General features: G+C 67.7%; 55 protein-coding genes and 1 tRNA gene (1 of these 56 running past the window's edge). 29 read left to right on the top strand and 27 right to left on the bottom strand.

All coding sequences use genetic code 11. From position 1 onward, the window contains the following. The 5 genes from FCU40_RS04590 to dprA all read left to right on the top strand — a co-directional run. Window positions 1–980, top strand: partial view of an aspartate carbamoyltransferase catalytic subunit gene (locus tag FCU40_RS04590; protein ID WP_168073174.1) — the 3' portion only. It extends 16 nt beyond the left edge of the window; only the last 980 of its 996 coding nucleotides appear in the window; the start codon falls outside the window, past its left edge; it ends in the stop codon at window positions 978–980. Beyond that, window positions 977–2,287: a dihydroorotase gene (pyrC, locus tag FCU40_RS04585; protein ID WP_004620078.1), complete on the top strand. Its 1,311-nt coding sequence runs from the start codon at window positions 977–979 to the stop codon at window positions 2,285–2,287. The genes FCU40_RS04590 and pyrC overlap by 4 nt, the downstream gene beginning before the upstream one ends. Window positions 2,288–2,383: 96 nt before the next feature. Continuing rightward, window positions 2,384–3,106, top strand: coding sequence for a hypothetical protein (locus FCU40_RS04580; protein WP_168073173.1), 723 nt, complete (start codon window positions 2,384–2,386; stop codon window positions 3,104–3,106). 110 nt (window positions 3,107–3,216) lie between these two features. Continuing rightward, entirely contained in the window at window positions 3,217–3,873 is a 657-nt protein-coding gene (plsY, locus tag FCU40_RS04575; protein ID WP_168073171.1) for a glycerol-3-phosphate 1-O-acyltransferase PlsY, read from the top strand. Continuing rightward, window positions 3,870–4,967 (top strand): DNA-processing protein DprA, encoded by a 1,098-nt coding sequence (dprA, locus tag FCU40_RS04570; protein WP_168073169.1) that lies wholly within the window; start codon window positions 3,870–3,872, stop codon window positions 4,965–4,967. Before plsY ends, dprA begins: the two co-directional genes overlap by 4 nt. Here the strand turns inward: dprA and FCU40_RS04565 are convergent. Continuing rightward, window positions 4,964–5,752, bottom strand: coding sequence for a hypothetical protein (locus FCU40_RS04565; protein ID WP_168073228.1), 789 nt, complete (start codon window positions 5,750–5,752; stop codon window positions 4,964–4,966). The genes dprA and FCU40_RS04565 overlap by 4 nt on opposite strands. A gap of 123 nt (window positions 5,753–5,875) precedes the next feature. Further along, entirely contained in the window at window positions 5,876–6,046 is a 171-nt protein-coding gene (locus FCU40_RS04560) for a hypothetical protein (RefSeq protein ID WP_004620069.1), read from the bottom strand. Between the two features lie 179 nt (window positions 6,047–6,225). Between FCU40_RS04560 and topA the strand changes: the two genes are divergently transcribed. The 6 genes from topA to rpmG all read left to right on the top strand — a co-directional run bounded on the left by topA (window position 6,226) and on the right by rpmG (window position 13,910). Next, window positions 6,226–8,913: a type I DNA topoisomerase gene (topA, locus tag FCU40_RS04555; RefSeq protein ID WP_168073167.1), complete on the top strand. Its 2,688-nt coding sequence runs from the start codon at window positions 6,226–6,228 to the stop codon at window positions 8,911–8,913. A gap of 38 nt (window positions 8,914–8,951) precedes the next feature. Beyond that, the gene (locus tag FCU40_RS04550) at window positions 8,952–9,326 is read left to right on the top strand and encodes a hypothetical protein (RefSeq protein WP_168073165.1); all 375 of its coding nucleotides are present in this window, start codon (window positions 8,952–8,954) and stop codon (window positions 9,324–9,326) included. Window positions 9,327–9,430: 104 nt separating this feature from the next. Beyond that, window positions 9,431–11,713 carry a ribonuclease R gene (gene rnr, locus FCU40_RS04545; protein WP_168073163.1) on the top strand — a complete coding sequence of 761 codons (2,283 nt, stop codon included), beginning with the start codon at window positions 9,431–9,433 and terminating at the stop codon, window positions 11,711–11,713. Next, complete coding sequence (locus FCU40_RS04540) at window positions 11,713–12,864, top strand: aminotransferase class I/II-fold pyridoxal phosphate-dependent enzyme (protein WP_168073161.1); 1,152 nt, start codon at window positions 11,713–11,715, stop codon at window positions 12,862–12,864. The genes rnr and FCU40_RS04540 overlap by 1 nt, the downstream gene beginning before the upstream one ends. Window positions 12,865–12,911: 47 nt before the next feature. Further along, window positions 12,912–13,640, top strand: coding sequence for an NUDIX hydrolase (locus tag FCU40_RS04535; protein WP_168073159.1), 729 nt, complete (start codon window positions 12,912–12,914; stop codon window positions 13,638–13,640). 102 nt (window positions 13,641–13,742) lie between these two features. Further along, window positions 13,743–13,910 carry a 50S ribosomal protein L33 gene (rpmG, locus tag FCU40_RS04530; RefSeq protein ID WP_004620056.1) on the top strand — a complete coding sequence of 56 codons (168 nt, stop codon included), beginning with the start codon at window positions 13,743–13,745 and terminating at the stop codon, window positions 13,908–13,910. A gap of 22 nt (window positions 13,911–13,932) precedes the next feature. Here the strand turns inward: rpmG and FCU40_RS04525 are convergent, their stop codons facing one another. The 4 genes from FCU40_RS04525 to divK all read right to left on the bottom strand — a co-directional run bounded on the left by FCU40_RS04525 (window position 13,933) and on the right by divK (window position 17,905). After that, a complete protein-coding gene (locus FCU40_RS04525) occupies window positions 13,933–14,313 on the bottom strand; it encodes a hypothetical protein (RefSeq protein WP_168073157.1) in 381 nt (126 codons plus the stop codon). 72 nt (window positions 14,314–14,385) lie between these two features. Further along, the gene (locus FCU40_RS04520) at window positions 14,386–16,056 is read right to left on the bottom strand and encodes an alkaline phosphatase family protein (RefSeq protein ID WP_168073155.1); all 1,671 of its coding nucleotides are present in this window, start codon (window positions 16,054–16,056) and stop codon (window positions 14,386–14,388) included. Between the two features lie 110 nt (window positions 16,057–16,166). Further along, window positions 16,167–17,531 carry a PleD family two-component system response regulator gene (locus FCU40_RS04515; protein WP_004620047.1) on the bottom strand — a complete coding sequence of 455 codons (1,365 nt, stop codon included), beginning with the start codon at window positions 17,529–17,531 and terminating at the stop codon, window positions 16,167–16,169. Next, entirely contained in the window at window positions 17,528–17,905 is a 378-nt protein-coding gene (gene divK, locus FCU40_RS04510; RefSeq protein ID WP_004620046.1) for a cell-cycle response regulator DivK, read from the bottom strand. Before divK ends, FCU40_RS04515 begins: the two co-directional genes overlap by 4 nt. Window positions 17,906–18,026: 121 nt before the next feature. Between divK and FCU40_RS04505 the strand changes: the two genes are divergently transcribed. Genes FCU40_RS04505 through FCU40_RS04490 form a run of 4 tightly spaced genes read left to right on the top strand, consistent with a single transcriptional unit; the run spans window position 18,027 to window position 21,349 of the window. Then, the gene (locus tag FCU40_RS04505) at window positions 18,027–18,674 is read left to right on the top strand and encodes a hypothetical protein (protein ID WP_004620044.1); all 648 of its coding nucleotides are present in this window, start codon (window positions 18,027–18,029) and stop codon (window positions 18,672–18,674) included. Next, on the top strand, window positions 18,671–19,561 hold the full coding sequence (locus FCU40_RS04500) for an ROK family protein (RefSeq protein ID WP_168073153.1): 891 nt from the start codon (window positions 18,671–18,673) through the stop codon (window positions 19,559–19,561). The genes FCU40_RS04505 and FCU40_RS04500 overlap by 4 nt, the downstream gene beginning before the upstream one ends. An 8-nt stretch (window positions 19,562–19,569) precedes the next feature. After that, the gene (locus FCU40_RS04495; RefSeq protein ID WP_168073151.1) at window positions 19,570–20,826 is read left to right on the top strand and encodes a DNA polymerase IV; all 1,257 of its coding nucleotides are present in this window, start codon (window positions 19,570–19,572) and stop codon (window positions 20,824–20,826) included. Between the two features lie 49 nt (window positions 20,827–20,875). Continuing rightward, window positions 20,876–21,349 (top strand): DUF3224 domain-containing protein, encoded by a 474-nt coding sequence (locus FCU40_RS04490; protein WP_175582059.1) that lies wholly within the window; start codon window positions 20,876–20,878, stop codon window positions 21,347–21,349. Window positions 21,350–21,372: 23 nt separating this feature from the next. On the opposite strand, the gene FCU40_RS04485 is transcribed toward FCU40_RS04490, so the two are convergent. Next, a complete protein-coding gene (locus FCU40_RS04485) occupies window positions 21,373–21,759 on the bottom strand; it encodes a VOC family protein (RefSeq protein WP_168073149.1) in 387 nt (128 codons plus the stop codon). Between the two features lie 164 nt (window positions 21,760–21,923). Here FCU40_RS04485 and FCU40_RS04480 point away from each other — a divergent pair, with 164 nt between their 5' ends. Genes FCU40_RS04480 through clpA form a run of 3 tightly spaced genes read left to right on the top strand, consistent with a single transcriptional unit; the run spans window position 21,924 to window position 24,779 of the window. Continuing rightward, window positions 21,924–22,079, top strand: coding sequence for a hypothetical protein (locus FCU40_RS04480; protein WP_106404376.1), 156 nt, complete (start codon window positions 21,924–21,926; stop codon window positions 22,077–22,079). Window positions 22,080–22,105: 26 nt separating this feature from the next. Continuing rightward, complete coding sequence (gene clpS / locus FCU40_RS04475; protein ID WP_004620037.1) at window positions 22,106–22,435, top strand: ATP-dependent Clp protease adapter ClpS; 330 nt, start codon at window positions 22,106–22,108, stop codon at window positions 22,433–22,435. A gap of 13 nt (window positions 22,436–22,448) precedes the next feature. Continuing rightward, window positions 22,449–24,779: an ATP-dependent Clp protease ATP-binding subunit ClpA gene (gene clpA, locus FCU40_RS04470; protein WP_168073147.1), complete on the top strand. Its 2,331-nt coding sequence runs from the start codon at window positions 22,449–22,451 to the stop codon at window positions 24,777–24,779. Between the two features lie 60 nt (window positions 24,780–24,839). On the opposite strand, the gene FCU40_RS04465 is transcribed toward clpA, so the two are convergent. After that, window positions 24,840–25,274 carry an HIT family protein gene (locus FCU40_RS04465; protein ID WP_168073145.1) on the bottom strand — a complete coding sequence of 145 codons (435 nt, stop codon included), beginning with the start codon at window positions 25,272–25,274 and terminating at the stop codon, window positions 24,840–24,842. 54 nt (window positions 25,275–25,328) lie between these two features. On the opposite strand from FCU40_RS04465, the gene FCU40_RS04460 reads away from it, so the two are divergent. Further along, the gene (locus FCU40_RS04460; RefSeq protein ID WP_168073143.1) at window positions 25,329–25,910 is read left to right on the top strand and encodes a DUF4287 domain-containing protein; all 582 of its coding nucleotides are present in this window, start codon (window positions 25,329–25,331) and stop codon (window positions 25,908–25,910) included. A gap of 70 nt (window positions 25,911–25,980) precedes the next feature. After that, complete coding sequence (locus FCU40_RS04455; protein ID WP_168073141.1) at window positions 25,981–26,469, top strand: pyridoxamine 5'-phosphate oxidase family protein; 489 nt, start codon at window positions 25,981–25,983, stop codon at window positions 26,467–26,469. Window positions 26,470–26,488: 19 nt separating this feature from the next. On the opposite strand, the gene FCU40_RS04450 is transcribed toward FCU40_RS04455, so the two are convergent. From FCU40_RS04450 to phaP, 4 genes are all read right to left on the bottom strand, one after another. Beyond that, complete coding sequence (locus FCU40_RS04450) at window positions 26,489–27,649, bottom strand: GNAT family N-acetyltransferase (protein ID WP_168073139.1); 1,161 nt, start codon at window positions 27,647–27,649, stop codon at window positions 26,489–26,491. Continuing rightward, entirely contained in the window at window positions 27,646–28,419 is a 774-nt protein-coding gene (locus tag FCU40_RS04445) for a glycerophosphodiester phosphodiesterase (protein ID WP_004620026.1), read from the bottom strand. The genes FCU40_RS04450 and FCU40_RS04445 overlap by 4 nt, the downstream gene beginning before the upstream one ends. Then, a complete protein-coding gene (locus FCU40_RS04440; protein WP_004620025.1) occupies window positions 28,419–28,880 on the bottom strand; it encodes a RidA family protein in 462 nt (153 codons plus the stop codon). Before FCU40_RS04440 ends, FCU40_RS04445 begins: the two co-directional genes overlap by 1 nt. Window positions 28,881–29,019: 139 nt before the next feature. Next, window positions 29,020–29,454 carry a TIGR01841 family phasin gene (gene phaP / locus FCU40_RS04435; protein ID WP_004620024.1) on the bottom strand — a complete coding sequence of 145 codons (435 nt, stop codon included), beginning with the start codon at window positions 29,452–29,454 and terminating at the stop codon, window positions 29,020–29,022. Window positions 29,455–29,747: 293 nt separating this feature from the next. Between phaP and FCU40_RS04430 the strand changes: the two genes are divergently transcribed. Further along, complete coding sequence (locus FCU40_RS04430) at window positions 29,748–31,046, top strand: D-alanyl-D-alanine carboxypeptidase (RefSeq protein ID WP_004620023.1); 1,299 nt, start codon at window positions 29,748–29,750, stop codon at window positions 31,044–31,046. Window positions 31,047–31,196: 150 nt separating this feature from the next. Here FCU40_RS04430 and FCU40_RS04425 read toward each other — a convergent pair whose 3' ends face one another. The 4 genes from FCU40_RS04425 to mipZ all read right to left on the bottom strand — a co-directional run bounded on the left by FCU40_RS04425 (window position 31,197) and on the right by mipZ (window position 33,928). After that, entirely contained in the window at window positions 31,197–32,414 is a 1,218-nt protein-coding gene (locus tag FCU40_RS04425) for a PLP-dependent aminotransferase family protein (protein WP_168073137.1), read from the bottom strand. A gap of 86 nt (window positions 32,415–32,500) precedes the next feature. Then, entirely contained in the window at window positions 32,501–32,560 is a 60-nt protein-coding gene (locus FCU40_RS04420; protein WP_106404378.1) for a hypothetical protein, read from the bottom strand. A gap of 15 nt (window positions 32,561–32,575) precedes the next feature. Then, window positions 32,576–33,007: a molecular chaperone DnaJ gene (locus FCU40_RS04415; protein WP_168073135.1), complete on the bottom strand. Its 432-nt coding sequence runs from the start codon at window positions 33,005–33,007 to the stop codon at window positions 32,576–32,578. Between the two features lie 84 nt (window positions 33,008–33,091). Then, entirely contained in the window at window positions 33,092–33,928 is an 837-nt protein-coding gene (gene mipZ / locus FCU40_RS04410) for a division plane-positioning ATPase MipZ (protein ID WP_004620020.1), read from the bottom strand. Between the two features lie 198 nt (window positions 33,929–34,126). On the opposite strand from mipZ, the gene panC reads away from it, so the two are divergent. Continuing rightward, on the top strand, window positions 34,127–34,984 hold the full coding sequence (gene panC / locus FCU40_RS04405) for a pantoate--beta-alanine ligase (RefSeq protein WP_168073133.1): 858 nt from the start codon (window positions 34,127–34,129) through the stop codon (window positions 34,982–34,984). Between the two features lie 81 nt (window positions 34,985–35,065). On the opposite strand, the gene FCU40_RS04400 is transcribed toward panC, so the two are convergent. Further along, a complete protein-coding gene (locus FCU40_RS04400; RefSeq protein WP_035017330.1) occupies window positions 35,066–35,467 on the bottom strand; it encodes a DUF1489 family protein in 402 nt (133 codons plus the stop codon). A gap of 246 nt (window positions 35,468–35,713) precedes the next feature. Between FCU40_RS04400 and FCU40_RS04395 the strand changes: the two genes are divergently transcribed. The 3 genes from FCU40_RS04395 to FCU40_RS04385 all read left to right on the top strand — a co-directional run bounded on the left by FCU40_RS04395 (window position 35,714) and on the right by FCU40_RS04385 (window position 39,281). Next, window positions 35,714–36,610, top strand: a complete 897-nt coding sequence (locus FCU40_RS04395) for a formyl transferase (protein ID WP_175582058.1) — start codon at window positions 35,714–35,716, stop codon at window positions 36,608–36,610. Window positions 36,611–36,729: 119 nt separating this feature from the next. Next, entirely contained in the window at window positions 36,730–38,049 is a 1,320-nt protein-coding gene (locus tag FCU40_RS04390; RefSeq protein WP_168073131.1) for a lipopolysaccharide biosynthesis protein, read from the top strand. Window positions 38,050–38,081: 32 nt separating this feature from the next. Continuing rightward, window positions 38,082–39,281 (top strand): glycosyltransferase, encoded by a 1,200-nt coding sequence (locus FCU40_RS04385; protein ID WP_168073129.1) that lies wholly within the window; start codon window positions 38,082–38,084, stop codon window positions 39,279–39,281. Between the two features lie 127 nt (window positions 39,282–39,408). Here FCU40_RS04385 and FCU40_RS04380 read toward each other — a convergent pair whose 3' ends face one another. The 4 genes from FCU40_RS04380 to FCU40_RS04365 form a co-directional block, all read right to left on the bottom strand. Next, window positions 39,409–41,370, bottom strand: coding sequence for an acetyl/propionyl/methylcrotonyl-CoA carboxylase subunit alpha (locus tag FCU40_RS04380; RefSeq protein ID WP_168073127.1), 1,962 nt, complete (start codon window positions 41,368–41,370; stop codon window positions 39,409–39,411). Window positions 41,371–41,378: 8 nt separating this feature from the next. After that, window positions 41,379–42,686, bottom strand: coding sequence for a DUF3667 domain-containing protein (locus tag FCU40_RS04375; RefSeq protein ID WP_168073126.1), 1,308 nt, complete (start codon window positions 42,684–42,686; stop codon window positions 41,379–41,381). A 108-nt stretch (window positions 42,687–42,794) separates the two neighbouring features. Further along, window positions 42,795–43,634 (bottom strand): enoyl-CoA hydratase-related protein, encoded by an 840-nt coding sequence (locus FCU40_RS04370; protein ID WP_168073125.1) that lies wholly within the window; start codon window positions 43,632–43,634, stop codon window positions 42,795–42,797. A gap of 22 nt (window positions 43,635–43,656) precedes the next feature. Next, window positions 43,657–45,249 carry a carboxyl transferase domain-containing protein gene (locus FCU40_RS04365; protein WP_168073124.1) on the bottom strand — a complete coding sequence of 531 codons (1,593 nt, stop codon included), beginning with the start codon at window positions 45,247–45,249 and terminating at the stop codon, window positions 43,657–43,659. A gap of 170 nt (window positions 45,250–45,419) precedes the next feature. On the opposite strand from FCU40_RS04365, the gene FCU40_RS04360 reads away from it, so the two are divergent. After that, window positions 45,420–47,186: a patatin-like phospholipase family protein gene (locus FCU40_RS04360; RefSeq protein WP_168073123.1), complete on the top strand. Its 1,767-nt coding sequence runs from the start codon at window positions 45,420–45,422 to the stop codon at window positions 47,184–47,186. Window positions 47,187–47,190: 4 nt separating this feature from the next. Here FCU40_RS04360 and FCU40_RS04355 read toward each other — a convergent pair whose 3' ends face one another. After that, a complete protein-coding gene (locus tag FCU40_RS04355) occupies window positions 47,191–47,964 on the bottom strand; it encodes a methyltransferase domain-containing protein (RefSeq protein WP_168073122.1) in 774 nt (257 codons plus the stop codon). Between the two features lie 138 nt (window positions 47,965–48,102). Between FCU40_RS04355 and FCU40_RS04350 the strand changes: the two genes are divergently transcribed. Continuing rightward, on the top strand, window positions 48,103–48,243 hold the full coding sequence (locus FCU40_RS04350; protein ID WP_168073121.1) for a hypothetical protein: 141 nt from the start codon (window positions 48,103–48,105) through the stop codon (window positions 48,241–48,243). 87 nt (window positions 48,244–48,330) lie between these two features. Continuing rightward, a complete protein-coding gene (locus FCU40_RS04345; RefSeq protein ID WP_106404377.1) occupies window positions 48,331–48,417 on the top strand; it encodes a hypothetical protein in 87 nt (28 codons plus the stop codon). A gap of 108 nt (window positions 48,418–48,525) precedes the next feature. Here FCU40_RS04345 and FCU40_RS04340 read toward each other — a convergent pair whose 3' ends face one another. The 5 genes from FCU40_RS04340 to FCU40_RS04320 form a co-directional block, all read right to left on the bottom strand. Further along, entirely contained in the window at window positions 48,526–49,686 is a 1,161-nt protein-coding gene (locus tag FCU40_RS04340) for an isovaleryl-CoA dehydrogenase (protein ID WP_168073120.1), read from the bottom strand. Between the two features lie 84 nt (window positions 49,687–49,770). After that, window positions 49,771–51,060, bottom strand: a complete 1,290-nt coding sequence (gene spmX, locus FCU40_RS04335; protein ID WP_168073119.1) for a lysozyme-family localization factor SpmX — start codon at window positions 51,058–51,060, stop codon at window positions 49,771–49,773. Window positions 51,061–51,177: 117 nt separating this feature from the next. Beyond that, the gene (gene mgtE / locus FCU40_RS04330; protein WP_004619998.1) at window positions 51,178–52,620 is read right to left on the bottom strand and encodes a magnesium transporter; all 1,443 of its coding nucleotides are present in this window, start codon (window positions 52,618–52,620) and stop codon (window positions 51,178–51,180) included. Window positions 52,621–52,774: 154 nt separating this feature from the next. Then, window positions 52,775–52,859, bottom strand: a tRNA-Leu gene (locus FCU40_RS04325). A gap of 86 nt (window positions 52,860–52,945) precedes the next feature. Then, on the bottom strand, window positions 52,946–53,197 hold the full coding sequence (locus FCU40_RS04320) for a FliM/FliN family flagellar motor switch protein (protein WP_004619996.1): 252 nt from the start codon (window positions 53,195–53,197) through the stop codon (window positions 52,946–52,948). A gap of 73 nt (window positions 53,198–53,270) precedes the next feature. On the opposite strand from FCU40_RS04320, the gene lipB reads away from it, so the two are divergent. Next, entirely contained in the window at window positions 53,271–53,996 is a 726-nt protein-coding gene (gene lipB / locus FCU40_RS04315) for a lipoyl(octanoyl) transferase LipB (RefSeq protein ID WP_168073118.1), read from the top strand. Window positions 53,997–54,041: the final 45 nt, after the last annotated feature.

Below are 54,041 nucleotides of genomic sequence, written 5' to 3'. Positions count from 1 at the left end.
ATGATCCCGCCCGCGCCGCGATCGACGCGATCCGCGCCCGCGTCTTTGCGTTTCCCAAGCGCCATTTCCTCTCCGCCGGGGACCTGAACGCGCCCCAGGCGGCGGATCTGCTGGATCTGGCCGAGGCCTTCGTCGCCTTCAATCGCCAGACGTCCAAGACGCTCGACATCCTGAAGGGCCGGACGCTGATGAACCTGTTCTTCGAGAACAGCACGCGCACCCAGAGCTCGTTCGAGCTGGCCGGGAAACGCCTCGGCGCCGACGTGGTCAACATGAACCCCAAGACCTCGTCGGTGGCCAAGGGCGAGACCCTGATCGACACGGCGGTCACGCTGAACGCGATGCGCCCGGACCTGCTGGTCATCCGTCACGCCTCCTCGGGCGCGGCTAGCCTGCTGAGCCAGAAGGTCAGCGGCAGCGTGATCAACGCTGGCGACGGCCAGCACGAACACCCGACCCAAGCCCTGCTGGACGCGCTGTCGATCCGTCGCGCGTTTGGCCGGGTCTCGGGCCTGAGCGTGGCGATCTGCGGCGACGTTCTGCACAGCCGCGTGGCCCGTTCGAACGTCGCCCTGCTGCACACCCTAGGGGCCAGCGTGCGCCTTGTCGGTCCCCCGACCCTGATGCCGGCCCAGGCCGAACGCTGGGGCGTTACCGTCCATCACGACATGAAGTCGGGCCTGGCCGGCGCCGATGTCGTCATGATGCTGCGTTTGCAGCTGGAACGGATGCAGGGCGCGTTCGTGCCATCGACCCGCGAGTACTTCCGTTTCTACGGGCTTGATCGGGAAAAACTTTCCCGCGCCGCGCCCGGAGCCAAGGTCATGCACCCAGGTCCAATGAACCGAGGCGTCGAGATCGACAGCGACGTCGCCGACGATCCGGCCGTCAGCCTGATCCAGGACCAGGTCGAGATGGGCGTCGCCGCCCGGATGGCGGTGCTGACCAGCCTCGCCGCGCGCCTGGAGGCCAGCCAATGAGCAAATCGCCCGTCTCTCAGCCCCTGGCCTTCGTCAACGCCCGCCTCGTCGATCCGGAAAGCGGCTATGACGGTCCAGGCGGCGTCATCGTCTCCGAAGGCGTCATCGCCGACGTCGCCAAGGGCCGCGAATTCGGCAAATTGAGCAAGGCCGTTCGGGTCATCGACTGCGGCGGCGCCCTGCTCGCCCCCGGCCTGATCGACCTGCGCGTCCGGACGGGCGAACCCGGGGCCGAGACCAAGGAAACCCTGGCCAGCGCGGCCAAGGCCGCGGCCGCCGGCGGCGTCACCTCGTTCGTGGTCCAGCCCGACACCGCCCCCGCCATCGACGACCCCAGCATGGTCGACTTCATCCTACGACGGGCGCGCGACATCGACAGCGCCCGGATCCTGGTGGCGGGTGCGGCGACCAAGGGCCTTTCCGGCGAGCAGATGGCCGAGATCGGCCTCATGCGCGAAGCCGGCTGCGTCTATTTCACCGACGCGGGCAAGCCGATCGTCGACAGCAAGGTGATGCTGCGGGTCCTGACCTACGCCAAGGGCTTCGACGCGCTGCTGGCCCACCGTCCGGTCGACCCATGGCTCGCGCGGGGCGGCGCGGCCACTGGGGGCGAATTCGCCGGCCGCATGGGCCTGCCGTCGGTCTCGCCGATGGCCGAGCGGATCATGCTCGAACGCGACGTCGCCCTGCTGGAAGCCACCGGCGGACGCCTGCTGGTCGATCAAATCACCTCGGCGCAAGCGCTGGAGACCCTGGATCGCGCCAAGAAGAAGAAGCTTCGGATCAGCGCCTCGGTGTCGATCAACCACCTGTCCTTCAACGAGCTGGACATCGGCGACTATCGCACCTTCGCCAAGCTGAACCCGCCCCTGCGCGGCGAAGACGACCGCCAGGCGCTGATCGAGGCGCTGGCCAGCGGTCTGATCGATATCGTCGTCTCGGCCCACAACCCGGCCCCCGCCGAGGACAAGCGCCTGCCCTTCGACGAGGCCGTTCCCGGCGCCGTGGGTCTGGAGACCCTGCTGCCGGCCCTCTTGTCGCTGTACCACGACGATCGCATCGCCATGGTCGACCTGATCCGCGCCGTGACCCTCGCCCCGGCGGAGCTGCTGAGCCTACGCGGCGGCCGCATCGCCCCCGGCGCGCCCGCCGACCTGGTGCTGTGCGACATCGACGCCCCGATCATCGTCGACGCGGCGCGGCTGCTGTCGAAGTCCAAGAACTCGCCGTTCGATGGGCGTCGGTTGCAGGGCCAGGTGCTGATGACCGTGGTCGACGGCCGGGTCGCGCACCGGGCCGAGGGCTGATCCGCCAGGGTCGCGTCACTCAAAGATCATCGTTCGCCCATTGTAAATGACCCGATCCTCCCGCACAGTCCGCCGGCGAGAGTTCGGGATCCCCAGATGACCGCGATCGAAGCTGGCCGCCGGCCCGCCGCCAACGTCGGCCGGCGTTTCTACCTGATCATGTCGCTGCTGATGGCCGCGGTGTTCATCGGCGGCTTTGGCCAGACCGTTCCCGACGACTTCGCGCCGCCGGGCCTACCGCTGCTGTTCCATATCCACGGCGCGGTCTTCACCTGCTGGGTCTTGGTGTTCGTGGCTCAGCCGGCTTTCGTGGCGCGCGGCTCGATAAAGCTGCACAGGCAGGTCGGCTTGGCCGGCGCCGCGCTCGCCGGTCTGATGGTCGTCATGGGCCTGGCCGCGACGATCTCCGCCTTTCCGGCGCACAGGGTCCCGGCGTTCTTTCCGCCGACCATCTTCCTGGTCATGAACGTCCTCGGCATCCTGACGTTTGGCGGGCTGGTCGCTGGCGGGATCGCGCTTCGCCGCAAAGCCGAATGGCATAAGCGTCTCATGCTCTGCGCCACCGTCTCGATCCTGGGACCGGGTCTTGGCCGACTCTTGCCGATGGGATCGTTTGGCGCGGCGGCGCCGGCGGTGATGTTCGCGGTCATCCTGGCGTTCGCCCTGGCCGGACCCGTGGCCGACCTGATCGTCCGCAAGCGCGTTCACCCCGCCTATGCCTGGGGCGTCGGCGCGATCGTGCTCAGTACGGTCCTGATCCCGCCGCTCGCGTTCACGCCGCAAGCCGCGGCGCTGGTGAGTCTGCTGCGGGGGTTGTAGCGGCGCCAACGGCTATTTTGCCCTCTTCGTGAGTCTGCCCTAAACCTAAGGCGCAACTCACGCTTGCGTCGCGGTTGAACTCGCGCGCAACTCGCCCTAAGGTCGACTCCGTGCAAGATCTCGCCGCCGCCACCTACCTGACGCTCGCGATCGCCGTGATCGGAGGCTACCTGCTCGGGTCGATCCCGTTCGGGCTGATCGCCACGCGTCTCGGCGGCGCGGGCGACATTCGCAAGATTGGCTCGGGCAATATCGGCGCGACCAATGTGCTGCGCTCCGGACGCAAGGACCTGGCGGCCATCACCCTGCTGGGCGACGCCGGCAAGGGGATCGTCGCGGTGCTGCTGGCCCGCTTCCTGACCCATGGCGATCCGGCTGTGATCGCCCTGGCCGGCGGCGCGGCGTTCCTCGGCCACCTGTTTCCCGTCTGGCTTAAATTCAAGGGGGGCAAGGGCGTGGCGACCTTCTACGGCGTGCTGCTCAGCGCCTGCTGGCCCGTGGGCGTGGCGGCCGCCGTCACGTGGCTGGCCATGGCGTTCCTGTTCCGCATCAGCTCGCTGGCGGCCCTCACCGCGGCCGTGCTGGCCGCGCCGTTCGCCCTGGCCTTCGACCAGCCCTACCCGATGCTGGGCCTTTGCCTGTTCATGGCGGTCCTGATCTTCATCCGTCACCGGGAGAATATCGCCCGGCTGCTGAAGGGCCAGGAGCCGAGAATCGGCCAGAAGAAGAGCGCGGAGGAACCGCCTCCCGTCACCGGCGCGCCGTGATTCCAGGCCGGCTCTCGGACATCCAGCGCTTCGCCTGGCTGCGGCTGGCGCGCACCGAGACCGTCGGCCCCGTCGCCTTCGAGCACCTGATCACGCGGTACGGCACGCCCGAGCGGGCGCTGTCGGCTCTGCCCGATCTCTCCCGACGCGGCGGCCGCGCCGTACCGTTGTCCCTCCCGCCCCGCGACGCGATCGAGCGCGAACTCGAGGCCGGCGCGAAGCTGGGCGCGCGTCTGCTCTGTGGCGGCGAACCCGATTTTCCGCCCAGGCTGGCCGCCCTGGACCCGCCGCCGCCGGTCCTGTGGGCCCTGGGCCGCGCCGAACTGCTGTCGGAACCCAGCATCGCCATCGTCGGCGCCCGCATCGCCTCGGCGGCCGGGCAGCGCTTCGCGAGGCAACTGGCCACGGATCTTGGAACCGCCGGCCATGTCGTCGTGTCGGGCATGGCGCGCGGCATCGACGGCGCCGCCCACGAGGGCTCGCTCAAGACCGGCGCCGTGGCCGTGCTGGGCGGGGGCGTCGGCGACGTCTATCCGCCCGAACACGACAAGCTGCACGCCCGCCTCGCCGCCGAGGGCTGCATCGTCTCCGAAAGCGCGCCCGATCGCCGCGCGCAGGCCAAGGACTTCCCGCGCCGCAATCGCATCATCTCCGGCCTGTCACTGGGTGTCGTGGTGGTCGAGGCCGAGCTGAAGTCGGGTTCGCTGATCACCGCCCGCCTGGCCGCCGAGCAGGGACGCGACGTCTTCGCCGTGCCCGGCTCGCCGCTGGATCCGCGCTCGAAGGGCACGAACGACCTGATCCGCCAAGGCGCGATTCTGTGCGAGGGCGCCGAGGACGTCCTGCGGTCGCTGTCCGGCCACACTCACCTGCGCGAGCGCGACCACGGATACGACCCCCAGCCTGACGCGGATATCGACCACGACGCCCTGCGTGAAAGGGTCGCCGCCCTGCTTTCGCCGACGCCTATCTCGCGCGACGATCTGGTCCGCGCGGCCGCCGCCCCAGCCTCGGCGGTGATGGCGGCCCTGGTCGAGCTCAGCCTGGCGGGTCGGGCCGAGTTGCTGGACGGCGGATTGGTGGCGGGCGTTTAACCTCCAGCCCGCCGCGCGCCCTTGGCGAACAGCAGGTCGGACCATCGCCAGCGGCCGCCGCCCAGGGCGAACCTCGCGCCGCCGGGGCCGTCGTTGAGCGAGATCAGCACTAGGCCGCGCATCGGCTCGGCCTTGCAGGCCGCCGGGGCGAAGGCGACCTCCATCATGATCATCTCGCGCAGACCCGAAAGGCCGTCGCCTTCCTCGCCGTCGGTGCGCACCCAGTCGCCGCTCCACAGCAATGGCGTGCGGCCCAAGCCGACGGTCTCGGCATGGGCCCGCATCAGAGCGGCGCGGGCGCGGGGATTCTTCCGCAGGCCCTCCTGCAGCAGCCGAACCATGTCGCAGCCCGCCCCGCCGCCTCCGCCGCCCGCGCCCGAGCCGGCGGTGGCGGCGCCCTGCAGCTCGGAGTCCCCCAGGCCCATCAGCCGCGCCGGGGCCGGCTTGGCGCTGGCCGGCAGCGGTGTGACGTCCTTGGGGATGGGAGCCTTGGTCTTGCGGAGCGGGGACCGAGGGGCGGCCCTGGCTGTGGCCTTCGGCTTTTCCGGCGAAGGCTTCTTCTTGGGCGCCTTCGCCGGCGACTTGGGCGCTTCGTGCGGCGCGGGAGGCGGCGGCGGGGGTGGAGGCGGCGGCGGGGGATCGACCAGCGACACCTGAACCGACCGGGGTTCGGGCGGGGTCGGCGTCACATGGGCGGCGAAAAGCACCGCGACGGCCGCGACATGCGCGGCGAGGCTCACGATCAAGGCCGCGCCTCTTCCGCCCCGTCGTCTCCACCGCGCCATCTGCTCGCCACGCCACGGACCGATGCGCCGGCCCGAACGTCTGTGGACCACGGCTCCGCGTCAGGAAATGGGCGAATGGTTCAGCTAGGAGAGAAGGACCAGATCCTGGTCCTAAAATGAAAACTAGACGGTGATGTCTAGCTTCAGCCCCGTACCCGCGGCGGGGGCGGCGCGCACGGCCTGCTTCAGCCGATCGGCGATCTCCGCGCGTTCGGCGTTGGACGTCACGGGCTTGATCGGTTGGATCGGCGAGACGTAGGCCTCGGTGGCGATCCGGTTGACGGTCAGGTCCATTGGCTCGATGCGGTCGCAAAACTAGCGACAACACTGTCGCGCAACGGTCTTAACAACCGCCTACCAGACGTCCAGGCTCGGCTGTTTATTGGGGCGTCACGTTGACAGACCCCCGGTGAAGCCCCCACTTTCCGGCGCTCGCCTCCAGGGCGATCCGCTTTTCCTGAACAAGAGTCAGAATGAACGTCGTCGTCGTCGAGAGCCCGGCCAAGGCCAAGACCATCAACAAGTACCTCGGGTCCGACTACACGGTTCTCGCTTCCTACGGCCATATCCGCGATCTGCCGTCGAAGGACGGTTCGGTGGAGCCCGACAACGACTTCGCCATGAGCTGGGAAGTCGACGCCAAGGCCTCCAAGCGCGTCAGCGACATCGTCGACGCCATGAAGAAGGCCGACCGCCTGATTCTGGCCACCGACCCGGATCGCGAAGGCGAGGCGATCAGCTGGCACGTCCTGGAAGTGCTCAACAAGAAGAAGGCGCTGAAGGACAAGTCGGTCCAGCGCGTCACCTTCAACGCCATCACCAAGACCGCCGTGACCGAGGCCATGAAGGCCCCGCGCGACCTCGACATGGAGCTGGTCGAGGCCTATCTGGCCCGCCGCGCCCTCGACTATCTGGTCGGCTTCACCCTTTCGCCCGTGCTGTGGCGCAAGCTGCCGGGTAGCCGTTCGGCCGGCCGCGTTCAGTCCGTCGCCCTGCGCCTGGTTGTCGACCGCGAACTGGAAATCGAGCGCTTCAAGACCCAGGAATACTGGACCGTCGAGGCCGATGTCTCGGCCGGCTCGGACCCGTTCCTGGCGCGTCTGGTCAAGCACGAGGGCAAGAAGCTCACCAAGTTCGACCTCGGCAACGAAACTTCGGCCCTGGCCGCCAAGGCCGCCGTGCAGGCCGCCACGTTCAAGGTCGAAGCGGTCGAGAAGAAGCCCGGCAAGCGCTCGCCCGCCCCGCCCTTCACCACCTCGACCTTGCAGCAGGAAGCCGCCCGCAAGCTGGGCTTCAGCGCCCAGCGCACCATGCAAGCGGCGCAGAAGCTCTACGAAGGCGTCGACATCGGCGGCGAGACCGTCGGCCTGATCACATACATGCGGACCGACGGCGTCTCGATGGCACCGGAAGCCATCGCCGAGGCGCGCGCCGTGATCGGCAATGTCTATGGCAAGGAGTACGTCCCGGACGCCCCGCGGCTGTACAAGTCCAAGGCCAAGAACGCCCAGGAGGCCCACGAAGCCATCCGTCCGACCGCCATGGGTCGCAACCCCGGCTCGCTGCGCCTGGAGCCGGAGCTGGGTCGCCTCTACGAACTGATCTGGAAGCGCACCATCGCCTCGCAGATGGAAAGCGCCCGCATCGAGCGCACCACGGTCGACCTGGAAAGCGCCGACGGCAAGACGGGCCTGCGCGCCACCGGTCAGGTGGTGCAGTTCCCCGGCTATCTGGCGGTCTACGAGGAAGGCCGCGACGACGAGGGCGACGAGGATAGCGCCCGCCTGCCCGCCATCACCGAGGGCGCGGCGGCCAAGGTCATCGACACCCGCGCCGACCAACACTTCACCGAACCGCCGCCGCGCTATTCCGAAGCCAGCCTCGTCAAGAAGATGGAAGAGCTGGGCATCGGCCGTCCGTCGACCTACGCCTCGGTTCTGGGCGTGCTGCGCGACCGCGAATATGTCCGCATGGAGAAGCAGCGCTTCGTCCCCGAGGACAAGGGCCGCCTGGTCACGGCGTTCCTGGAGCAGTTCTTCAAGCGCTATGTCGAGTACGACTTCACGGCCGCCCTGGAAGAGCAGCTCGACCTCGTCTCCGACGGCAAGCTGGACTGGAAGCAATTCCTTCGCGACTTCTGGAAGGACTTCCACGCCGCCGTCGGCGAGATCGCCGAGCTGCGCACCACCAATGTCCTCGACGCCCTGAACGAGGCCCTGGGTCCGCACATCTTCCCCGACAAGGGCGACGGCTCCAACCCGCGCCTGTGCCCGACCTGCGGCACGGGGCAGCTCTCTTTGAAGACCGGCAAGTTCGGCGCCTTCATCGGCTGCTCGAACTATCCGGAGTGCCGCTACACGCGCCAGCTGGGCGTCTCCGAAGGCGACGGCGAGGCCGAGAGCGCCGACAAGGAACTGGGCGTCAATCCGGAGACGGGCCGGGCCGTCTGGCTGAAGAACGGCCGCTTTGGACCCTATGTCGAGGAGCTGGCGGCGGAGGGCGACAAGCCCAAGCGCTCGTCCCTGCCCAAAGGCTGGATCGCCTCGGCCATGGACCTGGAAAAGGGCCTGCGCCTGCTGTCCCTGCCGCGTGAGGTGGGCAAGCACCCCGACGACGGCAAGCCGATCACGGCGGGCCTGGGTCGCTTCGGGCCGTTCGTGCTGCATGACGGCACCTACGCCAATCTGGAGAACGCCGACGAGGTGTTCGACGTGGGCCTGAACCGCGCCGTCGCCATCCTGGCCGACAAGCGCGCCGGCGGCGGGCGTCCGCAACGCGGCGCGGCGGCGGCCTTGGCCGAGCTGGGCAATCACCCCGAGGACGGCAAGCCCGTCCGCGTGCTGTCCGGCCGCTTTGGTCCCTACATCAAGCACGGCGACACCAACGCCAACGTGCCGAAGGGCAAGGATCCGGCGGCGCTGACGCTGGAGGAAGCCGTGGCCCTGATCGCCGAACGGGCGGCCAAGGGCGGCGGCAAGAAGCCGGCGAAGAAGGCCGCGGCCTCCAAGACGAAGGCCAAGGCCGAAGGCGACGCGCCGGCCAAGAAGACGGCCGCGAAGAAGCCGGCCGCCAAGAAGCCCGCGACCAAGAAGGCTCCGGCGAAATCGAAGGTCGCGGAGACCTCGGACGATGGCGCGGCGCCCTGGGACGACGAGGCCTGAGCCTATCCAGCCGGCGCGCGGAGGAGTAGACTTCGACCATGACCACGCTGGAACGGCCCCTGCCCCTGAACGTCGTCGTCGCGGCGCTGCTGGCCTGCTGCGTCGGCGGCTTCGCCATGGGCTTGGTCAATGCCATGAAGGTCGATCGAGGCGGCGCCGAGACCTCCAAGACTCCGGCGGCCGAGGTGTCGGGCGCGCCCGTCAAGGACGCCACCCCGGCCCTCGCCTACGAACCGCCCCCGGTCGAGAAGCCCAAGCCCAAGGCCGTCGAGGTTGAGACCCCCGAGCAGGAGGTTCCCGCTCCGGCCGTGGAGACGGCGCCCGCGACCACGGCCACGCCGGCGACCCCGGCCGCCGCCGCGTCCAAACCCGCTGATCCGCCGCCGCCGAAGTCGATCGAGGATCTGTACTAGGCTCCTTTCATCCGATTTCCCCGGCGAATGCCGGGGAGGTCGGCTATGGCGGACTTACCCAACCCCGTGTTTCCCTAAGTCCGCCGAACGCGTTAAGGCAGGACATGGCCAAACTTCGCCCGACCAAGACCGTCAAGCCGCGCCCTCCCGCCGGCCTGCCCGACCGCGAGACTCTGCTGGCGTTCCTGCGCGACGCGGGCGAGACCGGCAAGGCCGACATCGCTCGGCACTTCGGGCTGAAGGGGGCCGATCGCCGGGCTTTGCGCGAGATGATCCGCGAGCTCGAAGCCCAAGGGGCGCTGGCCAAGCGCGGCCGCAAGGGCTTCGCGGAGGCCGGCTCCCTGCCGCCCGTGGGGGTGGCCGACGTGGTCGAGCGCGACGGCGACGGCGAGCTCTATGTGAAGCTGACCAAGTCGGACGACGACGTGCCGAACGTCCGCCTCGCGCCCGGCAAGGGCGAGGCCGCCGCGGGCGCGCCGGGCCTAGGCGATCGTCTGCTGGTCCGCTTCGAGCGGCTGGAAACCGGCGAGTTCGAGGCCAAGCTGATCAAGAAGCTGGGCCAGAGCGCCCACAAGATCCTGGGCGTCATTCGCAAGCATCGCCGCGAGATCCGCGTGGAGCCGGTCGACCGCAAGTCGAAGGACAGCCTGGTCCTCGATCCCAGCGTCGCCCACGACCTCAAGGACGGCGACCTGGTGCTCGCCCAGGTCGGGACCCATGGCGGCCGGTATGGGCCCAAGCCCGGCAAGGTGCTGGAGGTGATCGGGACCGAGAACGACCCCCGCGCCGCCTCGCTGATCGCCATTCACAGCCACGGCATCCCCACCGGCTTCTCCGAGGCCGCCGAGCAGGAGGCTAAAGCCGCCGTCGAGCCGACGCTGGCCGGTCGCGAGGACCTACGCACCCTGCCCTTCGTGACCATCGACCCGGTGGACGCCCGCGACCACGACGACGCGGTCTACGCCCATCCCGACGACGACGAGACCAATAAGGGCGGGTTCGTGGTCTGGGTCGCCATCGCCGATGTCGCCGCCTATGTGCGCCCGGGCTCGGCCCTGGACCGCGACGCCCGCGAGAAGGGCAACAGCGTTTACTTCCCCGACCGCGTCGAGCCGATGCTGCCCGAAACGCTGTCGAACGGTCTCTGCTCTCTGCGCGAGGGCGAGAACCGCGCCACCTTGGCCGTGCGGATGGTCTTCGACAAGTCGGGCCGCAAGAAGGGCCACAAGTTCACGCGCGGCCTGATGCGCTCGGCCGCCAAGCTGTCCTACGAGCAGGCCCAGGCCGCCATCGACGGTCAACCGGACGACAAGACCGGTCCGCTGCTGGAGCCGATCCTCAAACCTCTGTGGGACGCCTACCGGACGATGAAGATCGGCCGCGACGCCCGCTCGCCCCTGGCCATCGAGAGCGACGAACGTCGGATCATCATCCGCGACGGCGAGATCGCCTCGATCACAAAACGCGCGTCCCTCGAAGCCCACAAGCTGATCGAGGAGATGATGGTGCAGGCCAATGTCTGCGCCGCCGAGAGCCTGGAGGCCAAGCGCTCGCCTCTGATCTACCGGGTGCACGATACGCCCAGCCTAGAGAAGGTGCAGAACCTCGCCGACTTCCTGCAGACCCTGGAGATCCGCTGGAACAAGGGCGAGGCGCCGCGCACCGACCGCTTCAACAAGCTGCTGGACGAGACGCGCGAGAGCCCCAACGCGGCGATCATCAACGAGGTGGTCCTGCGCACCCAGATGCAGGCCCACTACAGCAGCGAGAACATCGGCCACTTCGGCCTGAACCTGGCCAAGTACGCCCACTTCACCAGCCCGATCCGCCGCTACGCCGACCTGATCGTGCACCGGGGCCTGATCCGGGCCTTGGGCCTGGGCGACGACGGCCTCACCGATCAGGACATCGCCCAGATCAAGGATACGGCCGAAGTGATCACCCACGCCGAGCGCCGGGCCATGGCCGCCGAGCGCGACGCCACCGACCGCTACATCGCCGCCTTCCTGGCCGATCGCGTCGGCGCGACCTTCGAGGGCCGGATCACCGGCGTTACGCGGTTTGGCCTGTTCATCAAGCTGACCGACACCGGCGCCGACGGCCTCGTGCCGGTCTCGTCGCTGGGCGCGGAGTTCTTCGTCCACGACGACAAGATGCACGCCCTGGTCGGCGAGCGGACCGGCAAGCGCTGGCCGCTGGGCCTGGGCGTCGAGGTCAAGCTGGTCGAGGCGACGCCCGTCACCGGCGGCCTGCTGTTCGAGATGCTCAGCGACCCGCTGCCGCCCGACCCGAAGATGCCGCGCCCCCGGCTCGGCGCGCGGCGCCAGGCGGCGGTCAAGCCGCGCGGGGGTTTGCCCAAGGGCGTGCGGCGCGGTAAGCGGCGCTAATGCGCGCCGAGATCGAACCCTTTCACGCCATCGCCATCAGCCGCCTGGCCCATCAGCTGAAGATGGAAGGCCGCTCGATCATCCATATGGAGTTCGGCCAGCCCTCGACCGGCGCGCCCAGCAAGGCGCTGGCCAAGGCTCACGAGATCCTCGACGCCGAGGCGATGGGCTATTGGGAAAGCCCGGCCCTGCGCGCGCGGATCGCCGAGCGCTACCAGGCCCTGTATGGCGTCCAGGTCGAGCCCGAGCGGATCGTCTTGACCTGCGGCGCCTCGCCGGCGCTCGTTCTGGCGCTGTCCAGCGTCTTCAAACCCGGCGACAGGATCGCGATCGCACGGCCCGGTTATGTCGCCTATCGCAACACGATCAAGGCGCTGCACCTGGAGCCGATCGAGATCGCCTGCGGCCCCGAGGATCGTTTCCAGCTGACCGCCCGGCATCTGGCCGCGCTCGACCCCGCTCCCGCCGGCGTGATCATCGCCAGCCCCGCCAATCCGACCGGCACGATCATCGCGCCCGATGAATTGGAGGCGATCGCCAAGGTTTGCCGCGAGCGCGGGATCCGCGTCATCAGCGACGAGATCTATCACGGCCTCAGCTATGCGGGCCGCACGCCCTCGATGCTGGAGTTCGCGCCCGACGCCCTGATCGTCAACAGCTTCAGCAAGTACTTCAGCATGGCCGGCTGGCGGTTGGGCTGGCTGCTGACGCCCAAGGGCGAGGACCTGGATCGCGCCCGGGCCTATGTCGGCAATCTCTTCCTGACCGCGCCCTCGCTGAGCCAGCACGCGGGTCTGGCGGCCATGGACTGCATCGACGAGCTGGAAGGCCATATCGACGTCTACCGCGTCAATCGCGCGCTGATGCTCGACGCCCTGCCGGCGCTGGGCCTGCGCAGGATCGCCCCGCCGGACGGCGCCTTCTACATCTGGGCCGACATCGGCCACCTGACCGACGACTCGCTGGGGTTCTGCACGGGCCTGCTGCACGACACCGGCGTCTGCACCGCCCCGGGCGTCGACTTCGACCCCGTGGAGGGCCACCGCTTCATCCGATTCAGCTTCGCGGTGTCGACGGCGGAGGTCGAGGAGGCGCTGCGGCGCATCACCCCGTGGTTCGCGGCGCGGGCGGCCCGCTCGGAAAACGCCTGACGTTACGTCGGCCTTTTCACGACGCGCGATCGGTCTAACCTCGGCGCATGAGCCTGCCGCCGATCGACGCCAAATTCGACACGATCAACGACGGCGCCGTGCGCGAGACGGGCGCGGCGCTGAGGCCCAAGCACGCGGCGACGGTGATCATCGTCCGCACCGACGGGCCCTCGCCCCGGCTGCTGATGGGCCGCCGCAACCACGGCCACGCCTTCATGCCAGACAAGTGGGTGTTTCCCGGCGGTAGGGTCGATCGCACCGACTATGACGCCCCCAGCGCCTCGGAGCTCGCGCCCGAGGTCGCCGCGCGGCTGGCCTTGGAATCCCGCCATCCAAAGCCCGCCCGCCTGGCCCGCGCCCTGGCCTTGGCGGCTGTGCGCGAGACCTTCGAGGAGACCGGCCTGCTGTTGGCCAAGCCTGCCCCAGAGCGCCCCGGCGCGGGACCCTGGCGGCCGTTCCTGGCCCAAGGCGCCCTGCCTGACCTCTTGCCGCTCAGCTTCGTGGCGCGCGCCATCACCCCGCCCTATCGGCCGCGCCGCTTCGACGCCCGCTTCTTCATGGCCCCGGCCGAGGCGCTGCTATCGCTGGATCGCCGCCCGGACTGCGGCGAGCTGGACGAGATCGCCTGGGTCGACTTCCAGGAGGCCATGGCCCTGGACCTGCCCAACATCACCCGCTTCGTGCTGCATGAGGTCGGCCAGCGCCTGGCGGAGACCGGACGCCCCGCGCCCTTCATGCGCTTCCTGAACGGCCAGAGACGCCTGACGCATCTCTAAGCCCGTCCTTTCGGGAATTGACTTTGAGTCTCCGATGAGTATGTTCCGCGCCTCTTATTTCCAGCGCGCGGGAACCTGCGCGACCACCGCAGGGATTCGACCATGGCCAAACCGGCTTCCATCAAGATCCGCCTGAACTCGACGGCGGACACCGGCTTCTTCTACGTCACCAAGAAGAACGCCCGCACCAAGACCGAAAAGATGGTGCTGAAGAAGTACGATCCGGTCGTGCGCAAGCACGTCGAATTCCGCGAAGGCAAGATCAAGTAAGATCGCTTTTCTCGCTACGACATCAAGACGCCCGGCTAGCGATAGCCGGGCGTTTCTGTTTTCTCGCTCGCACAAGCGTGATGATCAGGACCACGGCTCGCCAGATCAAAAGTCCCGCGAAAAGAGGAACGGCGAGAGTCAGAAAGAACATCGCAATGGTTCCGAGATATGCGATGAGCCCAAAAAGGGGCGATGACTGGATGTAGTCAGGCAGCTTCTGCTCCCAAGCCATTATGCCCAACCAAAACAAAACAGAATAAGCCGCTATCGCCGCGACGACGTAGCCGAGATTAATCCAGGCGCGCTGAACCGGTGTAGCGTTGCGGGTGAACCCCCAGCACAGGATGAGCACCAGCGGCGCGTTCAGGCAGACAAGGGCGGATCCAATCCAAGCCTCCGGCAAGTTACACCTCCGAGAGAGAAGTGCACAGCCATACCACTTTAAGATTGGCGACTTGCTAACGCCCTTTCTGCCTCAGCACCCCTGCGCATAGACCAGCGGCCGGCATCGGCCGTCGAGATCCGCCGGAGCCTTCACGCCCGTGGCCGCCGCGATCGTCGGGGCGATGTCGACCGTATCGAGCGGCAGGACGCGCTCGTGCGGGGTCGCGCCCTTCCACCAGAACAGAATCGGGACGCGGCGGTCGTAGTCCCAGGGGCTGCCGTGGGTCGAGACATAGGCCGGTCCGGGCGTCGACGGCACGCGGTCCGGGCGGAAGGCGATCAGGATGTCGCCCGTGCGGCCGGGATAGACGCTGCGCCGCATACGCTCGGCCACGGACAGTTCCTCGGGCGAGGCGTCGGCTGGCGCCGGCTCCATCGTCAGCAGGGCCTGGGCGTCGAAGGCCTGGGCCACGACGGGCTCGCGGTTGATGATCGCCAGGGCGTCGGCGGTGATCCGAGCGCGGTCGGTGATCGACGGCGTCTTGCGATCGGGACCCACGACGTAGATCTGATCGATGCCGCCATCTGCGACCAGCGGATCCCACGACAGGTTCAGGTCGGCGCGAACCTGGGCGTTCAGCTTGGCCAGCCACGGCTTTCCGATCACGCGCTCCATGTCATAGCCCTCGCCGTGCAGGCGCTCGGCGAAGTCGGCGCCGCCGTGGTCGGCGGCCAGGACGACCAGCACCCCGCCCTTGACCTTGTCCAGACTCTTGAGGAACGCCCCCAGACGATCATCCAGCCGCGCGATCTGGTCGCACATCTCGGGGCCGCGCGTGCCAAAGCGATGACCGATGAAGTCGGTGGCCGACAAGCTGATGGTCAGCAGGTCCACCTGCGGTCCGTCGCCGAGGCCGTAGGTTTCGCGCAGCCGCGTGGCCAGATCCAGCGTCGCCTGGTCGGTGAACGGGCTGGCGTAGAGGTCGCGGAGCTTGTCGGCCTGGCTGGTCGCCGGAGCGAGCGGCAGCGCCGCGCGCCAGGAGCGCCCGCCGGTCTCGTAGTCGGCCTCCAGCGCCTTGCAGCGGCCGGCCGAAGCCTTGGCGTAATCCCAGACGTAAGGATGCGCCTTCAGATCCGCCGCCAGCTTGGCGTTGAAGGCGGCGACGGGCTTGAGGCGGTCCTCGGCGGTCTGGCCCGGAGGAACCCAGGTCGTGAAGCCAAAGCCCGGCTGGAACCAGAACTGACCATCGGCTTGATGCCCGGACATGGTGATCGCGCCGCGGTCCTTGCCCGAAACGCCGAATACGCGGCTGCGGGGCGAGACCGCCTTGAGCCAGTCGCCATAGGTGGTGGCCACCAGGTTGGCCGGGCTGACGGGCTTGCCCTTGGGGTCATCGGCCAGGGTCACGGAAGGGTCGCCCAGGCAATAGACCTGCTTGCCCGCAGCGCGGTCGTACCAGTCGTTGGCGCTGATGCCGGTCTTGTTGGGGTGCTTGCCGGTCAGCAAGGTCGAATGGCCCGGGCAGGTCTCGGTCATCGCGTGCGACTGGTAGCCGTTGGGATAGACAATCCCCTGGCTCAGGGTCTTCAGTCCGCCCACGAACTCGGGCCGATGCTGGGCGTAGAGGTTGGCGCTGAACTGGTCGATCGAGATCACGACGACCAGCTTGGGATCCGGTTTGACCGAGATCGTCGAGGCCTGGACGGAGAAAGCCGTCGAAATGGCGGCGACGGCGAGACCGAGGGTAAGCGTCTTTTTCATTCGGGAGATTTCACCCGAGCGCATAATCCGTGCAAGGACGGAAAGCCACTTCCAACGAAAAGTGGGGCAAGCGCCTCGGCCTTGGACGGCCAACGATCAGGGTGAAGCCGTCAGGCCGCCTTGCCGACCACCGCGTTACGCCCCGAGGCCTTGGCCTGGTAGACGCCCTCGTCGGCCCTTTTCAGCAGGGCCTCGGGGGTGTCGCCCGCGCCGCTGGTGGCCGAGACGCCGACTGAGATGGTCACCGTCAACAGCTCCTCGCCGTGAGCGACCTTGAAGGGCGAGCCCGAGACATGCATCCGGATTCGTTCGGCGATGCGCAGCGCGTCGGCCAAGCTGGTTTCCGGCATGATCACCACGAACTCCTCGCCGCCAAAACGGCAGGGCAGATCGATGGCGCGCACGTTCGACGCCAGGCGCAGGGCGAATTCGCGAAGCACCTCGTCGCCGATATCGTGGCCGAAGGTGTCGTTGATCTTCTTGAAGAAGTCGATGTCGATCAGCAGGGCCGAGACCGGCTCGCCGCCCATCGTGGCGCGTTTGACCAGCGAGTCGAGCTGGCCGGTCATGTAGCGACGGTTGTGCAGGCCGGTCAGCTGATCGGTGACGGCCAGTTCCAGCGACTGATCCAGATTGTTGCGCAGGTAGTCGGTGTAGCGCTTGCGGCGGATCTGCGTCCTGGCGCGAGCGGCCAGTTCCTGAGGGTCGATCGGACGCGGCAGGATGTCGTTCACCCCGATTTCCAGCGCCTTGACCATGCGGGCGCGATCGTCGGGATCCACCATGGCCAGGATCGGCAGATGGCGGGTGCGCTCTTCCGAGCGCAGGGCCGCGGTCAGGCGCAGGCCGTCGAAGCCGCGGGCGGCGGCGTTGATGATGACCAGGTCGACCGGACCGCCGGCGCTGATCTTGGCCTTTTCGGGATCGCTCTCGACAACGGGCCGGTGCTCGACGCCCAACTCCGCAGCGACCCTTTGGGCCTGGCGTTCGTTGTCATCGATGATCAGCACCCGGCCGCCCTGCCCGTCCAGACGGGCGGCGGCGCCGGCGATCACGCCCATGCGACGTCCGGAGGCCTCGCGCTGGCGCAGTTCGTCGATCACGAGCTTGAAACGGGTCAGGCTGCGCACGCGAGCGAACAGCATCACGTCGTCGATAGGCTTGGTCAGGAAGTCGGCGGCCCCGGCCTCGAGGCCCTGGATGCGATCGGCGCGGCCGTCCAGAGCCGTGATCAGCACCACCGGAATGTGGCGGGTGGCGGGATCTTCCTTCAGCTTCTGACAGACCGTGAAGCCGTCCATGCCGGGCATCATGACGTCCAGCAGAATGATGTCGGGCAGGTCGCGCGCCGCCATGGATAGGGCCGTCGGCCCGTCCATCGCGGTCGACACCTCATAGTACTCGGCCACCAGCTTGGCTTCGAGCAAGCGAACATTGGCCTCGATGTCATCGACGACGAGGATCCGCGCGCTCATGCGGGTTGCCTTTCCAGCAGACGCTTGATGGTGTCGAGGAAGTGGACCACCGAGATGGGCTTGGAGATATAGGCCTCGCAGCCGCCCTCGCGGATGCGCTCCTCATCGCCTTTCATGGCGAAGGCGGTGACGGCCACCACCGGAATATGGGCCAGGTCGTCGTCTTCCTTGAGCCACTTGGTGACTTCCAGGCCCGAGATCTCGGGCAGCTGGATGTCCATCAGAATCAGGTCGGGCTTGTTGTCGCGGGCGATGGACAGCGCCGACAGACCCTCGCGGGTCTGCAGGGTCTCGTACCCCTGGGCCTCGAGCAGATCATGAAAGAGCTTCATGTTCAGCTCGTTATCCTCCACGATGAGGACCTTCTTCGTCATCCTTACCCCGACCAAACGGTCACGTGACAACGCCTAGGGATTCGCGCCGTCTTCCAGAACCTGATGGCACGGATATCCTTAAGCCCCCGCTAATCGCGTTAACACCGGCCAATCGAAGCTCATGGAACCGCGCTACTCAGACCTCCAGGCCTGCGCCGTCTCGCCGACCTCGCCGCTGGTCATCGTCGATGTCGACGAGGTCCTGGCTCAGTTCATGCGCGGTTTCGGCACGTTCGTCGAACGCCACGGCTTCGAGCTGCGGGTCGATCGTTTCGCGCTGTTCCAGAACATCTATCGCCCTGGCGAGACCGAACACATCGATCTCATCGCCGGCAAGGCGCTGTTCGACGACTTCTTCCGCGACGGCGCCGATGTCCTGGCCCCGGCGGAGGGCGCGGCCGACGCCCTGGCCGACCTGTCGACCCGCGCCGAGGTCGTGATTCTCACCAATGCGCCCGAGCACGGCCGGCAGGCGCGCATCCAGTGGCTGAAGACCCACGGCTTCGACTATCCGCTGATCATCAACAGCGGGCTCAAGGGACCGCCCGCCGCCGACCTGGCTGGCCGCACGACGGGCCGCGCGGTGTTCATAGACGACCTGTTGCCGCAGCTGGATTCGGTGGCGGAAAAGGCGCCGGACGTCGGACGGTTCCAGATGGTCAGCGACGAGCGCCTGCGCCCCCTCGCCCCCTCGGCGCCGGACCGCCACGTCCGCATCGACGAGTGGTCGCGGCTCAAGACGGCGATCGAGGAGCGTCTCTTTCAATGATCCGTTTCGGCGTCGACTTCGGGGGCACCAAGATCGAGGCGGCCGCGCTCGATGAGGCCGGAGCGTTCGTGGCCCGGGTGCGAAAGCCAAATCCCGGGCGCTACGACGCGGCGCTGGACGTGGTGGCCGAGCTCGTGGCCGACGCCGAATCCATGGCCGGCGCGACCTGCGCCCGGCTGGGCATGGGCATCCCCGGCTCGATCTCGCCCCGCTCGGGCCTGATCCGCAACGCCAACAGTATCTATCTGAACGGCCAGCGATTCAGCGACGACCTCGAACGGCGCCTGGCGCGTCCGGTTCGACTGGCCAACGACGCCAACTGCCTGGCCCTTTCCGAAGCCGCCGACGGCGCCGGCGCGGGGGCGGCCGTGGTCTTCGCGGCGATCCTCGGCACCGGTTGCGGCGGCGGAGTCGTCGTGAATGGCCAGATCGTCGAGGGCCACAACGGCGTCGGCGGCGAGTGGGGCCACGCGCCCCTGCCCTGGCCCAAGCCCGAGGAATACCCCGGTCGCGACTGCTGGTGCGGCCGCAAGGGCTGTCTGGAAACCTGGATCGCGGGGCCGGCCTTCGCCGGGGACGCGGGGTTCCCGACCGGCCAGGACGCCGTGGCCGCGATCGAGGCCGAGGACGCGGCGGCCGAGGCGGCGCTGGACCGCTATGTTGATCGCCTCTCCCGGGGCTTGGCCATGATCTGCGACCTGATCGATCCGGACGTCATCGTGCTGGGCGGCGGGATGTCGAACATCGACGCTCTCTACGAGCGCCTGCCGGCGGCCATCGGTCCCCACGTGTTCTCCGACGTCTTCGAGACCCCGGTCCGTAAGGCCGTCCACGGCGACAGCTCCGGCGTGCGCGGCGCGGCTTGGCTGTGGCCGCCAGAGGTCTAGGCCCCACCATGAAGGCCCTCTGTCGCGACTGCGGGTGGACCGGCGGCGCCAAGGCCGCCCGCTGTCCGTCCTGCGCCTCGCCGCGCACGGTCTTTCACGAGGAGCTGGGAACCCTCTCGATCGCTCACCTGGATTGCGACGCCTTCTACGCCTCGGTGGAGAAGCGCGACGCGCCGGAGCTGCGCGACAAGCCGGTGATCGTCGGCGGCGGCAAGCGCGGGGTGGTGACCACCGCCTGCTACATCGCCCGTATGAGCGGCGCGCGCTCGGCCATGCCGATGTTCAAGGCGTTGAAACTGTGCCCCGACGCCGTGGTCATCAAGCCGAACTTCGCCAAGTACAAGCACGAGAGCGCCCGCATTCACCAGAAGCTCGACAAGCTGACGCCGCTGATCCAGCCGCTGTCGCTGGACGAGGCGTGGATGGACCTGACCGGCACCGAGCGCCTGCACGGCGCCAAGCCCGCCCAGATGCTGGCGCGGCTGCAGGCGGAGATCGAGCGGGACATCGGGCTCACGGTCTCGATCGGTCTGGCGCCCAACAAGTTCCTGGCCAAGATCGCCTCGGAACTGGACAAGCCGCGCGGCTTTTCGGCGATCGGGGCGGCCGAGGCGCAAGCCTTCCTGGCCGACAAGCCGGTCAGCATCTTGCCGGGCGTTGGACCGGCGACCGTCTCGTCCTTGGCGGAGATCGGGCTGAAGACCGTCGGCGACATCGCCGCGGCCGACCTGAAGCTGCTGGCCAATCGTCTAGGCTCTGGCGGTCTGCGCCTACACCGCCTGGCGCAAGGCCAGGACAGCCGCCTCGTCGACCCCGACCAGGCGCGCAAGACGATCAGCGCCGAGACCACCTTCAACGACGACCTGCACAAGTCCGAGGACCTGGAGGACGAACTCTGGCCCCTCTGCGAAAAGGTCGCCAAACAGGCCCGCAAGGAAGGGGTCGCCGGTCGCGTGGCGACGCTGAAGCTGCGCACGCCCGACTTCAAGATCCACACCCGGCGCCGCACCCTGGCCGTGCCGACCCAGACGGCCCGCACCCTGTTCCAGGTGGCCCGCGCTCTGCTCGCCGCCGAACCGCGCGGACTCGCCTATCGGCTGATCGGCGCGGGACTCACCGACTTCGTCGACGCCGACACCGCGGGATCTGACATGTTCGCCGACGAGGAGCGCCGCGCGCTCAAGAACGAAACCGCGATCGACGCCCTGCGCGGCAAGTTCGGCGCCGGCGCGGTCGTCAGCGGCCGCGCGCTGAAGGGCCGTTGACGAAAAGTTCCCATTATGTTCCATTTCCAGTGCTGGAGGGGGCAAGGTCATGACCGCGTTTCGCATCATCGTCCCGACGGTCGTGGCCGCCTTGCTGGCGGGCGTCGTTCCCGTCGCCGCCGAGCCCGCCTCGCGCCACGCCAGGGGGTCCTTTGACGTGAGCACCAAGCCGGTCGAGCAGGATAAGGGCGATGGTTCAACGCTGGGCCGCTTCTCGCTGGATAAGACCTATCACGGCGCGCTGGAGGCCTCTGGCAAAGGCGAGATGCTGACCGTCGGGACGGAAATCCCGGGATCGGCCGTCTATGTCGCGACCGAGCGCGTGGTCGGTAATCTGGACGGCAAGGCGGGAAGCTTCGCCCTGGTCCATCGCGGATCGATGCGCGGCAAGGACCTTAGCCTGATCATCGACATCGTCCCGGACTCCGGATCGGGCGACTTGAAAGGCATAGCCGGCCGCCTGGCGATCACCGTGGTCGACGGCAAGCATCAATACGATCTGGAATACACCTTGCCCCAATAAGAGCTGCCCAGACCCCACGCCCTTTAGGTCGCGGTCGCGATAGCCTGGCCAAAGACCAGCAGATTGCCGTCCGGCGCGCGGATCATCAGCTCCCGCTGCCCATAAGGCTGGTCGATCGGGCCATATACGTCTCCAGCCGGCAGCCGCTTGAGTTTGGATCCGAGCTGATCAAGCACGACGTCCAGGCTCGCCACGTCGATATAGTAGGCAAAGCCCCGGTGCGGGCTTCCGAGCTCCGTCCGGTCGCCATGCTCCAGGATCCGCAATCCAGCCCCTTCGCGTTCCAGGTAGGCGTAACCGCCTCCTTTCAGAAGCACGGAAAACTCCAAGGTGTCGGTCAGAAAAGCGAGCGCCGGCTCCAACTCGGCGACGTGCATGAACGGCGTGATCTGTAGGGTGTTGGCTGGCATCGGTCCGCTCCGCGCTGGTCTCGCCGAGGCCGAACCTAAGCCCTGGAGCCTGGGTTGGAACATCTCCCGAGAGGGTAAAAAGCGCGCGCCCCGATCGCCCCGAGACCGATTCGGCCTCTGTCGCGCCGCGCCCGCCCCTTGCGAGGCGCCTAACCGCGCCCCATTTGGGCCTCTCGCCCACGGAACCGTTCGCGCGCGGTCTTCGCTCTCCCAAACGTGAAGCCAATTTCCGAGGCGCCACTGTGCTAAAGCGGCGCAGCGGCGCATCGGCCTCTTCCAATGCCGCCGCGTTTCCATATCTAATTCAGGCAGGCGGGTGATTTGCTCGCCAGGAGAGAACAAGTCGATGGCCGAGCGGAAGCAAGGCGGACAAAGCAACGGCACGGGGTCTTCGGTCGTCACGGAAGTGAAGCCCAAGACACAGAAGCCTTCGCTGTATCGAGTTCTGATTCTCAATGACGACTACACTCCAATGGAGTTCGTCGTCTACGTGCTCGAACGGTTCTTCAACAAGTCGCGTGAAGACGCTACTCGCATCATGCTGCACGTTCACCAGAACGGGGTCGGTGTCTGCGGTGTCTACACATACGAAGTCGCAGAAACCAAGGTCGCCCAAGTCATCGACTCGGCGCGACGCCATCAGCACCCCCTGCAGTGCACCATGGAAAAGGACTGAGGAGCCTCCCCCATTGCCCTCTTTTTCGCGCCCCCTGGAAGAGTCCCTGCATCGCGCCGTCGCCTACGCCAATCAGCGTAAGCACGAATACGCGACGCTGGAGCACCTTCTGCTTTCCTTGACCGACGACGAGGACGCCGCCGGAGTGATGCGCGCGTGCGACGTCGATCTCGCCGCGCTGAAGAAGAGCCTCTCGAACTATCTCGACGTCGAACTGGCCTCGCTGGTCGTCGACGACGACGAAGACGCCAAGCCGACCGCCGGCTTCCAGCGCGTGATCCAGCGCGCGGTGATCCACGTGCAGTCGTCCGGCCGCGAGGAAGTGACCGGCGCCAACGTGCTGGTCGCCATCTTCTCAGAGCGCGAAAGCCATGCCGCCTATTTCCTGCAGGAGCAGGACATGACGCGGTACGATGCGGTCAACTTCATCGCCCACGGCATCGCCAAGAAGGCCGGCGCCTCGGAAGCCAAGAGCGTCAAGGGCGCGAGCGCCGGCTCGAACCAGACCGAGGAAGACGGCGAGAAGCCGAACACCAAGACGGGCGGCGAGGCTCTGGAAGCCTATTGCGTCGACCTCAACGAAAAGGCCCGCCAGGGCAAGGTCGACCCGCTGATCGGCCGCGCCAACGAAGTCGAACGCGCGATCCAGATCCTCTGCCGTCGCACCAAGAACAACCCGCTGCTCGTCGGCGACCCCGGCGTCGGCAAGACCGCCATCGCCGAGGGCCTGGCCCGCAAGATCGTCACGCACCAGGTCCCCGAGGTCCTGGAAGGCGCCACCATCTACTCGCTCGACATGGGCGCGCTGCTAGCCGGCACCCGCTACCGCGGCGACTTCGAGGAGCGCGTCAAACAGGTGGTCAAGGAACTGGAGAACCACCCGAACGCGGTGCTCTTCATCGACGAGATCCACACCGTGATCGGCGCCGGCGCGACCAGCGGCGGGGCGATGGACGCCAGCAACCTGCTGAAGCCGGCCCTGGCCTCGGGCAGCCTGCGCTGCATGGGCTCGACCACCTACAAGGAATTCCGCCAGCACTTCGAGAAGGATCGGGCCCTGGTCCGTCGCTTCCAGAAGATCGACGTGAACGAGCCGACGGTGGAAGACACCATCAAGATCCTCAAGGGTCTGAAGTCGTACTACGAGGACTTCCACAAGCTGAAGTACACCAACGACGCCATCAAGGTCGCCGTCGAGCTCTCGGCCAAGTACATCACCGACCGCAAGCTGCCGGACAAGGCGATCGACGTGATCGACGAGGCCGGCGCCTCGCAGATGCTGCTGCCGGAAAGCCGTCGCAAGAAGACCCTGGGCGTCAAGGAGATCGAAGCGGTCGTCGCCAAGATCGCCCGCATCCCGCCCAAGTCGGTCAGCAAGTCGGACACCGAGGCCCTCAAGGAGCTTGAGACCGACCTGAAGCGCGCCGTGTTTGGCCAGGATGAAGCCCTGACCCAACTGGCGGCCGCCATGAAGCTGGCCCGCGCCGGCCTGCGCGAACCGAACAAGCCGATCGGCTCGTACCTGTTCAGCGGCCCGACCGGCGTCGGCAAGACCGAAGCCGCCAAGCAGCTGGCCCAGACCCTGGGCATCGAGATGCTGCGTTTCGACATGTCGGAGTACATGGAACGCCATACCGTGAGCCGCCTGATCGGCGCCCCTCCCGGCTATGTCGGCTTCGACCAGGGCGGTCAGCTGACCGACGCGGTCGATCAGCACCCGCACGCCGTCGTCCTGCTCGACGAAATCGAGAAGGCGCACGGGGATGTCTACAATATCCTGCTGCAGGTGATGGACAATGGCACCCTGACCGACAGCAACGGCAAGAAGGTCGACTTCCGCAACGTGGTCCTGATCATGACCACCAACGCGGGGGCCTCTGACGCCCAGCGCAACTCGATCGGCTTCGGCCGCTCGAAGGTCGAGGGCGAAGAGGAAGCGGCTCTGAAGCGCCTGTTCACGCCGGAGTTCCGCAACCGCCTGGACGCCGTCGTGGCCTTCAAGCCGCTGACGCCGGAGATCATCCGCCAGGTCGTGCAGAAGTTCGTCATGCAGCTGGAGGCGCAACTGGCCGACCGCAACATCACGATCGAACTCAGCGACGACGCGGCCGATTGGCTGGCCAAAAACGGCTTCGACGAGCTCTACGGCGCCCGTCCGCTGGCCCGGGTCATCCAGGAGCACATCAAGAAGCCGCTGGCCGACGACATCCTGTTCGGACGCCTGGTCCGCGGCGGCCACGTCAAGGTCGTGCTGAAGGACAGCAAGATCGACTTCGAGATCGACAGCGCCGCCGATCCCAAGGCCGGCAAGACCGACGAAGCCGAACCGGCCCTGGCCGAGTAGGCGTTCGCGTCAAACTGAAACGGAAAGGCCCGGAACGATCCGGGCCTTTTTCGTTTGAGCTCAAAGCGCCTCGGCGATCTTGGCCGCCAGAGCCTTCAGTTCGTCCGTGTTGGCCATGCCGCCCTCCCCGTGCCGCCCCAGGGCCTCGCCCTCGTAGCGGGGGATCACGTGGAAGTGCAGGTGGAAGATCGTCTGGCCAGCCGGCGCGCCGTTGAACTGGGTGACGACGACGCCATCGGGCTTCAGGGCCGAGACCACCGCCTTTGACAGCTTCTGGGTCGCGGCGGCCAGTTCGGCCAGCACCTCGGGCTCGACCTCCAGGATGTTGCGCGCCTGACTGACCTTGGAGATCACCAGGGCGTGGCCGCGCGACTGCGGAAACACGTCCATGAAGGCCAGGACCCGTTCGTCCTCGAAGACCTTCACGCTCGGGATCTCGCACCGGATGATCTTGGCGAAGATGTTGTCCGTGTCGTAGCGTCCGTCGAGGCTCATGATCGTCTCCCTGTCGTCGGATCGGTCGTAGCAAACCAGGGGAGCGGCGCAACCATGGACACCAAACCTCAAGGTCTGACGGAGCAACAGCAGAAGTGGTTCGCCACCCTGCGCGCCAACCTGGAGCGAGAGACCGGCAAGACCTTGGAGCAATGGGTCGAGATCGTCCGCCGGGAGTGCAAGGAGACCAAGCCCAGGGCCCGGGCCGAATGGCTGAAGGCGCACTATGGCCTGGGCCAAAATCGGGCCGCCAGCATCTTCGCCGTCGCCTATCCGGAGAGCGGCGGCTGGGACGACGCGGCGGGCCTTCGCGCTGCGCTGTGGACGGACCCTGGCGCGACCGCGATCCTGGCGGCCGTCGAGGCGGCGGTGGCGGACTTCCCGGGCCTCGTGACCGGTCAGCGCAAGGGCTACACCGCCTGGTCCCACAAGGCGCAGTTCGCGGCGCTGAAGCCGGCGAAGGGCGGCGGGGCGATCCTGGGCCTGGCGGTGACGCCGGACGCCTCCCCGCGCCTGGTTGAGCCGAAGAACGAAGGCTGGTCCGAACGCCTGAAGGCCAAGCTGGTCCTGGCCTCGCCCGCCGACGTCGACGCCGAGCTCAAGGCGCTGCTGACGGCGGCGTGGGAGCGATCCTAGCCCCCAAAAGCTTCACCCTAGGAACGCGCCTTCGCCAGCGCCGTTCGTCTCCCGAACAAAGGAGACGATGATGTCCAAGGAAGCCGATCTGGCCGAGAAGTTCTGGAAGGCCCTGAAGTCCGACCGCACGGTGATGCTGGGCCTGGTCGACCACGAGAATGGCCGAGCCCAGCCGATGACCGCCGTGTTCGAGGGCGACCATTCCGGTCCAATCTGGATCTTTAGCGCCTCGGGCGTGGATCTGGTCGAGGCCGTCGAGGGCGGCGCGCATGACGCCATCCTGCATTTCGCCTCCAAGGGTCACGACGTTTTCGCGACCGTCGAGGGCCAGATGCGGGTCGACAATGACCGCGAGACGATCGATCGCCTGTGGAACCCCTTCATCGCCGCCTGGTACGAAGGCAAGGACGATCCGAAACTGCGCCTGCTGCGCTTCGAACCCGGCGACGCCCAGATCTGGCTGAACGAAAACAGCCTGTTCGCCGGCGTCAAGATGATGCTCGGGGCCGATCCCAAGAAGGACTACAAGGACAAGGCTGGCGAAGTTCGCCTGCAGTAGGCGCGCCAATTGGGGGGAGCTAACGCTCCTCCCGGAACGGCGAATATTCCTCGGTCAGCATCTCGATATCGGCGGCCACCGCCTCGCGCTCGCGTGCGAGATAGCGCGCCACCGGCTCGCGTAGCGCCGGATCGGCGATCCAATGGGCCGAATAGACCGGACTGGGCAGATAGCCGCGCGCGATCTTGTGCTGCCCCTGTGCTCCGGCCTCGACGCGCGGCAGACCGAGCCGGATCGCGTGCTCGATGGCCTGATAGTAGCAGAGCTCGAAATGCAGGAAGGGCACGTCCTCGACGCAGCCCCAATGACGGCCGTAGAGGCAGTCCCGGCCCAGCAGGTTCAGCGCCCCGGCGATCCACGGCCCGTCCGGCCGTCGCGCCATGATCAACAACACCTTGTCTGCCATCCGCTCGCCCAGCAGCGAGAAGAAAGGACGGTTCAGGTACGGCCGCCCCCACTTGCGCCCGCCAGTATCCATGTAGAAGGCGAAGAAGGCGTCCCAGTGCGCCTCTGTCAGCTCGGCGCCGGTCAGGGCGACGATCTCCAGGCCCTCCTTGGCGTCGCGTCGCTCGCGGCGGATGGTCTTGCGGCGATTGGCCGACAGCGCGGCCAGGAAGTCGTCGAACGTGGCGTAGCCGCGGTTTTCCCAATGATACTGCTGGTCCTGGCGAAGCAGCATTCCGCGCTCGCCCATCCACGCCCACTCCGCCTCGACCGGGAAGGTCACGTGCAGCGACGAGGCGCCGATCCGCTCGCACAGGGTCAATGCCCCGCCCAGCAGGGCCGAGCGTCCCTCGTCGACGTCCACGTCCGGCCGGACGATCAGTCGCGAGCCGGTCACCGGCGAGAACGGCGAGGAACACTGGAGCTTGGGATAGTAGCGCCCGCCGGCCCGCTCATAGGCGTCGGCCCAGGCATGGTCGAAGACGTATTCGCCCTGGCTGTGGGACTTCAGATAGAGGGGCATGACCCCAGCCACGCCCCCGGCTTCGTCCTCGATCGAAAGGTGCTGCGGCGCCCACCCCGTGCGGGGGCCGACGCAACCGCTCTCCTCCAGGATCGCCAGGAAGTCGTAGGAGACGAATGGATCGCCCGTCGCGTCGGCGCAGGCGTCCCAGGCGTCCTTGCCGATCTCGGCGATCGCGCGATGGACGCGAACCGCCGGCCGGATCGAACTCACGCGTGGAAGCCCTCGAAGATCAGGTTGTCGCAATGGTCGCGCACGCCTTCCCACTGATCGGGCGAACGGATCGTCCAAGCGATGACCGGCATACCCTTCGCGCGATATAGGTCGGCGCGCGGGCTGGGCAACATGTCGAGACCCAACGCCAGAAAATCGGGCCGGGCAAGTTCTACCTGCTCCAGCGCCGCCAGCGACTTGCGCATTTCCGGAGCGAGCTTGCGGGCGCTGTCGTCATTCCAGCCATAGCTGTCCAGGCCGCGCAGGATCTGCGGGTGATGGTCGGCGAACCAGGCGTGGGAGTACGGGTTGAAGCCGATCACGGCGGTCGGGCCGTTGTGGTCGACCAGGATATCGCTGACCCGCTTCTCCAGCGGTCCAACATCGCCGAACGGGGTCTTCAGCTCGATGAAGACCATCGCGCGGTGGCCTATCAGGGTCAGGGTATCGGCCAGGGTGGGAATGGTCTCGTCCGTGCCCTTCAAGGCCAAGGCGCCAAGCTCGGCGGCGGTGTGGTCGCGCAAGCGCCCTTCCCGGCCGGTCATCCGCTCCAGGCGGTCGTCGTGGAAGACCACCGCCTCGCCGTCGGCGGTCAGCTGAACGTCAAGCTCGATGCCGTAGCCGTGCGCGCAGGCGGCCTGGAAAGCGGCCAGGGAGTTTTCCGGCGCGCCGTCCGGCGTCCAAAGGCCGCGATGCGCCACCGGCGGCTCGAACAGGCGCTCCCACGCCTCGCCGAAGACCTCGGTCGATGGGCGTTCGCGCGACCGCATCAGGCGATCTCCACCACCGCGTCGACCTCGACGGCGAAGCCGAGCGGCAACTTGTAGACGCCGACCGCCGAGCGGGCGTGACGCCCCTTGTCGCCCAGGGCTTCGACCATCAGGTCCGAACAGCCGTTGATGACCTTGGGAATGTCGATGAAGTCCGGCCCCGCCTGGACGAAGCCGCCCAGCTTCACCACGCGGACAACGCGATCCAGGTCGCCGTCGCAGGCGGCCTTCATCTGAGCCAGCAGGTTGATCCCGCAGATGCGCGCGGCCTTCTGAGCCGTCTCCAGATCGACGTCGACGCCGACCGTGCCCTTGATCCCGCCAGAGGCGTCCAGAGAGATCTGGCCGGAGATGTGCACGAGATTTCCGGAGCGCACGAAGGTCACGTAGTTGGCCACGGGGGCCACCGGCTCGGGCAATTCGATCCCGATCGCCTTCAGATGCTCTTCGACCTTCGACATTCACGCGCTCCAGGAATGGGGTGGGGAATGCTTATCGCGCCCCGTCGAAGCGCAAAAGAAAAAAGGCCCGGACCTTTCGGTCCGAGCCTTTCAAGACTTCATTCTCTCGACGCGCCCGAGAGGCGCGTCCGAGCGACGCTTAGCGCGCGGCTTGGAACTTCTCGACGGCGGCGCTGACGCGTTCGTTCAGCGGCTTCACCGAGTCCTTGATCGAGGCCGAGACGATCTCCGAGGCCTTGCTGACCTGGGCGATGTAGGCTTCGAGGGCCGACTTGGCCCAGGCGGTTTGCAGCTCGACGGCTTCCTGGACGCTCTTGGCGGCGGCCAGCGACTTGGCGGCGGCGACGTGGTCTTCCGCGGCCTTCTTGCCGTAAGCGAAGGTCTGAGCGCCCAGGGCTTCGGCGCCCTTGGTGGCGGCGGTTACCGAGGCGACCACGGCTTCCAGGTTCTTCTTCGAGTGGGTGTTGGCTTCGGCCAGAGCGGCCAGAGACTTCTCGACGCCATCCTTGAACGCTTGGTTCGAGGCGGCGGTGAACTGCTCGACGGAGGTCTTGATGGTTTCGGCGGCGGCCATGGGAATTCTCCTGGGGAGGAAGTACGGGCGGGGCGGACGGTCGAGCGGCAACTCGCCATGCGCGTTTGGAACAACGTGGTTTTCCCATGTTGCAGTGCAGCAGTCAAGGAATTTGTGCAGCGCACCATAACGCAGCGTCAAGCTGCAGCATTCCAAGCACGCCAAGGATTTTTCAGCCCGTGCGGCATGATCGCTCACCAGTTGTTTACTTTAGCGAAAGGGCGCGTCCATCATGTTACGATCACGCGTGTGGCGGTGCGGAACCGCTCAGTTCAAATGACGGACGTCACTTAATGTTCGCCAAGCTTTTGTCCGCCCGTTCGCTGCTCGCCGCCGCCGGCCTGGCCCTGTCGTGCCTCGTCGGCGCCCTGGCGCCGACCGCCGCCTCGGCCGCCATACCGTATCTGCAGCTGAACGCCTCGGAGCCGAAGTACGCGGCGATCGTCATCGACGCCAATTCGGGCGAAGTTCTTTACGATAAAAGGGCCGACAGCCCTCGCTACCCGGCCTCGGTCACCAAGCTGATGACCCTGTACCTGACCTTCGAGGCGCTGAGCGAAGGCCGCCTGAAGCTCACCGACCGGATCGTCATGTCGCCTCGCGCCGCCGCCCAGGCGCCGACCAAGATCGGCATCCCGCCCGGCGACAGCCTGTCGGTCGACGAGGCGATCAAGTCGATGACCGTGAAGTCGGCCAACGACGTCGCCGTCGCCACGGCCGAGCGGCTGGCCGGCAGCGAGTCGCGATTCGCCGCCCTGATGACCCTGCGCGGCCAGGAACTGGGGATGCGCAACAGCCGCTTCGTGAACGCCTCGGGCCTGCCCGACAGCCGCCAGATCTCGACCGCGCGCGACCTCGCCATCCTGTCACGCGCCATCATGCGCGACTTCCCGCAGTACTATTCGTATTTCAGCGTCAGGGGCTTCACCTTCCGCGGAAACTACGTGAAGGGCCACAACCGCCTGCTGGACAGCATGGAAGGGTTCGACGGCCTGAAGACCGGCTACACCAACGCCAGCGGCTTCAACCTCGCCGGCTCGGCGGTGCGCGACGGCCGTCGCCTGATCGCCGTGGTGCTTGGCGGCCCCTCCACCGCCTGGCGCGACAACAATATGGAAGACCTGCTGCTGACGGGCTTCGACGTGATGAAGCGCCGGGCGCGCGGCGAGCGCACCACCATCGCCGCCAACATCTATGAGGACGAGCCTTCGGGTCCGATCGAGCGCCCCTCGGTCGAACAGGGCGACGGCGACCAGGCCGGCCTGCAGATCGTCCTGACCGAGAAGCCGCATCCGACTCCGGTGAAGATCTCCCCCACCCTGCGCGCGGCCCAAGCCGCCGCTCCGGCCAAGAAGCCGAAGGGCGAGTGGGGCGTGCAGGTCGGCGCCTTCAAGTCGAAGGCCCTGGCCAACGACCAGCTCAAGCTGGTGCGCGGGCGCTTCGCCAAGGTGGTGGCCGGCGCCGAGAGCGCCGTGGAAGGCGCGGGCGGCGCGTTCCGCGCCCAGTTCCAGGGCATGACCTCCGAAGCCGCGCGCGGCGCCTGCTCGGCCCTGAAGGCCAAGCGCGTGCCCTGCATGGTGCTGGCGCCGTAAACCCAAACCATCCGACCTTTCCGGCGACGGCCGGGCTCCAGATCGCACCAAGGGCGCCGAGCGATTAGCTCGGCGCCCTTTCGCATTCACGGCTGATGCTCAGGATGGATCTGGGCCCCGGCCTTCGCCGGGGAAATCGGATGAGGGGTGTCAGGCCTCGGCCATCACCCGCCGGATCAACCGAGCCAGGCGTCCCACGCCCTCCTCGATCTGGGCGTCGGTCGGCAAGGAATAGCTGAGGCGGATGGCGTTGGCCGATGGGACCTCGGCGAAGAACGGCGCGCCGGGCACGAAGGCCACCCGCTCCTCTTCGATGGCCCGCGCCAGCAGCGTCGCGCCGTCCATGCCTTCGGGCAGGTCGATCCACACGAACATGCCGCCTTCCGGATGCGACCAGGTCACCCCCTCGGGCATGGACCGCTCGAGCGCCGCCAGCATGACCCGCCCCTTGTGGCCATAGGCGCCGCGCAGTCGGTGCAGGTGCTGGTCATAACCTTCGGAGACGGCGCGGTGGGCGACCATCTGGTTGATCGTCGAGACGTGCAGATCCGCCCCCTGCTTGAGGAGGACCAGCTTCTCGATCACCGTCTTGGGTCCGCACACCCAGCCGATGCGGAGAGCCGGCGACAGGGTCTTGGACAGCGTGCCCAGGAAAAGGGTCCGCGCGTTGTCGACGCCGCCCGATTGGGCGATGTCCAGCGCCAACAGCGTTGGCGTCGCCTCGCCCTCGAAGCGCAACTCGCGATAGGCGGCGTCTTCGATCAGGGTCATGTCCAACGCATTCGCCATCTCAAGGAGCGCCTGGCGCTGCTCCAACGTCAGGCTGACGCCGGTCGGGTTGGCGAAGTCGGGCACGAAATAGCCCAGGGCTCCGCGCGGCAAGTCGGTGGGCTCGCCGCGCAGCGCGCCCTCGGGCAGGTCACGATAGGCCGGCTGGTAGCCGTTGAACGCCTGCAGCGCGCCAAGATAGGTAGGCCGGGCGACCACGACCGTGTCGCCGGGACCGATGAACAGCTTGCCGATCAAGTCCAGCGCCTGCTGCGAACCGGCGGTCAGCATGATGTTGGTCGGCTCGCACGGCATTCCGTCCCGGGTCATGCGCTCGGCGATCCACGCGCGTAGCGGAAGATAGCCTTCGCTGACCGAATATTGCAGCGCCTGCGCCGCCAGAGCCGGATCAGCGAGGATGGCCGCGTAGTCGGCTTGAATGCGCTCGGCCGGAAACAGGCCAGGATCGGGAATACCGCCGGCGAAGGACAGGATGTCCGGCTGGTCCAGCAGCTTCAGCAGTTCGCGGATCTCGCTGGCGCGGACACGATTCATGCGCTCGCTGAAGCGCTCGGCCCAGTCGATGGGTTGGGAGGTCATGGTGTGATCAAGGTCCGAATTGAAATGACGCCTGGAGCCACGCCGCTCCGCCGAGCGGTTGGCTCGCCTTGAAAAGTGTCAGGGCGTCATACCGAGCAGGTCGGGCCCGAGGAACGGCGGCGCCAGAAGCGTTCACGACTGATCATGGCGTCAGTCCTAGCTCAGCCGCGCCGCTTGATCAAACGGTCGCGCGCGGCGTTCAGCTGCGCGGCCAGACCAGCGGTGCCGCCCTTGTCGGGGTGCGCCATCTGAATCAGCCGCGCATAGGCCGCGCGGACCTCGTCCAGGGTCGCCTCGGGGCCGACGCCGAGGATCGCGCGGGCCTCGGACAGGCTGAGCTCGCTCTTGGGCGGCGGCGCCATGACCTTGCGGATCTGTGGCCGGCGGCGCGCCTCGGTGGCGCTCCACAAGCCGACGACGCCCAGCACGGCGGCCATTTCCCAAGAGGCGCGCACGGCCGCGTAGCCGGCTCCGGCGAAGGCGATGATCGAGGTGACGCCCGCCCCTACCCGCCAGCCATCGCCCTTGAGCAACGGACGGCGCGGCCATAGCAGCAAGGCCAAGGCGGCCACACCCAGCAACAGGTAAATCATCGGCGCACCAAACGCGGAACGGGCGGCGAGATCGCCCGCTAAGCCTGAGCCGCGGAGCGCGCCGCGAGAACCTTAGAGCAGCGCCTATTGCGCCGCCAGCAGGGTCTCGCCCGAATAGTTCGACAGGCCCAGGGAATGCATCAGGGCGCGCAGCTCCTGGCGAGCCGCCAGATGCTGGAGCGACACCGGCACGGGACGAACCTGAGGCGACAGATCGGCGATGGTCAGCCCGAACGGGAACAGTTCGCGATAGATCACGCGGTCACGCAGGCCGGGGCCGATCCGGAAGCCGACCCGCTTGGCCAGGGCCGTCAGGCGATCTTCAAGGCGCTTGCGGTTCCGCGCTTCCGTCGTGGCCAGACGATTGCGCAGGACGACCCAGTCCATGGCCTGGCGTTGGCCGGACAGGGCGCGCTGCTTGCGGCCTTCCCAGACCGTCAGCGAATAGAGGCTGGGCTTGGTCAGTTCCATGGTCACCGGGTCGACCGTGCCCAGCATGTCGAAGTCGACGAAGCTGTCGTTCATCGGCGTCACGACCAGGTCCGCGCGGCCGTGGGCCAGCCGCGTGATGGCGCTGTCGCCGCCGGGCGTGTCGATCAGCACGAAGTCGCACGTCTCGAGCCCCCTGGCGAAGGCCGCTTCGAAGCCGGCGACCTGCTCTTCCTCCGACCGCTCCGCCAGGGCGACGTCGTTGTCGCTGAGGTTCAGGGCCAAGGGCTCCGGCAGATCCAGCTTCTTGCTGGCCAGCCAGGCGCGCCGGTTCTCGAAGAACCGAGCCGAGGTGCGCTGACGCAGGTCAAGGTCCAGCACCGCGACCTTGGCGCCGCCGTACAGCAAGGCCGTGACCAGATGCACGGCGATGGTGGACTTGCCAGCCCCGCCCTTCTCGTTGCCGACGACGATGACGCGCGTTTCGGCCATGGGATCGATCCTTCATGCGTCGCGACTCGCGCGACCTTGGACAGAAGGTTAACACGATGTTACCGACGCCCCAGGGGGTCAAGCGGTTCAATCCACAGGCATAATTGTCGCACCTCCGCGCGACGGCGCCGCATGGGGGTGGTGGACCTGACCGCGCGGGGCGGTCATAAGCCAAGCCTGTTCGCTTGGAGACCCAGCATGACCGGCCCGATCATCGTCCGCACCGTCGCGCGGATGAGGGAACACGTCCGAGCCTGGAAGGCGGACGGCCAGCGCGTGGCCCTGGTCCCGACCATGGGCGCCCTGCACGAAGGCCACCTGTCGCTGGTTCGCCTGGCCCAGACCCGCGCCGACCGCGTGATCGCCACCGTCTTCGTCAATCCCAAGCAGTTCGCCCCGCATGAGGATTTCGACGCCTATCCGCGTGGCGAGGCCGCAGACGTCGAGAAGCTGACCTCGGTCGGCTGCGACCTGCTGTTCGCACCGTCCGGAGAAGAAATGTACGCCCCGGGATTCGCGACGGCCGTGACGGTGTCGGGCGTCTCGGAACCGCTGGAAGGCGCGGCGCGACCCCAGTTCTTCGGTGGTGTCGCCACCGTCGTGGCCAAGCTCTTCATCCAGAGCCAGGCCGACGTCGCCGTGTTCGGCGAGAAGGACTATCAGCAATTGCAGGTGATCCGCCGCATGGCTCGCGATCTGGACATTCCGATCGAGATCATCGGCGCGCCGACGGCCCGCGCCGAGGATGGCTTGGCGCTCTCCTCGCGCAACGCCTACCTCTCTCCGGAGGAGCGGGCCGCCGCCACCGCCTTGCCCGCCGCCATGAAGACGGCCGCCGCCGCCGTCGCCGCCGGCGGGCGCGTCGACGAGGCCGAGCAGGCGGCCAAGGCCGCCTTGCTGGCCGCGGGCTTTGATCCGGTGGACTATGTCGAGGTGCGCGAGGCCGGGGATCTGACGCGCCTGGGTCCCGGTCCGATCGGTCAGGCCAAGGGCCGGATCCTGATCGCCGCCAAGCTGGGCAAGACGCGGCTGATCGACAACATGGCTGTCGGCTGAAAAGACCGGACCGACGCTTTAGGCTCTACAGGGGCTTGAGAAGAAGACCGCCGAGACGCCATTCAAAAAAGCTCGCGAACGCTACCAGGCGCCCAGCTCTCTCAATTGCCGCGCGAGGTCCGGCGGCAGGTCGGCGGACTCGGCCTCGGTCAGATCGGGCGGCGCGTCCTCGGGCTTGAGATAGCGCCAGCCCTGGAACGCCCGACGCGGCTGCGGCGCGACGCGGATGATCGGCGGATCGACGGTCACCTCGCACCGCGAGGCGGGCCCGGAGCCGATCGTATCGATCGCCAGGATTTTCTGGCGGCACAGGACCTGTCCCTTGAACACGCGGTACAGCGAGCCGCCGTCCAGAACCTCATCGATCCGCTTGGGCGTCATGCGGGTGTGCATGACCCAGGGCTGGCTCTTGTCCTTATGCCATTCCAGAAGGTCCTCGATCGTGTCGCAGCCCACGACCAGCTTTATGATGTGCAGAGCCATGCGGGCTAGATAGCGCGCCCGCGCGGCAAGGCAACGGGGCGCGGCGACGCCGGGCTCGCCCCGCGGGCGAAAGCGTTCGACGCCTCGCATGACGGCGTTATCCATGCTTCAGGTCGCGCTTCACCAGGGCGCGGTCGGCCGCGAGGCCTTCGCCGCCGTTTCGGACGCCTTGTGGGGGGCGCTCCGCGGCGGCGGTTTCTTTTGGACGACCTTGCCAACCGGCTCGCCGCCGGGCTAGCCCAGGCCATGCCCATCTTCTCGGACATCTGGCGCGTCGGCGTCATCGAACGACCCATCCAGGCGATCGCCTCGGCCGGCGGCCTCCACGAAGCCCCCGTGCGCTGGCTGCCCGAGGAGCCGGACTTCACCTTCCTGGCCGACCCCTTCGGCGTCTGGCGCGACGGCCGGCTGCATCTGTTCGCCGAGGCCTATGATTATCGCACGCGGCACGGCGTGATCGACCACCTCGAGCTGGACGCCGACTTTCGGCCAGTCAGCCGCCAGACCGTGCTCCGCGAACCCTGGCACCTATCCTACCCCATGATCACCGAGGCCGAGGGCGAGACCTGGATGACGCCGGAGGCCTTCCGGTCGGGAACCTTCACCCTCTACCGCGCGCGGCGCTTTCCCGACGTCTGGGAGCCGGTCACGAAGATCGCCTTCGACACCCCGGCCATCGACCCGACCCTGTTCCGCTGGGAGGATCGCTGGTGGATGGCCTATTCTCCGACGGGGTCTCAGCGCGACAAGCAAGGCAAGCTGCATCTGGCCTATGCCGACCGCATCGAGGGCCCCTGGCGCACCCATCCGGGCAATCCGGTGCGGGTCGATCTGGCCAGCAGCCGTCCGGGCGGCACGCCGTTTGTCCACGACGGTCGGCTGCATCTGCCGGTTCAGGACTGCACCCGAACCTATGGCGGCGACCTGCGGCTGCTGGTCGTCAACGTCCTGACGCCGGACCGTTTCGAGGCCGAGACCTCGCCGATCCTCAAACCGCCGATCAATGCCGGCCGCTATCATCGCGGCCGCCACACCCTGGCCGCCTGCGGCCCCGTGACCTTGATCGACGCCAAATGGCTGAAGGGCTCGCCCAAAGGCCTGGCGGTCGCGCTGGCCTCGCTGACGCGCGGTCGGAAGACCTGACGCCGTTGGAGCATTTCAAATCACGGGTAAGGTTGCCGGCGCACGGCGCCGTCAACCTCGTATGCGGTCGCGCTTTTCCTCCGACGACGTCCCAGTTCGCCAGCTGATAGTCTCCCGCCGTGACGGGTGATCGGCGGATTCTGCGCGGGATCTTCGGAAACGCCGCGCGCCTTCTGAGCGGCAAAGCCGGCGCCGGCGTGGTCAGCGTGGTTTACATGGCCCTGGCCGCGCACGCCTTGGGCCCGACCGACTATGGGATCCTGGTCCTCGTCCACACCTACATCCTGACCGTCGCGGGGATCATCGAGTTCCCCGGCTGGCACGCCGTGGTGCGCTACGGCGCCCAGGCTCTCCTGGCCGGCGACGAAGAGCGCTTGGCGCGACTGCTGAAGTTCGCCGCCATGCTGGAGTTGGCGTGCGGCGTGGTCGCGGTTATCGCGGCCGCCTTGCTGGCGCCCTGGGTGGGAGCCCGCCTGGGCTGGACGCCGCAAGCGATCGCGCTCAGCGCGCCTTACAGCCTGGCGGTTCTGGCCTCCGTCCGCGCCACCGCCGCGGGCTATCTCCAGGTGACCGGCCGTTTCGACCTGCTCGGCGCCCACAGCCTGGTCCCGCCGGTCGCGCGCCTGATCGGAGCTCTGATCGTTTGGGCCGGCCACTGGGGCCTCGTAGGCTTCCTATGGGCATGGCTGGTCGCCGCGATCCTGGAATGGGCGGTGATGTGGATCATGGCCTTCGCCACCGCCCCGCGAGCCCTACGCTGGCGTTCGCTTCGCATCGACCCGCGCGGAGTCAGGACGGAAAACCCTGGCCTTCTGCGCTTCATGCTGGGCGCGAACGCCGACGTCACCTTCGCCGAACTGGCCGCGCGCGTGACGCCGCTAGCCGTCGGCTGGTTTGGCGGACCTGCCGCCGCGGGCCTCTTCGCCATAGCCCAACGCGCCACGATCGTCATTTCCCAGCCCGCCCAAAGCCTGGGCCAGGCCGCTTTCGCCGAGCTGGCCAAGCTGGCGGCGCGCGGCCAGACGGGCCTCGTGATCTCCACGATCGCGCGAGCGAGCGGCTTGGCCATGGCCGTCGCGATCCCGATCTGCGGCGCCTTCGGCCTGTTCGGCGGCGCCCTAGCCGCCCTGATCGGCGGCGAGCGCTTCGCGTCGGCTGGCGGCTTGATGCCGTGGCTGGCCACCGCGCGGACGATCCTGTTGTGCGCTCCGCCCCTGAGCGCGGCGCTGACGGCCCTGGGCCGTCCCGGTCTCTCGGCGGGTATGAACTTGGCCGGAAGCTTCGGCCTTGTCCTCCTTCTGGCGACCGCCCTGCCCGTCTGGGGCCAGGAGGCGATCGGCCCGTGCGTCGTGGTTCAGGCGATCCTGACCATGGCGCTGCTGAGCGGCGCGCTCTGGGCGCAGGCCCCGTCCGCGCCGCGCGAAGCCCAGGCCGTCTGATGGAAACCCGTTTCGATGAGGGGAATAGAAAGATGACCGGCGCCGGTCCCGACCGTCGAAGCCCAGGACATCGGCTGTCGATTCTGGTCGTACTGCACGACCTGTCGCTGGGCGGCACCGAGCGGGTGGCCCTGCGCCTGGTCAACGCCTGGGCGGAGGCGGGCCATGCGGTGACCTTGCTTTGCGGGTCCGCCACCGGCCCCCAAGCCGGCTTGGCTGGCGAGACCGTCGAGGTGGTCGAATGCGCGCCGGCCATTCCGCGCGGACGCGGATCGCGCGGCCGGTTGGGCAAGGCCGTCGCGCAGCATCTGCGCCGCCAGCCCGCCGACATCCTGTTCATCCCCGGCAACTTCCACTGGTCTATCGGTCGCGCCGTCGGTCGGCATCTGGGCGAGAATCGCCCGACGATCGTGGCCCAGGTCAGCTCGCCGATCTTCCGCCGTGGGCGGCGGGGCCTGCGTCAGTGGGCGTTCGAGATCGGTGCCCGGCGGCGGCTTCGCGACGCCGACGCGATGGTGACGCTGTCGCCCTACACCCTGGCCCAGACCAATCGCCTTCTGGGTCGGCGGATCGCCTCCGCCATCCCTTTGCCGGCGCTGGACGACGACACGCGTCCGACGTCGCCCGCGACCGGGAAGCTCATCGTCGCCGCGGGTCGCCTGGCGCCGGAAAAGGGGTACGACGTCGCGTTGAAGGCCTTCGCCAAGGTTCAAGACCCCGAGGCGCGACTGGCTTTCGTGGGCGACGGCCCCTTGCGCGAGGACCTAGGCGCGCTCGCTCATGCCCTGGGCGTCGCCGATCGCGTCTCGTTCGAAGGCTACGCCGCCGACATCGGTCCCTGGCTGGACAAGGCGCGGATGCTGCTGCTGAGCTCGTGGCACGAAGGCTTCGGCGCGGTGATCATCGAGGCCCTGGGACGCGGCCGTCCCGTCGTCGCCACGGACTGCACCCCGGCTGTCCGCGACCTACTCTGGAGCATGACGCATGGCGAGGTCGTTCGCCCCGGCGATGTCGATGGCATGGCGGCGGCGATGACCGCCCAGCTCCACGCGCCCACGCCTGATCCAGAAGCCCTGGCCGACGCCGTCTGGGCTTATCGGATCACGCCGGTGGCCGACGCCTATATCGACCTCTTCGAAAAGACCCGCAACGCGCGGGCCATGGCGCGCTGCGGGGACCGAAGGCCGCTGTTCGAGACCGCGGTGGCGGCGCTGGGCGCGCCGAACGGCTAGAGCCTATCCGCTTCAAATGGAATCATTTGAAGCGGATAAACAGGCCCTAAATTCAAACATTTAGAGCGCGTTCGAGCGGTTCAGCCGCTCACGCTTAAACCTAACGCGCTCTAGGCGCTATGAACTCTCAGGTGCTGGCCTCCAGCTTCGCCAGCACCACGCCCTCGCTGACCTGGCCGCCGGCGGTGACCGACAGCTCCGCCACGACGCCGTCGAACGGCGCCGCCAGGGCGTGCTCCATCTTCATCGCTTCCAGGGTCAACAGCACTTGTCCCTTGGCGACGGCCTGACCCGCCGTGACGGCGACCGAGACGATCTTGCCCGGCATCGGCGACAGGATCGCGCCGTCCGAGGCCGCCCCCTCGCCCGCACCGCCGACCTTGGCCACGAAATCGAACTCCTGGACGTCTCCGCCCTCGAACACCTGGATCGGGCCCTTGCCGTAGGTCGTCGGGAGGCGCGTGACCTCATCGAACGTCGAGCCGTCGGCGCGGCGGATGTCCCAGGACCAATCCTCGGTCCCACCGCCCAGCAGGGCCACGCGCAGCGGCGCGGGCTTGCCGTCGACCGACATCGGCAGATGCATCGGCGCGCGGGGGCCGTTCATCCGGAAGCCCAACAGTTTGGACGGCGCGCTTTCCCACGGATCGCGACGCGCCTCGGCTTCCAGGAAGCTGTCCAGCCGCCAGCCGATCGCGGCCATGGCCGGCTCGTCGGTGAAAACGCGCTCGGTCAGTTCGTCCAACCGCGCCTCGATAAAGCCGGTGTCGACCGCGCCCTCCACGAAGTCGGGATGGCTGGCGCACTTGGCCAGGAAGGCGGCGTTGGTCTTGACCGGCCAGACCTCGACCAGGGCGCAGGCTTCGGCCAGGCGCGCGGCGGCGTCCTCGCGGTCGGCGCCGTGAGCGATCAGCTTGGCGATCATCGGATCGTAGAAGGGCGTGACCTCCCCGCCCTCCTCGACCGCGCTGTCGACGCGCACGTCGCCCTCGGGCAGACGGAAGTGCTTCAGCTTGCCGGTCGAGGGCAGGAAGCCGGTCGCCGGGTTCTCGGCATAGAGACGCGCCTCCATCGCCCAGCCGTCGAGGGTGATCTCATCCTGCTCCAGCGGCAGCGGTTCGCCCGAAGCCACGAGAAGCTGCCACTCGACCAGGTCCTGGCCGGTGACCATCTCGGTGACCGGGTGCTCGACCTGCAGCCGCGTGTTCATCTCCATGAACCAGATGCGGTCGGCGCGCAGGCCCTCGGAGGCGTCGGCGATGAACTCGACCGTTCCGGCGCCGACATAGCCCACCGCTTTGGCGGCCTTGACGGCGGCGGCGCAGACGGCTTGGCGCGTGGCCTCGTCCATGCCGGGAGCCGGGGCCTCCTCGATGACCTTCTGGTGGCGACGCTGCAACGAGCAGTCGCGTTCGAACAGGTGGACGACATTGCCATGGCTGTCGCCGAACACCTGCACCTCGATATGGCGCGGCCGGGCGACGTACTTCTCCAGCAACACGCGGTCGTCGCCGAAGCTGGCGGCGGCCTCGCGGCGGCATGATCCCAGAGCAGCCTCGAAGTCCTCGGCGCGGGCGACCTTGCGCATCCCCTTGCCGCCGCCGCCCGCCACGGCCTTGATCAGGACCGGATAGCCGATCTTGGCCGCCTCGGCGGTCAGGCGCTCGGCCGATTGGTCCTCGCCCAGATAGCCCGGCGTCGTCGGTACGCCGGCTTCGATCATCACCTTCTTGGCGGCGTCCTTCAGGCCCATGGCGCGGATTGCCGACGGCGGCGGGCCGATCCAGACGAGGCCCGCGTCGAGCACCGACTGGGCGAAGTCGGCGTTCTCCGACAGGAAGCCATAGCCGGGATGGATGGCTTCGGCGCCCATCTGCTTGGCGGCCGCCAGGATCTTCTTCGGATCGAGATAGCTGTCCTTGGCCGGCGCCGGACCGATCAGGATCGCGGCGTCGGCCTCCAGCACGAACGGAGCATTCGCGTCGGCTTCCGAATAGACGGTGATCGTCGCCACGCCCAGCTCGCGGGCGGTGCGGATGATGCGTCGGGCGATCTCGCCGCGGTTGGCGATCAGGACGGAGGAGATCAAGGCGAAACCTACAACTGGGAAAGGGAAAAGAGCATCAGACCCGCCAGCAGAACGCCGAAGGACGTCACGCCGATCGTCCAGATGACCCAGGTCTTGAGCAGCGCCCCGATGATGCTCGAGCCATAGCCGCCGCGAAGGGTCTGGAAGAGGTTGATCGGCCCCCACAGGCCGGCGACCAGGAAGGCGATCGGCCAGGCCGACCGCGGCAGCACCATACAGACCGCATAGACCAGGAACGAAAACGACAACAGGTTCGTGGCCACCAGCAGATGGTCATAGATGAAGTACTGGCGCTTGTTCACATAGACGAGCGCGAGGCTAAGGCCCGTGATCGGCAACAGCAGCACCGCCAGGCGATGCGCCCAGCCGAACATCACCATCAGGAAATATTCCGGATTGGCGACGGCCTTGGCGACGTTTTCCTTCCACTTGTTCTTGAGGGAGTCCGTCTCAGCGGCCTGCTCGCCCTCGCCGGCCGGCTTGGGCGCGGCCGTCTCGGCGTTCGGCGCGACGACCACCGTATGTTGCCCCGGGATCTGAGCGTCCGCGATCTTGTTGGCGCCCGCCTCGATCGTATCCGGCGTGGCGAGGTCCAGTCCCCGGATCTGCTCGGCGACCACCGCGCCGCGGCCGTGAAGCTTGGCCAGCGCTTCCTCGCCGGCCTTGGGGTTCTTCTCCAACGCATCGGCCATGCTCAATTCTTGGCCGTAGCGCGCCTCGGCCTTGCGGGCCGTATCATTATAGGTCGCGAGGATCTCGTCCTTCTTCGCGCCCTCTTCCTTCAAGTCGTCGTCGCGCGTCTCGGCCGCGTCGGCCAGCCGCTCGTCGCGACCTTCCTTGGCCTCCTTGCGCATCTCGTCGGCCTTGGCCTTGCGGCCCTCGGGCGTCGCCAGAGCGGCGGCTTCCTTCTCTTCCTTGAGCTCTTGCTCATGGCGAATGCCGTGGATCGCGTGCTCGGCGGCGAAGATGAACAGCAGCAGCGAGACCAGGAAGGTCCGGAACGGCGGCACGTGCCGGACGATCCGACCTTCCATGTAGTCCTTGGCCAGCTTGCCCGGCTTGAAGAATAGCAGCGGCAAGGTGCTGGCCAGGCGGCCGTCGAGGTGGAACAGACCCTCGATGACCTCCCAGATCAGATGCAGGATCGAGCGGTGATGGGTGTCGGCGTTCTGGCCGCACTCATGGCACCACCATCCCTCCAAGGCCGCGCCGCAATTCTTGCAGGGCTCGCCCTTGTGAGTGAACGGATGTTTCTTGGGACGGACGAAGCTCGTGGCCGAGTCCGCCGCCGCCGTATCCAGATCCGCCGCGGTCATGCCGTTCCCCCAAAACCCGACCGCGAGGCCGGGATTTCCCCCAGGTTTCGAGCCTTGGGAACGCCGAAGCCGCGTGCTTTCGACGTTCCGCCCCGCTCAGGATGAAGCCTATTCAGACCACGACGGCTTGCGGCGCGCCAGAAAGGCTCGCACGCCTTCCTGACCTTCTTCCGACACCCGCCGGCGAGCGATGCGGCGCGCGCTCTCCTCGATCAGGCCTTTGTCGATTTTCTGGCCAGCGAAGTCGTTGACCAGCGCCTTGGCGTCACCGATCGCGCCGGGCGCGCACGGCGCCATCTCCTCGATCAGCGCGTCGCGCGCGACCTCAAGGCTGGCGACGTCCTCGAAGACCTCGTCGACCAGGCCGTAGCCCCAGGCGTCGTCGGCGTCGAACACCCGACCGGTGGCGAACAGCAGCTTGGCCGTGCGCGGCCCCAGGGCCTGGATGACGTAGGGGCTGATGGTCGCCGGGGTCAGGCCCAGCTTGACTTCAGAGAACGCGAACTTCGCGTCGACCAGGGCCAGAGCGTGATCGCAGGCGGCCACTAGGCCGGCGCCGCCGCCGAAGGCTGGACCTTCGACCAGGGCCACGGTCAGGGCCGGAATATCGTGCAGCGCCTTGAGCATGTGGGCCAGCTCCAGGGCGTCCTGGCGGTTGTCGTCCTCGTCCCACTCGATGGCGTCGCCCATCCAGGCCAGGTCGGCCCCGGCGCTGAACACGCCGCCGACGCCGCGCAGGAACACGATCCGCACGCCCTCGGCGCCGTGCAGGGTCTCGAAGGCCTGGCGGAGCGCCGCGATGGTCTCGGCGTCGAAAGCGTTCTTCTTGTCGGGCCGGTTGATCCAGACGGTGACCGCGCCTTCCGGCGTGCTCTCCACATGGACCAGCGGGCTCATCGTATCGGTGTCGGCGACCTCGACGATGGGATCGGCGATGGGATTGGTCATGGGCGGGGGTCCTTCCGTGGAGCTACATCCGGAAAACGCCGAAGGTCGTTTCGGGGATCGGAGCGTTGAGACTGGCCGAGATGGCCAGACCCAGCACGTCCCGGGTTTGAGCCGGATCAATGATCCCGTCATCCCAGAGGCGCGCCGTGGCGTGATAGGGATTGCCCTCGTCCTCGTAGCGCTGCCGGATCGGCGCCTTGAAGGCTTCCGCCTCCTCGGGAGTCCACTTGGCGGCGTCGCGGTGGACGGTGGCCAAAACGCTGGCCGCCTGCTCGCCGCCCATCACGGAAATGCGGCTATTAGGCCAGGTGAACAGAAAGCGCGGGCTATAGGCGCGGCCGCACATGCCGTAGTTGCCGGCCCCGAAGCTGCCGCCGATCAGGACGGTGAACTTGGGGACTTCGGCCGAGGCCACGGCCGTAACCAGCTTGGCCCCGTCCTTGGCGATGCCGCCGGCCTCGTACTTGCCGCCGACCATGAAGCCCGAGATGTTCTGCAGAAACACCAGCGGAATCTTGCGCTTGCAGGCGAGTTCTATGAAGTGCGCGCCCTTGACGGCGCTCTCGCTGAACAGCACCCCGTTGTTGGCCAGGATCGCCACGGGCTGACCCCAGATGCGGGCGAAGCCGCAGACCAGGGTCGTGCCGTACAGCGCCTTGAACTCGTCGAACTGGCTGCCGTCGACGATGCGCGCGATGACCTCGCGAATGTCGTAGGGCGCGCGGACGTCTGTCGGCACGATGCCGTACAGCTCCTCGGGGTCGTACAGCGGCGGCTCGGGATCGGCGAGAACCAGGGGCTCGGGCTTGGTGGTGTTCAGATTGGCGACGATCGAGCGGACGATCTCCAGCGCGTGCTCGTCGTTCTCGGCCACGTGATCGACCACGCCCGACCGGCGACCGTGGGTCTCGGCCCCGCCCAGCTCCTCGGCGCTGATCACCTCGCCCGTGGCGGCCTTCACCAGCGGCGGGCCCGCCAGGAAGATGGTGCCTTGATTGCGGACGATCACCGTCTCGTCGCTCATGGCCGGCACATAGGCGCCGCCGGCGGTGCACGAGCCCATGACGCAGGCGATCTGGGCGATGCCCGCCGCGCTCATCCGCGCCTGGTTGAAGAAGATGCGGCCGAAGTGGTCGCGGTCGGGGAAGACCTCGGCCTGGTGCGGCAGGTTCGCGCCGCCGCTGTCGACCAGATAGACGCACGGCAAGCGGTTCTGCTGCGCGATCTCCTGGGCGCGCAGGTGCTTCTTGACCGTCATCGGGAAGTAGGCGCCGCCCTTCACCGTGGCGTCGTTGGCGACGATCATCACCTCCCGGCCCGACACCCGGCCGACGCCGCAGATGATCCCCGCCCCCGGCGCCTCGCCGTCATAGAGGTCGCAAGCGGCCAGTTGGCCGATCTCCAGGAAGGGCGAACCCGGATCCAGCAGACGCTCGACCCGCTGACGCGGCAGCAGCTTGCCGCGCGCCGAATGGCGCTCGCGGGCGCTTTCGTGGCCGCCCAGCGCGGCCTGGGCGACCTTCGCGCGCAGATCCGCCACCAGGGCCCGGTTGTGCGCGGCGTTGCGGGCGAAGGTTTCGCCGGACGCGTCGATAACGGAGTGCAACTTCGGCATGACCGACGCTTAGCCTTTTCCACCCAATCCAGGAAGTGTGAGTTTTTTGGACCCTTACCACGAAGATTCAGGGCCAAAACCGTTCTCGACCATTTTGGGTTGGCGATCAACAATTGCGCCGCAACGCTCCCCCGTGGTCAAGCCTTGCGCTTCACGCTAGCGTCCGGCGCGTGGAAACCTCGCTGAACGACGATACGGCCCTCGCGCGCCTGTTCGCCAAGCAATGGCGCGAGGGCGCGGCGGCGTGGTTCTCGCTGCCTGGCGGCGCGACACTGTTTGAACCAGGGGACGCCGCCGACCAGCTTTTCTTCCTCAAGACCGGTCGCCTGGGAGCCTTTCGCCGCGACGAGGGCCAGGAGCCGCTGTTCCTGGGCGTGATCCGTCCTGGCGAGCCCGCGGGCGAGATGGCGCTGGTCGATGGCACGGTCCACTCGGCGGAGATGGTGGCGCTGCGCGACAGCGAGGTGCTGGCCCTGCCCCGGCGCGACTTCTTCGCCGCCGCCGAGGACGATCCGAGCGTGATGCTGGAACTGTCGCGGCTGATGCTCCGCCGCGCCCGGCAGGCGCGGTCCCACGCGGCGATCGGCGACCCGTCGGTCTATGGCTTCATCGCCGTGGAGCCTGGCGCGGCGATCCGGCCGATCGTCGAGCGCCTGGCCCGCTGCATCGAGGCCCTGGGCTATTCGGTCACCGTCGAGGGCGGCGAGTCGGCCCACGCGCCGACCGAGTGGTTCAGCAATGTCGAACGCGGCCACGACTTCGTGCTCTATGTCGCCGAAGCCGACGAGACCGCCTGGAAGCATATCGTCGGCCGTCAGGTCGACCGCCTGTTCCGCGTCGGACGGGGCGACCGTCCGCCGCCATCTCTGGCGCCGACCTACGCCTCCGGCCCGTTGCAGGAACGACGGCTGGTCGATCTGATCCTTCTCCAGTCGGCGCGCGCCGAGCGCCCCCAAGGCTCCGAGGCCTGGGTAGCCGCCACCCAGGCCGCGCGCCTCTTCCATCTGCGCGAGAACGGTCTGGCCGACATGCAGCGGCTGGCGCGGGTGATGACCGGCCAGTCGGTGGGTCTGGTCCTCTCGGGCGGCGGGGCCCGCGCCTACGCGCATGTCGGCGCGGTCCAGGCCCTGCGCGAACGCGGCGTGCCGATCGACTTCGTCGGCGGCGCCTCGATGGGCGCCATCGTGGCCGCCGGCATCGCCATGGGCTGGGACGACGGCGAGATGGAGACCCGCATCCGCCGGGCCTTCGTCGACACCAGCCCTTTGGACGACATCGCCTTCCCGCTGATCGCCATGACGCGCGGCGAAAAGGTCGACCAGCGTCTCGCCGAGCATTTCGCCGAGGTCGAGATCAGCGACCTGTGGCTGCCGTTCTTCTGCGTCTCGTCGAATCTGACCTCGGGAACCTATCAGCTGCACCGCACCGGCGGACTGCGGAACGCGCTGCGAGCGTCGATCTCGCTGCCGGGCGTGCTGCCGCCGGCCACCGACCACGGCCAGGTGCTGGTCGACGGCGCCGTGATGAAGAATTTCCCCGCCGATGTGATGCGATCGTTCCAGCTGGGCCCCATCGTCGGCGTCGACGTCACGCGAGGCCGCAGCATCACCAGCGATGACGTCTATCGCCCACCTTCGATCTGGAGCTGGATCGCCTCGGGCGACTGGCGCAAGGGACCGCCGATCGTGGCGCTGCTGATGCGAGCCGCGACCGTCACCACCGGCCGCGACCTGGCCGCTTCGCGCGAGGCCAGCGACGTGCTGATCACCCCCAAGCTGGAAGGCATCGATATTCGCGACTGGCGCGCCTTCGAGCCGGCGGTGAAGGCCGGCTATGTCGCCGCCAGCCTGACGCTGGACGCTTTGAACCGCCCGGTGACCGGCCTGCGGCGCCGTCCCAGCCTGGCTGAGCAGCGGGCCGGCCCGGCGACGCGGTGACCTCTCACCCCTTGCGCGCCAGAATGAACAACCGCTTGAACGGAAACAGCGTCACCCCGTCCTCGCGACGCGGATAGTCGCGCGAAAGACGCGCCCGCCAGGCGTCGAGGAAGGCTGGCTTCTCGTCGTCCGGCAGAGCGTCGAGATAGGGGCGCAGGGTTGTGCCCATGGTCCAGTCGACGATCGGATCCTGGCCGTGCAAGGCGTGCAGATAGGTGGTCGTCCAGATGTCGATCTCCGCACAGCTGGGCGCCAACCAACCGTAGTAGTCGGCCGGATCGTGCGCGGCGCGCACGCCTTCGATCCCCGAAAAGCGCTTGGCCCACGGCCCCGATGCGGCGATCTCGGCCAGACTGGCGCGCCAGCCCAGCCCGTCGACCACCGGCATCTGAGCGGCCAGCACGCCGCCCTCCGCCAGGGCCGCGACGAGGCGCGGGATCAGCACCGGGTGATCGTCCACCCACTGCAGGGCCGCGTTCGAGAAGATCAGGTCCGCCGGCGTTTCGGGCGCGAAGCCGGCCAGGTCGCCCAGCACCCATTCAACTCGCGCCGAAAGCCTCTTCGCCCGCTCCAGCATCTCGGGACTGGAGTCGAGCCCCCGCACGCGCGCTTCGGGATGGCGGGCGGCCAGCAACGCGGCCTGCTCGCCAAGGCCGCAGCCCAGATCCCAGATCTCGCGAGGCTTCAAGTCGCCAGGGATCGCGGTCAGCAGGTCCAGAGCCGGCCGTTCCCGGTAGCGACGATAGAGGGCGTAGACGTCAGGATCCCAAGTGGCCATTCGCTCTTCTCCCCGACGCGACAATTCGCGCGTCGCAACCTAGCGGTTCTCAAGGAATTCTTCTCTCAGGCGAGAATTCGTCATACGCTTTGATTCAGGCCTCCGACAGAGGGGCCATCGGGAAGGACTCACGCGGAAATGCCCACAACGCGGTTTCACCCAAGGTATGGTTCGACGCCGGTCACGCGTCGGTTCAGCCTGCATCGTCCCATCGCGCTCGGCGCGGCCGTGGCGCTGTGGGCCGCCATCATCATCGCCTTCCGCCTGCTGACGATTTGAGCCCGCCCGGCGCGACACCGCGTCGCGGTCGGTTTCCTCTTTTCAAGCGAGAAAACAGGCCCATATTCTCCTGGTGTTGTTCAACTACTGAAAGGAGGTGATCCAGTGTCTCATTGTCTCCAACCGCGGTCGCAAGTCGTGACCTGGAGCCTGACGAGCGAGGTCTCCGCCTAAGGCGTTGAGCGCCAGAGGTTTCAAGTCACACGCTGCGAAAGTGGCCACGACGATGGAAGGGCCGTCCCGAGCGATCGGGGCGGCCCTTTTTCATGTGGTCGTCGGGCTTCAGGCGCCGATCAGCTCCCGGCCGATCAGGTAACGGCGGATTTCGTTGGTGCCGGCGCCAATGTCGTAGAGCTTGGCGTCGCGCAGCAGCCGTTCGACCGGCCATTCCTTGGTGTAGCCCGCCCCGCCCAGGGCCTGGATGGCTTCCAACGACACCTTCACGGCGTTCTCGGACGCCATCAAGATCGCGCCGGCCGCGTCGAAGCGCGTCGTCTTGCCCGCGTCACAGGCCCGCGCCACGGCGTAGACATAGGCCCGGGCCGAGTTCAGGGCCACGTACATGTCGGCGATCTTGCCCTGCATCAGCTGGAACGAACCGATCGGCTGGCCGAACTGCTTGCGGTCGCGGACATAGGGCAGGACGATGTCGAGGCAGGCCTGCATGATGCCCAGCGGGCCGGCGCTGAGTACGGCGCGCTCGTAGTCCAGGCCGCTCATCAGCACCCCGACGCCGCCACCGACCGGGCCCATGACGTTCTCTTCCGGGATTTCGCAGTCCTCGAACACCAGCTCGGCGGTGTCCGATCCGCGCATCCCCATCTTGTCCAGCTTCTTTGAGACGCTGAAGCCCTTCATGCCCTTCTCCACGAGGAAGGCGGTGATCCCGCGGCTGCCCTCGCCGGTCTTGGCGTAGACCACCAGGGTGTCGGCGTGCGGGGCGTTGGTGATCCAGAACTTCGTGCCGTTGAGGATATAGCGGTCGCCGCGCTGTTCGGCTCTCAGCTTCATCGAGACCACGTCCGATCCCGAACCGGCCTCGCTCATGGCCAGGGAGCCGACGTGCTCGCCGCTGATCAGCTTGGGCAGGTAGCGCTTCTTTTGCTCGGGCGTCGCCCAGCGGCGGATCTGGTTGACGCAGAGGTTCGAGTGCGCGCCGTAGCTTAGGCCCACCGAGGCCGAGGCGCGGGAGATCTCCTCCATCGCCACCACGTGCTCGAGATAGCCAAGGCCCAGACCGCCGAACTCTTCCTCGACGGTAATGCCGTGCAAGCCCAGCTCGCCCATCGGGACCCATAGCTCGCGCGGAAAGGCGTTGGTCTCGTCGATACGGGCGGCCAGCGGCGCGATCTTGTCGGCGGCGAAGCGGGCCGTGGTTTCGCGGATCGCGTCGGCCGTGTCACCGAGCGCGAAGTCCATCGAGGGTGCGAAATTGGTGCTCATACGTCCTCCCTTAGCACGAACGCCCGCAAGGCGCTGAACCTTGCGGGCGTTCTTGCTCAAGTTCCCCTAGGGAAGCAAAGAAAACTATTCTTCGTCGCTCTTATCGGGACCGGCGAGGCGGCGAAGCAGAAGGTAGGCCGAGACCACGAAGCAGATGGCGCCGACCATGCTGGCGCCATAGCCGAACAGCTTCACATTGCTGTCCGAACCGGCGGCGACGGTCAGGATCCACAGCACCCCGCCGCCAAACAGCGCCAGACCCAGAATGCCCAGGCTGATCAGCAGGCTGTTGTTGCCAAAGCGCGGCTGCTCGGCCTCGACCAAGGGCACGTCCATCGGGCGAAGATCGACCGTGTCGTCGCTGGTCGAGAAGCCGTCGAGATTGAAGACCGACGGACCGCGGCTCGGACCGGAGAACAGGGTCGGTTCGCTCGGCGCCGGCGCGGGCGCGAAGGCCTCGACCGGAGCGGGCTTTTCGACCTCTTCCGCCGGGGGCGGCGTCAGGCGAAACGGCGTGAACTCGACCGGGGTCGGCGCGGGCTCGACGGGGGGCGGCGGCGCCTCCTCGAAAAGCGTGGGCGCGGGTTCGGCGGCGGCCGGCTGGACCGGCGCCGGTGGCTCCGGCAGGCCCAGATCGTCCTGACGCGCGGCGGGCTTGGTCGCCGCGACGGGTTCCTCGTCGGCCAGGATGGCGCCCAGGCGCGCGCTGACGGCGGCGGCCGACTGCTCCGTGGCGGTGGGGCCGTCCTCTTCCGGGACGACGACGTTCAGCGGCAGGCCATCCTCGCGCTCGGCGACGACGCGGTCGCCCTCGGTGCGGGTGCTGACGGCCATAGGCGTCTGCTTGGGCACCGCGCAGCTGGCGTCGTAGTCGACCTTGGGCCGCAGCACCGGGCTGGGCGCGGGCACCCATTCGCCGTTGGCTGGGGTCAGGAACAGGGTCTTCTCGGCGGCGCGACGGCGCACCAGGGCGTCGATGACGATCCGCTCGCCCTCGAAATCGGCCTTGCGCCACATCTCCATGGCGCACGCGGCTTGCAGCAGCGAGCCTTCGTTGATCCGGCGCAGCACGCCCGAGCGCAGGAAGTTGTCGAGCCCGATATTGAAGGCGAAGCAGACCAGGGCGTCGAACTGGTTCTGGTTCAGCGGCGCGTAGGTGTGCTCGTTGACCGAGTGGGCGACCGAGATCAGGTCGTACAGCAGCAGGGCCTCGGCGTCCTTTTCCGAGACCGAGGCGCCCTCGCGAGCGGTCAGGGTGTGGCCATAGCCGACCGTCCAGCGCCCATCGGGCAGCTGCGCGGCCTTCTGACGGTAGCCCTCGAATCTCTTGATGAGATCGACGGCCGTCCGGGTGACCTGATGGCGCGGTTTCATCGCGGAGTTTGACCCAGTTTGAGACAGACGCGGATGCGTTCGCCTGTCTCGGCGCAAGGTCGGCGCCAGTTTCCCGCGTCGAGCGAAGCGGCCCGGAAAAGGCCCCTCCGCTCAAGCTCAGCCCATCAGCAGCGCCGCGATCAGCAGCACCGCCAGGAAGCCCATGAAGTCCGTCAGGAAGGTCACGAAGATCGACGAGGACACGGCCGGGTCGCGTCCCATCTTCTCCAGGGCCAGCGGCGCCAGGATGCCGCCCAGCGCGGCGATGAAGATGTTGACGATCAGCGCCACGCCCACGGTGATCGCCAGACGTCCATTGTGGTAGAATAGGAACGTCGCCAGGCCCATGACGATGGCCAGCGCCACCCCGTTCATCAGGCCCACCAGCACCTCGCGCACGATGATCCGGCGAGCGTTGGCGGCGGTCAGCTCCTTGCTCGCCAGGGCGCGGACGGCCACGGCCAGGGTCTGTGTGCCGGCGTTGCCGCCCAAAGACGAGACGATCGGCATCAGCACGGCCAGGGCCACCAGCTTGGCGATCTGGTCCTGGAAGATGGCGATGGCCGAGACGGCGATGGTCTCGGTCACGAGATTGAGCAGCAGCCAAGGCAGCCGCGAACGGACGATCTCCTGAACGCTGGCGTCGCGGCCGGCGTCGGACACGCCGGCCAGGGCCAGGATGTCCTCCTGGGCCTCGTCGCGGATGACCTCGACGATGTCGTCGACGGTGATCTGCCCCACCAGACGGCCGCCCGGATCGATGACCGGCGCGCTGATCAGGTGGTACTTGTCGAAGATGTAGGCGACCTCTTCCTGGTCCATGCCGACATCGATTTCGGTCGCCGCCTCCATCAGCTCGGCCAGCGGCGTCTCGCGGCGGCTGCGCAGCAGGATGCTGATCGGGATCGCGCCCACCGGCTTGAAGGTCGGATCGACCACGTAGACGTCGAAGAACAGCTCGGGCAGTTGGTCGCCGGCGTCACGGACGTGATCGATCGTCTGGCCGACGGTCCAGAATTCCGGCGCGGCCAGGAACTCGCGCTGCATCAGGCGGCCGGCGGTCTCGTCCTCGTAGGACAGCGTCGTCTCGATGGCCGCGCGATCGGTCTCGCCCATGGCGGCCAGCACCTGGAAGCGCTTGGTTTCGTCCAGGTCGTCGATGACGTCGGCGGCGTCGTCGGTGTCCAGTTCCTCCAGCGCTCGGGCCAGGGTCACCGACGGCGTGGCCTCCAGCACTTCCTCGCGCAGGTTCTCGTCCATCTCCGAGATGATCTCGCCCAGCGCCTCGGGGTCGAGCAGCGGGATCACGTCCTCGCGGTAGTCGGCGGTCAGGAAGCCCATCAGGTCGGCGACGTCGGCCGGCTCCAGCGCCGTCACCAGCTCGCGCAGGCGCTTCAGGTCGCCGCTGTCGACGGCGTCGATCACCATGTCGACATAGTCGGGATTGAGGGCGTAGTCGTCGCCCAGGGCCAGGTCTTCCAGCTCCTCGGGCGTCTCGGTCTTGGCCAGCGGAATGTCGTCCAGCGCCTCTTTGGTCAGTTCGGCGGTGTCCCGGGTCATGGGGGCCTCCTGAGCTCTTGGAGCGTTGGGTTCGTCGCCGTGGTCCGGTGAGGCGGCCCCGAACGCGAAATCAGGGCGCGAAACCGGGGCCAGAAACGATTAGAGCGCCCCAGACGAGTCGAAAACCCCGGGAGCGCTCTATTTCTTTTCACCTTGGTGCGGTCGAGAAGACTCGAACTTCCACGGGTTGCCCCACAGCGACCTCAACGCTGCGCGTCTACCAATTCCGCCACGACCGCTCGTGGTGAGGGGCGGCAGGTAGCAAACTGAATCGGCTTTGGGAAGTCGGAAGTTCGCCGATCGCGAACTTACCCGCCGCGGCGAATTACGCCCCGCCCGCCATGTAGTCATAGACGTCGGCCGCCCGGGTGACCTGGATGGCGATGCGGTCGTCGCTGATCTGGATCTCGCCGCGGGCGATCGGGTGGTTGTTGGCCAGGATCCAGACCTCGTCATTGGTCTTGGCGTCCAGCGGGATCACCGCGCCGCGGCCCATGCGCAGCAGTTGCTGCATGGGGAGGATCGAGCGCCCCAGCAGGACGGAGATCTCGACATTGACGGCGTTGACCTGGCTCACGAAGTAAGGTCCCTGAAACTGAAACGCGCGCGACCGACCAGTCGCCGTGTTTCGATCGCAAGATTAGGGCCACATGCTTGCTCTCCCGTTAAGCGCTGAAAATATTGGGCTTCCGATCATGGGGCGCGAAGACGCCGCGCCGGTGGCGTGGGCGGTTTCGACCGACTACGTCCCCTACCCGGCAGCCGTTGCCGCCATGGAGGCCCGGGCCGCCGCCATCGCCGACGGAACGGCGGGCGAGCTGATCTGGCTTCTGGAGCACCCGCCGCTCTATACGGCCGGCGTCTCGGCCAAGGCCTCGGACCTGATCGAGCCGGACCGCTTTCCGGTGTTCGAAAGCGGGCGCGGCGGCCAGTTCACCTATCACGGCCCCGGCCAGCGCGTGGCCTATGTGATGCTGGACCTGACGAAGCGCGGCCGCGACGTGCGCGCCTTCGTCGCGGCCCTGGAGGCCTGGATCATCGACGCCCTGGCCGCCTTCAACGTCACCGGCGAGCTGCGCGACGGCCGCGTCGGCGTCTGGGTCGAGCGCAAGGGCGCGGGCTGGAGCCGCGAGGACAAGATCGCGGCGATCGGCGTGAAGCTGCGCAAGTGGGTCAGCTTCCACGGGATCAGCCTGAACGTGGAGCCGGACCTTGGCCACTTCTCCGGCATCGTGCCCTGTGGCCAGACCGAGCATGGCGTGACCAGCCTGGTGGACCTGGGCCTGCCCGTGACGATGGACGAGGCCGACGCGGCCCTGAGGGCCAGCTTCCAGAGGGTGTTCGGGCCGGTGGAGGACGCGGGCGCGCCGATCTAGAGTCACGGGATTTCATCCTCACGCGGCATCGCCGCTGAAGGCGTG

This window comes from Caulobacter sp. SSI4214, from assembly GCF_012184455.1.
In the GTDB taxonomy this organism is placed as follows: Bacteria; Pseudomonadota; Alphaproteobacteria; order Caulobacterales; family Caulobacteraceae; genus Caulobacter; species Caulobacter vibrioides_E.
This window is presented reverse-complemented; position numbering and strand designations above follow the sequence as displayed.

What these genes read in the sequence shown, in the direction of transcription:
- pyrC (WP_004620078.1), top strand. Translation starts at nt 977, where the DNA reads ATGAGCAAATCGCCCGTCTCTCAGCCCCTGGCCTTCGTCAACGCCCGC.
- FCU40_RS04580 (WP_168073173.1), top strand. Translation starts at nt 2,384, where the DNA reads ATGACCGCGATCGAAGCTGGCCGCCGGCCCGCCGCCAACGTCGGCCGG.
- FCU40_RS04565 (WP_168073228.1), bottom strand. Translation starts at nt 5,752, where the DNA reads ATGGCGCGGTGGAGACGACGGGGCGGAAGAGGCGCGGCCTTGATCGTG.
- FCU40_RS04560 (WP_004620069.1), bottom strand. Translation starts at nt 6,046, where the DNA reads ATGGACCTGACCGTCAACCGGATCGCCACCGAGGCCTACGTCTCGCCG.
- topA (WP_168073167.1), top strand. Translation starts at nt 6,226, where the DNA reads ATGAACGTCGTCGTCGTCGAGAGCCCGGCCAAGGCCAAGACCATCAAC.
- FCU40_RS04550 (WP_168073165.1), top strand. Translation starts at nt 8,952, where the DNA reads ATGACCACGCTGGAACGGCCCCTGCCCCTGAACGTCGTCGTCGCGGCG.
- rnr (WP_168073163.1), top strand. Translation starts at nt 9,431, where the DNA reads ATGGCCAAACTTCGCCCGACCAAGACCGTCAAGCCGCGCCCTCCCGCC.
- FCU40_RS04540 (WP_168073161.1), top strand. Translation starts at nt 11,713, where the DNA reads ATGCGCGCCGAGATCGAACCCTTTCACGCCATCGCCATCAGCCGCCTG.
- FCU40_RS04535 (WP_168073159.1), top strand. Translation starts at nt 12,912, where the DNA reads ATGAGCCTGCCGCCGATCGACGCCAAATTCGACACGATCAACGACGGC.
- rpmG (WP_004620056.1), top strand. Translation starts at nt 13,743, where the DNA reads ATGGCCAAACCGGCTTCCATCAAGATCCGCCTGAACTCGACGGCGGAC.
- FCU40_RS04520 (WP_168073155.1), bottom strand. Translation starts at nt 16,056, where the DNA reads ATGAAAAAGACGCTTACCCTCGGTCTCGCCGTCGCCGCCATTTCGACG.
- FCU40_RS04515 (WP_004620047.1), bottom strand. Translation starts at nt 17,531, where the DNA reads ATGAGCGCGCGGATCCTCGTCGTCGATGACATCGAGGCCAATGTTCGC.
- divK (WP_004620046.1), bottom strand. Translation starts at nt 17,905, where the DNA reads ATGACGAAGAAGGTCCTCATCGTGGAGGATAACGAGCTGAACATGAAG.
- FCU40_RS04505 (WP_004620044.1), top strand. Translation starts at nt 18,027, where the DNA reads ATGGAACCGCGCTACTCAGACCTCCAGGCCTGCGCCGTCTCGCCGACC.
- FCU40_RS04500 (WP_168073153.1), top strand. Translation starts at nt 18,671, where the DNA reads ATGATCCGTTTCGGCGTCGACTTCGGGGGCACCAAGATCGAGGCGGCC.
- FCU40_RS04495 (WP_168073151.1), top strand. Translation starts at nt 19,570, where the DNA reads ATGAAGGCCCTCTGTCGCGACTGCGGGTGGACCGGCGGCGCCAAGGCC.
- FCU40_RS04490 (WP_175582059.1), top strand. Translation starts at nt 20,876, where the DNA reads ATGACCGCGTTTCGCATCATCGTCCCGACGGTCGTGGCCGCCTTGCTG.
- FCU40_RS04485 (WP_168073149.1), bottom strand. Translation starts at nt 21,759, where the DNA reads ATGCCAGCCAACACCCTACAGATCACGCCGTTCATGCACGTCGCCGAG.
- clpS (WP_004620037.1), top strand. Translation starts at nt 22,106, where the DNA reads ATGGCCGAGCGGAAGCAAGGCGGACAAAGCAACGGCACGGGGTCTTCG.
- FCU40_RS04465 (WP_168073145.1), bottom strand. Translation starts at nt 25,274, where the DNA reads ATGAGCCTCGACGGACGCTACGACACGGACAACATCTTCGCCAAGATC.
- FCU40_RS04460 (WP_168073143.1), top strand. Translation starts at nt 25,329, where the DNA reads ATGGACACCAAACCTCAAGGTCTGACGGAGCAACAGCAGAAGTGGTTC.
- FCU40_RS04455 (WP_168073141.1), top strand. Translation starts at nt 25,981, where the DNA reads ATGTCCAAGGAAGCCGATCTGGCCGAGAAGTTCTGGAAGGCCCTGAAG.
- FCU40_RS04445 (WP_004620026.1), bottom strand. Translation starts at nt 28,419, where the DNA reads ATGCGGTCGCGCGAACGCCCATCGACCGAGGTCTTCGGCGAGGCGTGG.
- FCU40_RS04440 (WP_004620025.1), bottom strand. Translation starts at nt 28,880, where the DNA reads ATGTCGAAGGTCGAAGAGCATCTGAAGGCGATCGGGATCGAATTGCCC.
- phaP (WP_004620024.1), bottom strand. Translation starts at nt 29,454, where the DNA reads ATGGCCGCCGCCGAAACCATCAAGACCTCCGTCGAGCAGTTCACCGCC.
- FCU40_RS04430 (WP_004620023.1), top strand. Translation starts at nt 29,748, where the DNA reads ATGTTCGCCAAGCTTTTGTCCGCCCGTTCGCTGCTCGCCGCCGCCGGC.
- FCU40_RS04425 (WP_168073137.1), bottom strand. Translation starts at nt 32,414, where the DNA reads ATGACCTCCCAACCCATCGACTGGGCCGAGCGCTTCAGCGAGCGCATG.
- FCU40_RS04415 (WP_168073135.1), bottom strand. Translation starts at nt 33,007, where the DNA reads ATGATTTACCTGTTGCTGGGTGTGGCCGCCTTGGCCTTGCTGCTATGG.
- mipZ (WP_004620020.1), bottom strand. Translation starts at nt 33,928, where the DNA reads ATGGCCGAAACGCGCGTCATCGTCGTCGGCAACGAGAAGGGCGGGGCT.
- panC (WP_168073133.1), top strand. Translation starts at nt 34,127, where the DNA reads ATGACCGGCCCGATCATCGTCCGCACCGTCGCGCGGATGAGGGAACAC.
- FCU40_RS04400 (WP_035017330.1), bottom strand. Translation starts at nt 35,467, where the DNA reads ATGGCTCTGCACATCATAAAGCTGGTCGTGGGCTGCGACACGATCGAG.
- FCU40_RS04395 (WP_175582058.1), top strand. Translation starts at nt 35,714, where the DNA reads ATGCCCATCTTCTCGGACATCTGGCGCGTCGGCGTCATCGAACGACCC.
- FCU40_RS04385 (WP_168073129.1), top strand. Translation starts at nt 38,082, where the DNA reads ATGACCGGCGCCGGTCCCGACCGTCGAAGCCCAGGACATCGGCTGTCG.
- FCU40_RS04375 (WP_168073126.1), bottom strand. Translation starts at nt 42,686, where the DNA reads ATGACCGCGGCGGATCTGGATACGGCGGCGGCGGACTCGGCCACGAGC.
- FCU40_RS04370 (WP_168073125.1), bottom strand. Translation starts at nt 43,634, where the DNA reads ATGACCAATCCCATCGCCGATCCCATCGTCGAGGTCGCCGACACCGAT.
- FCU40_RS04365 (WP_168073124.1), bottom strand. Translation starts at nt 45,249, where the DNA reads ATGCCGAAGTTGCACTCCGTTATCGACGCGTCCGGCGAAACCTTCGCC.
- FCU40_RS04355 (WP_168073122.1), bottom strand. Translation starts at nt 47,964, where the DNA reads ATGGCCACTTGGGATCCTGACGTCTACGCCCTCTATCGTCGCTACCGG.
- FCU40_RS04350 (WP_168073121.1), top strand. Translation starts at nt 48,103, where the DNA reads ATGCCCACAACGCGGTTTCACCCAAGGTATGGTTCGACGCCGGTCACG.
- FCU40_RS04340 (WP_168073120.1), bottom strand. Translation starts at nt 49,686, where the DNA reads ATGAGCACCAATTTCGCACCCTCGATGGACTTCGCGCTCGGTGACACG.
- spmX (WP_168073119.1), bottom strand. Translation starts at nt 51,060, where the DNA reads ATGAAACCGCGCCATCAGGTCACCCGGACGGCCGTCGATCTCATCAAG.
- mgtE (WP_004619998.1), bottom strand. Translation starts at nt 52,620, where the DNA reads ATGACCCGGGACACCGCCGAACTGACCAAAGAGGCGCTGGACGACATT.
- lipB (WP_168073118.1), top strand. Translation starts at nt 53,271, where the DNA reads ATGCTTGCTCTCCCGTTAAGCGCTGAAAATATTGGGCTTCCGATCATG.